Below are 57,671 nucleotides of genomic sequence, written 5' to 3'. Positions count from 1 at the left end.
CTCTTCTCTGAAGGAATCAAGCATATCAGAGGCGCTGCTGTCAGTATCACTGCTTTCAGAACTGTAAGGCGTCTCCATGGCAAAAGCATATTTAGACATGAGCAAGTTGACGAAAGCTCGCAAGTCGTATATACGTTCATCCAGGTGTTTTCTCAGCCTGTCTTCTTTGTCGAACTCTTTTTCATCATCTCCCCCTGTGGTCTTGTCATGTTTGGCTCCATCAGCCTGCTGATTGGCATTGATGACAGCACCTGCCTCAAGGAGTACAGCACCTGCCTCAAGGTATAATAGCGTCTTGCGTGATTGTTCCAGCAGGTCCTCAAATCCTATGCAGAGGGTTACCAGTATGACTTGGTAATCATTTTGATCAGTAAAAGTTTTTTGTAATTGATATGACATGTATTTTTCTATGGCTATAAGCAATTCTTGAAATAATTCAGGATGTTCATTTCCCGGGTTATCTTTTGCGTCGGTTACCACCTTTTTAAATATTTCAAATAATTTCTGTTCTTTGGCTTCTTTACCGGTAAAGTCAGGAATGGTTTGATCCCAATTTGAGCGGCTAAAATAACTCGACATGTTGTCAATGTGTGTATTTGCGAGTTGTATAACAAAAGGATCAAGCATCAGGCTTAAGGTATCAATGAAACTCACGAAAAGACTATTCCAAACAACTAATTCAGGTTTTTTTTCACCGTATTCTTTTATTAGCCTTAACATTCGTTTATCTGATTTTATATTACGCAGACAAACCGGCATTCCGAAATCATTAACGTAGTAGTTGAGTAGAGAGGAAGAGGCTAATAGCATTGCATCGAATGATGCCCCGTATTTTTCAGTTTCAAAGGGGTCCTCCATTTTTCGCAACAAAAACTCAAGGCGCATTTCTTCCAACAGCATCAGGTCAGAGAAGACTGTAGCAGTTTCTTTAATATTTGCTTTTAAAACGTTGAGATCTTGTATGGGTTCTTTTACACCAAAAAGGTCACCTTTTTTGGCATAGAGTCTCTCGATACCAGACAAATGAGTAGCATCAAGCAGGAATGAGAGAAAAAAGAAACTATTTGCTTTAAGGGGGGTTCCCTTGCAATGGATGGCTGTATAGTAACTCACCATCAACTTCGCGAGGCTCCGTTGGTGCTGTGGATTGGCCATATCGATAGGAGATTCGGTACCCTGAATTGAATATAGAACTTCCATCAACTTTTTCTGGTCTTTGTCAATCTTAATATTGAGAATTAGTTTCACTGTATCAATCATACCAAGAATGGTCAGGCTTTCTTCGGGAGGCTTTGCCGGGACATAGCTCAACATAGTGTTTAAGATTTCTTCATCAATGCCTGTATTCAACCCCTGAATAATGGCAGCAACCTGTACACGGGTCATTGGTGGGAGTGGAGTGTCTATTAAAGGCTGAAGCTGCTGTGCTCGTGCTCCCTCCGATTCATCCATTTTTTTGACTTGCTCAGTTTCATGGTTCATGGCAAATATAAGATGGGTCGTATTCGGGTTGAGAGCAAAAGGAGAGATTCTCCCAACATAAGCATTATGGTTAATCAAATCATCCAGAAAACCAGAGGCTTTTGTCGTTTTATCGACAACAAACCCCACCTCCACTGGCGTTGAAAAAGGATTATCTGCCAGCAGTTTTGAACACTGGCAAGCCATCATGCTCAGGCCAAGGAAAGTAGCAACTAACTGATTAGTCTTGTCACGATGGAAAAAAATCGATTGCTTTGCTGTTTTGGGTAATCGAGCAATGAAGTTATTCATCAACATCTGCCTTCGTCTGTTTGTGAGTGCCCAGATAAACTAATTCATGGCTCGCAGCAGTGCCCAATTTTCAGCACCAGCCAGACTCAGTCTGACCACCCGGCACCAGGTTGAGGCAGCAGTTTGCCGGGAAGTCTGCGGCTGACGATTAAAAATAAGCACCGTCAAAGCTACCCTATGCCAGCGCCCTTAATGTCATAGCGACTACTGTTAGGGTTATCACTGTCAGAGCCATAAGGCGTTTTCATAGCAAAATCATAGTGACTCCTGAACCAATCGACGAAATCACTCAAGTATTTTATTCGTTCTTTCAGGTATTTACTCTTCTTCTCTTGTCCTTTGTTAATTTCTTTTTCTTCTTGTCCCTTTGCTGCCTTGTCATGTTGGCCTCCATCAGACTGTTGATTATCATCGGTGACAATACCTGGCTCAAGCATTGCCAAAACAGTCCGTGATTGTTCCAGCAGGCCGGCAAATCCTGTACCGAGGGTGACCATTATGACTTGGTATTCATTTGCATCAGGAAAAGTTTTTTGTAATTGTTGCTCTATGTAATTTGAAAGGGTTATAAGCAATTCTTTAAATAATTCAGGGTTTTCATTTCCCGGGTTGTCTTTTGCATCATTTAACACCTCTTCGAATATTGCAAATAATTTCTGTTCTTTGCCTTCTCTGTTTGTAGAGTTAGTAACGGTATCATCCCAGTTTGATTTGCTAAAGTAACTCGAGATGTTGTTAACGTGTCCTTTTGCGGATTTTATAAAGAAAGCATCAAGAATCATGGATATGGCATTAATGAGATTCACGAACTGATTGTTTGAGGCAACTAATTCTGGATTTTTTTCACCATATTCTTTTATTAGCACTAACATTCGCTCATCTGTTTTTATATACCGCTGATAAAACGGTATTCTGTCCATATGAACGTTATAATTTAGCAGGGTGGTAGCGGCTTTTATCATTGGATCGATTGGGGTCTCGTATTTTTCAGCTTTTGAGGGGTTATCCAATTGTTGCATTTGCCTAAGGTGTATTTCTCTCATAAATTTCATGCCAGAGATCACTGAAGCAGACTCTTTAACATTTGCTTTTAAAACTTCGTGATCTTTTATGGGTTCCTTTTTACCAAGAAGTTCACCTTTGTTGCAATGAAGTCTCCCGCTACAAGACGAGCTAATGGCTTCAAGCAGGAATGAGTTAAAAAAGAAATGAGCCGCTTCAGGGTTGGTTCCATTTGAATGGATGGCTGCATAGTAACTTGCCATAAACGTCACGAGGTTCAGTTTTTCGTATGGATCGTTGATATCGACAGGTGACTCGGCACCGTGGAAAGAATATAGAATTGCCATCAAATCATTCTGGTTTTCATCAACCGTAAGGTGGAGTGTTTTTATCAATTGCTGAATCATGTCTGCAATGGTCAGGCTCTCTTTGGGAGGGATTTCCGGAAAGTAACTCAATATAGTTCTTATGGAGTCTTCATCAAGGCCTGTATTCATCCCTTGGAGAATGTTACTAATACTGGTATGGCTCACTGATGGGAGCGGAATTTGCACTACAGGCTGCAGTTGCTGTGCAGCAGCTCCCTCCGATTCTTCTGAATCCTCATCCATTTTTTCGCCTTGCTCATTTTCGTAGTTCATGGCAAAGATAAGATGGGTCGTATTCGGGTTGAGAGCAAAAGGAGAGATTCTCCCAACATAAGCATTATGGTTAATCAAATCATCCAGAAAACCAGACGCTTTTGTCGTTTTATCGACAACAAACCCCACCTCCACTGGCGTTGAAAAAGGATTATCTGCCAGCAGTTCTGAACAGTGGCAAGCCATCATGCTCAGGCCAAGGAAAGTAGCAACTAACTGATTAGTCTTGTCACGATGGAAAAAAATCGATTGCTTTGCTGTTTTGGGTAATCGGGTAATAGAGTTAATCATCAACATCTGCTTTGTCCCGCTCATGAATGCCCTGATAAACTAGACCATGGATTGCAGCAGTGCTCAATTTTCAGCATCAGGCAGACTCAGTCTGATCGCCTGATACTGCGTCGAGTCGACAGGCTGCTGGGAGGCCTGCCGGAGGTAGTTGGTTTGAGAACAGGAAGAGGATTAAAATGAAACTCCGTCAAGACCACCTCTCTAAAAATCACTAGCAGCCTGTCGGAATTAAGCGTCCGTAGCGAGGATTGCAAGAAATTGAGGATAAAAATTTCTGCTTCTGAGGAGAATAGCGAGCTATTTGACGAAGAAGCAGGAATTTTTAGACCAATTTATTGCAACCGCAGTAGGACAGCCTTAAGTCCGACAGGCTGCTAGTGTCAGAGTCAGGCATGTTGGTATCAGTAGTGTCAGAGTCAGGCATGTCGGTATCACTAGTATCAGAGTCAGGCATGTTGGTATCAGTAGTGTCAGAGTCAGGCATGTCGGTATCACTAGTATCAGAGTCAGGCATGTCGGTATCACTAGTATCAGAGTCAGGCATGTCGGTATCACTAGTATCAGAGTCAGGCATGTCGGTATCACGAATATCAGAGCCACTAATGTCAGAGCCACTACTGTCATAGCCACTGCTGCCAGTATTAATGGTGTCAGAATCAATACTCTCAGAGTCACTGCTGTCAGAGTTATAAGGAGTCCTCATAGCAAAATTATAGTTATCTATGAACCAATCGACGAAATCATCCAGGTATTCTATCCGTTCTTCCAAGTGTTTTCTCTTCTTCTCTTCTTTGCTGAGTTGTTTTCCTTCTTGTTTCTTTGCTGCTTCGTCAGGTTTAACTCCATAAGGCTGCTGATTGGCATTGATGTCAAAAGTTGCCATATGAAATGCCAGCATCCTGCCTGATTGTTGTATCAGGTCGGCAAATCCTGTACCGAGGGTGACCATTATGACTTGGTAATCATTTTCATCAGGAAAAGTTTTTTGTAATTGTTGCTCTATGTATTGTCTTAAGGCCAGAAGCAATTCTTGAAATAATTCAGGGTTTTCACTTCCCGGGTAGTCTTCTGCATCTTTTAATACCTTTTCGAATATTTTGAATAATGTTTGTTCTTTGTCTTTTATCTCTGAAGAGCTGGTGATGGTGTCATCCCAATTTGATGCGCTAAAATAACTGGAAATGTTGTCAACATGTACCTTTGCCTGTTGTATAACGAAAGGATCAAGAATCAGACTTATGGCATCAATTAAACTCACGAACTGACTATTCGAGGCAACTAATTCTGGTTTTTCTTTACCATACTTTTTTACCAGATAGGACATTCGTTCAGCTGATTTTATATTACGTTGATAAAGGGGCATTTCGTTCTCATTAATCTCATTGTTGAGCAGGGAGGAGGCGGCTATTAGCAATGGTTCGTCCAATGTCTCAGGTTCTTCAGATTTTATGGGATCATTTACTTGTAGCAAAAAACTAAGGCGCATTTCTTCCAGCACTTTCAGGCCATTGAAGACTTTACCAGATTCTTTGACATTTGCTTTCAAAACTTCGTGACTTTCTATTGGTTTTTTTGTACCTAGAAGATCACCTTTTTTGGCAACCAGTCTTCCAATACCAGACAATTTAGTGGCACGAAGCAGAAATGAGCTAAAAAATAAATGAGCCGCTTCAGGGTGTGCTCTCTTTGAATGGATGGCTGTATAGTAACTCACCATCAACATCGCAAGGTTCTCCCGGTCTTCTGGTTTGGTCATATCGACAGGAGATTCGGTACCCCGGATGTTAAACAGAACGTCTATCATCGCATCCTCGACATCGTCAACCACAACATTGAGAGCTTTTAACACTTGCTGAATCATGCTCAGAATTGTCAGGCTCTCATTGGGTGGAGCTACCGGGACGTAGCTCAACATATTGTTTAGGGTTATGGTGTCTTCATCGAAGCCTGTATTGACCCCTTGGATAATGGCAGTAATTTGTGCATGGTTCATTGGTGGGAGCGGAATTTGAATTAAAGGCTGCGGTTGCAGTGCAGCAGCTCCCGCGGATTCTTGCGAATCTGAATCTGTTTTTTCGCTCCGCTCATTTTCATGGTTCATGACAAAGGTAAGATGGGTCGTATTCGGATTGAGAGCAAAAGAAAGGGGGTGGCCTAAATAAGCATTGTGATTAATCAAATCGTCCAGAAAACCAGACTTTTTTATCGCTCTATCTACAACAAATTTCTCTGGCACTGGCGTTGATAAAAGGTTTTCTGCGAGCAAATTTGAACAAGGGGAAGTCATCATGACGAGGCCAAGGGAAGCAGCAACAAACCGGTTGGCCTTGTAACGATGGAAAAATATCGATTGCTTTGCTTTTTCAGGTAATCGAGAAATGGAATAACTCATCAACATCTGCTTTCTTAAGTTTATGGATGCCCAGATAAACTAGTCCATGAATCGCAACAGTGCTCAGGTTTTAGTACCAGCCAGACTCAACCAGATCCCCAGGCCCTGGTTCGAGCTGGCAGTTTGTCGGGAAGCCTGCTGATGGCAATCCGCCTGAAAGAACAGGAGTAAGATTAAAGATAAGCTCCGTCAAGGCTACCTCATGCGAGCATCGTTACTGTCAGCGACTACTGTTAGGGTTATCACTGTCAGAGTCATAAGGAGCTTTCATAGCAAACTCATAGTGACTCCTGAACCAATCGACGAAATCACTCAAGTATTTTATGCGTTCTTTCAGATGTTTTCTCTCCATCTCTTGTTCTTCGTTCAGCTCTTTTCCTTCTTTTCCCTTTGTTGCCTTGTCATGTTGGGATCCATCAGCGTTCTGATTGGTATCGGTGCCAGTAGTTGGTTCAAGCATTGCCAAAATAGTCTGTGATTGTTCCAGCAGGTCGGCAAATTCTGTACCGAGGGTGACCATTATGACTTGGTAATCATTTGCATCAGGAAAAGTTTTTTGTAATTGTTGCTCTATGTAATTTGACAGGGTTATAAGTAATTCTTGAAATATTTGAGGGTTTTCATTTCCCGGATTGTCTTTTGCGTCATTTAATACCTCTTCGAATATTGCAAATAATTTCTGTTCTTTGTCTTTTCTGTTTGTAGAGCTAGTAACGGTATCATCCCAGTTTGATTTGCTAAAGTAACTCGAGAGGTTGTTAACTTTTGCTTTTGCCAATTTTATAAGGAAAGGATCAAGAATCATTCGTATGACAGTAGTGAGTTTCACGAACTGAAAGTTTGAGGCAACTAATTCAGGTTTTTTTTCACCGTATTCTTTTATTAGCGCTAACATTCGCTCACCTGATTTCATACCCCGATGAAAAATCGGTATTGCGTCCCTATCAACGCTATAGTTGAGCAAAGTGGTAGCAGCTTTTATCATTGGATCGATAGGTGTCTCGGATTTTTCAGTTTTTAAGGGATTACTCAATTGTTGTATATGCCTAACATAGATTTTTCTAAAAAAATTCAGTCTGGAGATGGCTGACGCATATTCTTTAACATTTGCTTTTAAAACTTCATGATCTTTGATGGGTTCTATTGTACCTAAAAGTTCAAATTTTTTTTGACGGAGTTTCCAGATATCAGATAACTCTATGGCGCTAAGCAGGAATGAGTCAAAGAAGAAATGAGCTGCTTCAGGAGAGGCTCCATTTGAATGGATGGCTGCATAATAACTTGCCACCAAGCTCGCGAGGCCCAGTTCAGGGTGAGGATCGTCGATATCGAAAGGTGATTCGGTACCCTGCAGAGAATATAGGATTGCCATCAAATCATTCTGGTTTTCATTAAGTGTAAGGTGGAGTGTTTTTATCAGTTGCTGAATCATGTTTGCAATGGTCAGACTCTCTTTGGGAAGGTATTCCGGGATGTAGCTCAATATAGTCCCTATGGTGTCTACATCCAGGCCTGTATTCAAGCTATAGAGAACGGAAGTAATACAGGCATGGTGCATTGGCGGGAGCGGAATTTCTATTAAAGGGCACAGCTGCTGTGCTGCAGCTCCTGCTGATTCTTCTGAATGCTCATCCACTTTTTTACCCCGCTCATTTTCGTGATTCATGGCAAAGATAAGATGGGTCGCATTCGGGTTGAGAGCAAAAGGCGGGATTTTCCCTACATAAGCATTATGGTTAATCAAATCGTCCAGAAAACCAGACGTTTTTGTCGTTTTATCGACAAAAAATCCCTCTGCCACTGGTGTTGAAAAAGGATTGGCTGCCAACAATTTTGAACCGGGGCAAGCCATCATGCTGAGGCCAAGGAAAGTAGCAAACAACTGATTCGTCTTGTCACGATGGAAACCTATTGGTTGCTCTGCTGTTTTGGGCAATTGAGCCATGGAGTTACTCCTCAACATAAGCTTTCTACAGTTTACAAATGCCCTGATAAACTAGACCATGGATTGCAGCAGTGCTTAATTTTCAGCGCCAGCCAGACACCAGTCTGATCCCCTGGCCCAGGGCAGGCTGTTGGGGAGCCTACCGGTGGCAGTTGGTCTGAGAGAACAGTGCCACTAAACAGGAGGAAGATTAAAAAGAAACTCCGTCAAGGCTAGCTCATGCCAGCATCGTTACTGTCCATAGTGACTACTGTTAGGGTTATCACTGTCAGAGTCATAAGGAGCTTTCATAGCAAACTCATAGTGACTCCTGAACCAATCGACGAAATCACTCAAGTATTTTATGCGTTCTTTCAGGTGTTTTCTCTCCATCTCTTGTTCTTCGTTCAGCTCTTTTCCTTCTTTTCCCTTTGTTGCCTTGTCTTGTTGGGATCCATCAGCGTTCTGATTGGTATCGGCGCCAGTAGTTGGTTCAAGCATTGCTAAAATAGTCTGTGATTGTTCCAGCAGGTCAGAAACTCCTGTACCGAGGGTGACCATTATGACCTGGTAATCATTTGTATCAGGAAAAGTTTTTTGTAATTGTTGCTCTATGTAATTTGACAGGGTTATAAGTGATTCTTGAAATAATTGAGGGTTTTCATTTCCAGGGTTGTATTCTGCATCATTTAATACCTCTTCGAATATTGCAAATAATTTCTGCCCTTTGCCTTTTCTGTTTGTAGCGTTAGTAACGGTATCATCCCAATTTGACTTGCTAAAGTAACTCGAGATATTGTCAATTTTTTCTTTTGACAATTTTATAAAGAAAGGATCAAGAATCATATATATGATAGTAGTGAGTCGCGCGAACTGAAAGTTTGAGGCAACTAATTCAGGTTTTTTTTCACCGTATTCTTTTATTAGCGCTAACATTCGCTCACCTGATTTCATACCCCGCTGATAAATCGGTATTGCGTCCCTATCAACGCTATAGTTGAGCAAAGTGGTAGCGGCTTTTATCATTGGATCGATGGGTGTCTCGGATTTTTCAGTTTTTAAGGGATTATTCAATTGTTGTATATGCCTTATGCTCATTTTCATAAAAAAATTCAGGCTAGAGATGACTGAAGAGGATTCTTTAACATTTGCTTTTAAAACTTCATGATCTTTGATGGGTTCTATTGTACCTAAAAGTTCAAATTTTTTTTGACGGAGTTCCCAGATATCAGACAACTCTATGACGTTAAGCAGAAATGAGTTAAAGAAGAAATGTGCTGCTTCAGGAGAGGCTTCATTTGAATGGATGGCTGCATAGTAACTTGCCATCAAGGCAGCGAGGCCTAGTTCAGGGATATGAAAAGGTGATTCGGTACCCCGCAGAGAATATAGAATTGCCATCAAATCATTCTGGTCTTCATTAAGCGTAAGGTGGAGTGTTTTTATCAGTTGCTGAATCATGTCTGCAATGGTCAGGTTCTCTTTGGGAGAGTATTCCGGAATGTAGCCCAATATAGTCCCTATGGTGTCTGCACCAAGGCCATCATACAACTCATAGAGAACGCTAGACATACAGTCATGGTCCACTAGCTCTAGCGGGAGCGGAATTTCAATTAAAGGCCGCGTCTGCTGTGCTGTGGCTCCTTCCGATTCTTCTGAATGCTCATCCACTTTTTTGCCTAACTCATTTTCGTGATTCATGGCAAAGATAAGATGGGTCGTATTCGGGCTGAGAGCAAAGGGAGGGATGTTCCCCATATAAGCATTATGGTTAATCAAATCGTCCAGAAAACCAGACGCTTTTGTCGTTTTATCGACAAAAAATTCCTCTGCCACTGGTGTTGAAAAAGGATTGGCTGCCAGCAATTTTGAACTGGGGCAAGCCATCATGCTGAGGCCAAGGAAAGTAGCAAACAACTGATTCGTTTTGTCATGATGGAAACCTATTGGTTGCTCTGCTGTTTTGGGCAATTGAGCCATGAAGTTACTCATCAACATAAGCTTTCTACAGTTTATAAATACCCTGATAAACTAGACCATGGATTGCAGCAGTGCTTAATTTTCAGCGCCAGTCAGACACCAGTCTGATCCTTGGCCTTGGGCAGGCTGTTGGGGAGCCTACCGGTGGCACTTGGTCTGAGAGAACAGTGCCACTAAACAGGAGGAAGATTAAAAAGAAACTCCGTCAAGGCTAGCTCATGCCAGCATCGTTACTGTCATAGTCACTACTGTTAGGGTTATCACTGTCAGAGTCATAAGGAGCTTTCATAGCAAACTCATAGTGATTCCTGAACCAATCGACGAAATCACTCAAGTATTTTATTCGTTCTTTCAGGTGTTTTCTCTTTATCTCTTGTTCTTCGTTAAGCTCTTTTCCTTCTTGTTCCTTCGCTGCTTTGTCATGTTGGGCTCCATCAGCCTGCTGATAGACATCGGCACCAATAGTTGGTTCAGGCATTGCCAAAATAGTTTGTGATTGTTCCAGCAGGTCGGCAAATCCTGTGCCGAGGGTTACCATTATGGCTCGGTAATCATTTGCATCAGGGAAAGTTTTTTGTAATTGTTGTTCTATGTAATTTGACAGGGTTGTAAGCAATTCTTGAAATAATTGAGGGTTTCCATTTCCAGGATTGTATTCTGCATCATTTAATACCTTTTCGAACATTTCAAATAATTTCTGTTCTTTGTCTTTTCTGTTTGTAGAGCTGGTTACAGTATCATCCCAGTTTGATTTGCTAAAGTAACTCGAGAGATTCTTAACAGATCTTTCTGCAAATATTATCGAGAAAGGATCAAGAATTCTGTTTATTGTATTAATTAGATTCACGAACTGATTGTTTGAGGCAACTAATTCAGGTTTTTTTTCACCATATTCTTTTATTAACACTAACATTCGCTCGTCTGATTTGATATGTCGCTGATAACAAGGTATTACGTTCGTATAAATGCCATGGGTGAGCAGAGTGGTAGCGGCTTTTATCATTGGATCGGTTGGTGTCTCGGGCTTTTCAGTTTTTAAAGAAATATCCAATTGTTGCATTTGCCTAACATAGATTTTTCTAAAAAAATTCAGTCTGGAGATGGCTGACGCATATTCTTTAACATTTGTTTTTAAAACTTCATGATCTTTGATGGGTTCTATTGTACCTAAAAGTTCAAATTTTTTTTGACCGAGTTCCCAGATATCAGATAACTCTATGGCGTTAAGCAGGAATGAGTTAAAGAAGAAATGTGCTGCTTCAGGAGAGGCTCCATTTGAATGGATGGCTGCATAGTAACTTGCCATCAAGGCCGCGAGGCCCAGTTCAGGGATATGAAAAGGTGATTCGGTACCCCGCAGAGAATATAGAATTGCCATCAAATCATTCTGGTTTTCATTAAGCGTAATGTGGAGTGTTTTTATCAGTTGCTGAATCATGTCTGCAATGGTCAGCTTATCTTTGGGAGAGTATTCCGGAATGTAGCTCAATATAGTCCCTATGGTGTCTTCATCAAGGCCATCATACAACGCATAGAGAACGCTAGACATACAGGCATGGTCCACTAGCTCTAGCGGGAGCGGAATTTCAATTAAAGGCTGCGTCTGCTGTGCTGAAGCTCCTGCCGATTCTCCTGAATGCTCATCCACTTTTTTGTCTCGCTCATTTTCGTGATTCATGGCAAAGATAAGGTGGGTCGTATTCGGGTTGAGAGCAAAGGGAGGGATGTTCCCCATATAAGCATTATGGTTAATCAAATCGTCCAGAAAACCAGACGCTTTTGTCGTTTTATCGATAACAAATATCTCCTCCATGGGCGTTGAAAAAGGATTGGCTGCCAGCAGCTTTGAACAGGGGCAAGCCATCATGCTGAGGCCAAGGAAAGTTGCAAACAACTGATTCGTCTTGTCACGATGGAAACATATCGGTTGCTTTGCTGTTTTGTGCAATTGAGCCACGGAGTTACTCATCCACATAGGCTTTCTCCAGTTTATAAATGCCCTGATAAACTAGACCATGGATTGCAGCAGTGCTCACTTTTTTGCACCAGCCAGACTCAGTCTGATCACCCAGCATTGCATTGGGGCAGCATGTTTGTTGGGAAACCTGCTGCTGGCCATCGGTCTGAAAGAACGGGAATAAGTTAAAGATAAGCTCCGTCAAGGCTACTCCATGGCAGCATCGTTACTGTCGCGACTACTATTAGGGTCATCACTGTCTGAGTCATAAGGCGCTTTAATAGCAAAATCATAGTGACTCCTGAACCAATCGACGAAATCACTCAAGTATTTTATGCGTTCTTTCATAAGTTTTCTCTTCCTTTGTACTTTGCTAAGTTCTTTTCCTTCTTGTCCCTTTGCTGCCTCGTCATGTTGGGCTCTGTTAGACGGCTGATTGATATCGCTACCAATAGTTTGTTCATACCTTGCCAAGGTAGTCTGTGATTGTTCCAGCAGGCCGACAAATCCTGTACCGAGGGTTACCATTATGACTTGGTATTCATTTGCATCAGGAAATGTTTTTTGTAATTGTTGTTCTATGTAATTTGACAGGGCTATAAGTAATTCTTGAAATATGTGAGGGTCTTCATTTCCCACGTTGTGTATTGCGTCATTTATTACCTCTTCGAATATTGCAAATAATTTCTGTTCTTTGCCTTTTTTGTTTGTAGAGTTAGTAACGGTATCATCCCAGTTTGATTTTCTAAAATAACTCGAGAAATTGCGAAGGTGTCCACCTGCTGATTCTATAAGGAAAGGATCAAGAAACATGTATATAGAATTAATGAGATTCTCGAACTGATTGATTGAAGCAACTAATTCAGGGTTTTTTTCACCATATTCTTTTATTAGCACTAACATTCGCTCATCTGATTTAATATTCCGCTGATGATACGGTATTGAGTTCACATCAAAGGCACAGTTGAGAAGAGCGGAAGCGGCTTTTATAATTGGATCGATTAATGTCTCGGACTTTTCAGCCTTTAAGGTATTATCCAATTGTTGTATATGCCTGATGTTAATTTCTTTCAAATATTTTATAGTAGAGATGACGGAAACAGATTCTTTAACATTTGCTTTTAAAACTTCGTGATCTTTTATGGGCTCTTTATTGCCTAGAAGCTCACCTTTGTTGTTATGAAGTATCCCGATACAAGACAAGAAGATAGCTTTAAGCAGGAATGAGTTAAAAAAGAAATGAGCTGCTTCAGGGGTGGCTCCATTTGAATGAATGGCTGCATAGTAACTTGCCATGAATATCACGAGGTTTATTTTTTGGTCTGGAAAGTAGGTATCGATAGGTGATTCTATACCCTGGACAGAATATAGAATTGCCATCAAATCATTCTCGTCTTCATTAACTGTGAGGTGGAGCGTCTTTATCAATTGCTGAATCATGTTTGCAATGGTCAGGCTCTCTTTGGGAAGGATTTCCGGAACATGGCTCAATATAGTCCTTAAAGTGTCTGCATCAAGGCCTGTATCCACCACTTGGAGAATGTCATAAATACAGTCATGGTCCAATAGCGGGAGCGGAATTTCAATTAAAGGCCGCGGCTGCTGTGCTGCTGCTCCTGCCGATTCTTCTGAATGCTCATCCACTTTTTTGCCTAACTCATTTTCGTGATTCATGGCAAAGATAAGATGGGTCGCATTCGGGTTGAGAGCAAAGGGAGGGATGTTCCCCATATAAGCATTATGGTTAATCAAATCGTCCAGAAAACCAGACGCTTTTGTCGTTTTATCGACAAAAAATTCCTCTGCAATTGGTGTTAAAAAAGGATTGGCTGCCAGCAGTTTTGAAGCAGGGAAAGCCATCATGCCGAGGCCAAGGAAAGTAGCAAACAACTGATTCGTCTTGTCACGATGGAAACATATCGGTTGCTTTGCTGTTTTGTGCAATTGAGCCACGGAGTTACTCATCCACATAGGCTTTCTCCAGTTTATAAATGCCCTGATAAACTAGACCATGGATTGCAGCAGTGCTCACTTTTCTGCACCAGCCAGACTCAGTCTGACCTCCCGGCAATGCGTCTGGCCAGCAGTTTGCGGAGAAGTGTGCTGATGGCGCTTACTTTGAGAGAACAGGAAGGAGACTAAAAATAAACTCCGTCAAGACTACTCTCTGTCATTATCGGGTCTGTCAGTATCACTACTTTCAGTGTCACCCATGACAGCATCACTACTTTCAGAGTCGCCACTGCCATAGTCGATACTGCCATAATCGATACTGTTACGGTGGCTACCACCGGAGTCACTGCTGTCAGAGTCACCGCTGCCATAGTCAATACTGTTACGGTGACTACTGCCAGAGTCAGTGCTGTTGGAGTCTCCACTGCCATAATCAATATTGTTATGGTGACTATAGCGATAGTCACTACTGTCAGAGTCACAAGGATTATTCATAGCAAAATCATAGTTAAGCCCGAACCAACCGACGAAATCTTCCAAGTAGTCTATCCGTTCTTTCAGGTATTTTTTCTTCTTCTTTTCTTCGCTGAACTCTTTTCCTTCTTGTTCCACTGTCTCGTCGTAATTGGCTCCATCGGCCTGCTGATTAGCAACAGTGTCATTCGTTGCCAGATATGCCAGCGTTTTGACGGATTGTTCCAGCAGATCCGAAAATTCTGTGCCCAGAACTACCATTATGACGTAGTAATCTTCTTCAATAAAAGCTTTTGGTAATTGTTTCTCTATGTACTGTTCCAGGGTTAGAAGCAACTCTTGAAATAATTCAGGCTTTTCATTTCCAGGATTGTCTCTTGCGTCTTTTAATACCTTTTCGAATATTCCAAATAATGCCTGTTCTTTGCCTTTTATGCCTGAAGAGTCAGTATTGGTGTCTAACCAATTTGATAGACTAAAATAACTCGATAGGTTGTCAAGATGTGTATTTGCGAGTTGTATAGAGAAAGGATCAAGCATCAGGCTTATGGCATTAATGAGACTCACAAACTGACTACACGAGGCAACTAATTCAGGTTTTGTGTTACGATATTCTTTTATCAGACTGGACATTCGTTTAGCAGATTTTATATTACGCTGATAAATCGGTATTTTTTTTTGATTAATGTCATAGTTGAGCAGGGAGAAAGCGGCAATTAGCAGTGGGTCGGCTGATGGCGTGTATTTTTCAGCTTGCGAGGGTTTTTCCGATTCGCTCAAAAATATAAGGCGCATTTTTTCCAGCACTTTCAGGCCAATGAAGCATTTATTAGATTCTTCGATATTTGCTTTTAAAATTTTGTGATCTTCTATAGGTGTTTTTGCACCTAAAAGCTCAACTTTTTTTGCATCGAGTCTGTCGATACCAGACAAGCTAGCGGCGTGAAGCAGGAATGAGTGAAAAAACCAATAAGCGGCTTGTGGGTGGGCTCCCTTGCAGTGGATGGCTGTATAGTAACTCACCATCAACATCGCGAGGCTCTGTTGATCTTCTGGCCTGGTGATATCGACAGGAGATTCAGTACCCTGGATGTTAATGAGAACGCCTAGTAACACATTCTGGTTTTCGTCAGACTCAACATGGAGTGCTTTTTTCACTTGTTGAATCATACTCAGAATTGTCAGGCTCTCATTGGGGAGAGTAACCGGGACGTAACTCAACATAGTATTCAGGATCAGAGCGTCTCCATTCAGGCCTGTATTCAACTGTTGGATATTGGCAGTAATTTGTGCATGGGTTATCAATGGGAGCGGGATTTGCATTAAAGGCTGAGGCTGCAGTGCTTCAGCGCCCTGTGGTTCTTCTGTATGCACATCCATTTTTTCGTCTCGTTCATTTTCATGATTTAAAGCAAAGATGAGATGTGTCGTATTCGGGTTGAGGGTAAAAGGAGGGGGGGTTCCTAAATAAACATTGTGGTTAATCAAATCGTCCAGAAAGCTAGACGTTTTTGTCGTTTTATCTTCAGTAAATATCTCCTCCACAGGCATTGAGAAAGGGTTTTTGGCCAGCAGTTTAGAGCAGGGACAAACCATCATGATGAGGCCAAGGGAAGCAGCAACCGACTGATGAGCCTTGTTACGTTGGAAAAATATCGATTGCTTTGTTGCTGTAGGTAATTGAGCAATGGAGTGTGTCATCAGCATCTACCTTATCCAGTTTATGAATGCTCAGATAAACTAGCCCATGGATTGCAGGAGTGCCGAATTTTAAGTATCAGTGAGACTCAGCCTTATCACCTGATTATGATTCGTTGAGCCAACGATATCTGCATTGAAGCCGGTGCTGACTTCATAAAAACCTCAACCGGGGAAGTGCGTTTAGCGCTACTCCTGAGTCTGCAGGCAACATGCAGATAGTCAGTTGCGACAGTGACAAGCAGAATATTGGCTTTAAACCCGCTAGTGCTAATCTGGCAGCATAAGACACTGCGCACATCGGGCAATTGCCGCTTTGAAGCCAGCAGTTTGTCGGGAAGCCTGCTAGCAGCCTGTCGGACTTAAGGCTGTCCTACTGCGGTTGCAATAAATTGGTCTAAAAATTCCTGCTTCTTCGTCAAATAGCTCGCTATTCTCCTCAGAAGCAGAAATTTTTATCCTCAATTTCTTGCAATCCTCGCTACGGACGCTTAAGTCCGACAGGCTGCTAGTGGTACCCGATCCTGAAGAACAGGAAGAAAATTAGTAGTAATATTTGTCCTCAAGTGCTTCGTCAAGGCTGGGAGGAAGAACATAACAGGCGGCAGGATAAAGACTATCAGGGTCCATGTTGTCAATATTCTCTATAGAAAAATCATAGAGAAAATCGAGGAACTCAACCAAGTGTTCTATCCGTTCTTCAAGGTGTTTTTTCTTCTTCTCTTTTTCGCTGAAATCTTTTCCTTCCTGATCCTTTATTGCCTCGCCAAGGTTGGGTCCATCAGCATGTTCGTTGACATCTGGCTCAAGAGTTGACTCGGGCATTGCCAACATAATGCGTGATTGCCTCAGCAGATCTTCAAATCCTGTGAAGAGGCTTTCGAATATGACTTGGCAATCCTTAAAATCATTGAAAGTTTTTTGTAACTGTTGCTCTATGTATTTTTGTAGGGCTAGAAGTAATTCACGAAATAATTCAGGATTTTCATTTCCCGGGTTGTCGTTTGCGTCGGTTAATACCTTTTTGAATGTTCCAAATAATGTCTGTTCTTTGTCTTTTATCTCTGAAGAGTGAGTAATAGTGTCATCCCAGTTGGATGCGCTAAAGTAAGTCGCCAGATTGTCAATGTGTGTATTTGCGAGTTGTATAGAGTAAGGATCAAGAATCAGACATATAGCATCAATTAAACTCAAAAACTGATTATTCGAGGCAACTAATTCAGGTTTTATTTCACCATATTTTTTTATCAGCCTGGACATTGTTTGAGCTGAGTGAGATTTATTATGATAAAGAATTTTTTTGCTCTTGCTAACGTCTTTGTTGAGAAGAGAGAATGCGGCTGTTATCAGTGGATTAATTGATTCCCTGGTCTTTTTAAATTTTGAGTATTGCTCCGATATGTATAAAAAAGTAAGGCGCATTTCTCCCAGCAATCTCAGGCCATCGAACAATCTGGCAGATTTTTTAATATTTTCTTTTAAAACTGTGCGATCATTTATAGGTTCTTTTACACCTAAAAGCTCATCTTTTTTGGTGTCAAGTCTGTCGATACCAGAGAAGCCGGCGGCGTGAAGCAGGAATGAGTTAAAAAAGAAATGGGCCTCTTGAGGGGTGGCTTCATTTGAATGGATGGCGATATAGTAACTCACCATCAACATCGCGAGGTTGTGTTGATCTTCTGTTTTGGTAATATCGACAGGTGATTCGGTGCCTCGGATGTCAGTTAGAACTGCTATCATCAAACTTTGGCTATTGTCGAGTGTATAGCCGAGGGCTTGTATCACTTGCTGAATCATGTTTGCAATTGTCAGGTTCTCATCGGGGGGGGTTACCGGGATGTAGCTCAGCATAGTGTTTAGGGTGACTTCATCAAAGCCTGCATTCAACCCCTGGATAATGGCGGTCATTTGTGCATGGTTCATTGGCGGGAGCGGAATTTCCATTAATGGTTGTAACTGCCGTGCTTCAGCTCCCTCCGATTCTTCTGAATGCTTATCCTTCTTCACGTCTTGCTCATTTTCATGGTTCATGGCAAAGATAAGACTGCTCGTATTCGGGTTGAGATCATAAGTAGGGATTTTTCCTATATAAGCATTATGATTAATCAAATCATTCAGGAAGCTGAACTCTTTTGTCGTTTTTTCTCTAACAAATCCCTCTTCCACTGGTGTTGAAAAAAGATTGTCTGCCAGAAGTGTTGAACAGGGGCAAGCCATTATGATGATGCAGAGGGAAGCAGCAACCGACTGATTGGCGCTATCACGATGGAAAAATATCGATTGCTTTGCTGTTTTAGGTAATCGAGCAATGGAATGACTCATCTACACCTGCCTTCAAGGGTTTATGGATGCTGTGTTAAAAAGTAGTCTATGGGTTGCAGCAGCACCGAATTTGCAGGGGCTAAATGACCTACCGAAATCACTACCGTTTCAGAGCCTGCCGTTTGCTGTGAAGCCGCTGCTGGTGGCCAGGTCAGAAAGAACAGGAAGAAGATTAAAAATAAACTCCGTCAAGACTTTCAGGAATATATCTGTCAGGATCAATAGTGTCAGAGTCATAAGGATACTTCGTGGCAAAATCATAGAACCAATCGAAGAAATCAACCAAGTATTCTACTCGTTCTTCCAGGTGTTTGATCTTCTGCTTTTTCTCTCTGAACTCTTTTCTCTCTTGTCCATCTGCTGGCTCGCTGGATTTAGCGTCATCAGCCTGATCGTTGGCATTGGTCTCAACAGTTGTCTCAAGCATTGCCAACATAATGCGTGATTGTTTCAGCAGATCCTGAAATCCTGTGGTGAGGGTTAGCATTATGGTTGTGTAATCATTTGAATTATCATGAATTTTTAGTAATTGCTGTTCTATGTGTTTTTGTAAGGTTATAAGTAATTCTTGAAATAATTCAGGATTTTCATTTCCCGGGTTGGTTTTTGCGTCGGTTAGTGCCTTTTTGAATATTTCAAATAATGACTGTTGTTTGTCTCTTGTCTCTGAAGAGTCGGTAGTGGGATCATCTGAATTTAATGCGCTAAAATAACTCGACAGGTTGTCAATATGTTTACTTTCGAATTGTATAACGGCAGGATCAAGAATCAGGCTTATGGCATCAATAAAAGTTAAGATCTGAATATTTAAGGCTGCTAACTCAGGATTTTTTTTACCATTATGTTCTAGTAGGCAGAGCATTCGTTGAGCTGATTCTATATTACGATGAGAATGCGGTATTCCGTTCTTATAAATGCCATAGTTGAGCAGAGATAAAGTGGCTTTCAGTTTTGGATCGACAGGTGTGTCGGACTTTTCAGCTGCTAAGTCATTCTCCAATTGTTGCAAAAAATAAAGTCGCATTTCTTGCAGCGATTTCAGGCCATAGATGACGGCAGCAGATTTTTTAATAGTTGCTTTTAGCACTTTGTGATCTTCTGTGGGTTTATCTATTGATTTTTCCAGACCTAAAAGTTCATCATTTTCGATACGGAGTCTCTCGATACCAGACAAGACCGTGGCGTGAAGCAGGAATGAGTTGAAAAGGTCATTAGCCTCTTGAGTGGATAATTTACTTAAATTGATGGCTGTGTAGTAAGCCACTATCAACATCGCAAGGTTCTGTTTTTGTTGTGGTCTGGTCAAATTGACAGGAGATTCGATCCCCCGGATATGAGATAAAACTTCTATCATTGCTTTCTGGTTGTTGTTGGCCACAACACCGAAAATTTGTTGTACTTGCTCAATCATGCTTTCGATGGTCAGGCTCTCGTTGGGGAGTGTTTCAGGGACGTAGCTCAACATAGTGTTTAAAGTGCTTGCCTCAATGCTTGTATTTAACTTCAGGATAATGTCACTCACTTCTGCATGGCTCATTGGCGGAAGCGGAATCGTCATTAAAGACTGCGGTTGTCCTCCTTCGGCTCCTTCCGATTCTTTTGAATTCTCATCCTTTTTTGCGCCTTGCTCATTTTCATGGTTCATGGCGAAGATAACGCTGGTCGAATTCGGGTCGAGACTAAAAGGGGGGATTATCCCAATATAAGCATTATGGTTAATGAGATCGCCCAGTAAGCTGGACTCTTTTGTCTCTTCATCTCTGACAAATATCTCCTCATCTGGTGTTGGTAAGAGATTTTCTGCCATCGGTTTTGAACAGGGGCAAGCCGTAGTGATAAAGCCAAGAGTAGCAGCAAACAACTGACTAGCCTTGTCACGATGGAAAAATATCGACCGCTTTGCTGTTTTAGGTAATCGAAAAATGGAATGACTCATCGACACCTGCCTTCTCTATTTTATGAATGTGCACATAAACTAGTACATGGACTGCAGCAGTGCCGAATTTTAAGCACCAGTCAATGCTATTACTGAATTTGCACGTTACGTTTTAAGCCATCGTTTTGCCTCGATTTGTGGACACCGTAAGTGCGGTGGGGAAAATAGACTTGCCCGTTAGGACAAGCTGTACCCGTAACCATCCGTAGACTGAATTTTCTTACAGTGTTTGTAGGATATGTCGGTTATTGTTCCCGTTCCATTTGCTATGTTGAAACTTCCTCGACTGCGTACCGCAACCCGTCCTGTATACGTTCCTTGCCGTTTACCTGCCGGAACGATAGCTTTGACGATATCGCCAGTCTGAAACCCTTTTACTTGTTTTGAGCCTTTAGCCTTTGTACGGGGAAATCCGTACTTGTCCACTCTGCACATTTGCCTCGATCCACGACCCATAGCCTTAATGATTAAGGGTTTTGTGCTTTCTGGTATGTATATGCTGGCTCCTGACTCTCCTAAACAGGCGGCATCTATCCATTGCTCTTTCTTGTATCCTTGCTGAGTGCGGTTGAACTTGGTTCTACCGCCAGTAGCAAAGGTGGTAGGAAGACCGATAGCCTGAACACGTCTGGCGGTTTCGTTTCTTGTGGCATTGACTAGCGGGAGCGGAAATTCGATTAAAGGCTGAGGCAGGAGTGCTTCAGCTCCTTCCGATTCTTCTGAATCCTCAATCATTTTTTCGCCTTGCTCATTTTCGTGGTTCATGGAGAAGATAAAGTGGGTTGTATTTGGGTTGAGAATAAAGAGGGGGATTTTCCTTATAAGCCTTTCGCGACCGCGGCGATCAGAACGTGGGTTTTGAAGCTGTTGGTGGCGATTATTCTGAAAGAACAGGAAGAAGATTAAAAATAAACACCGTCAATAGTCAAAACTAGCGTCAAAACTAGCTCTGACGGCCTCAACATTCTCAGAGCCATAAAGCGTGTCTACAGAATAATCAAAGTTAGTCTTGAACCAATCTTCGAAATCATCCAAGCATTTTTTCCGTGCTTTCAGATGCTTTATCTTCTTCTTTTTCTCTTCGTTGCTAAACTCTTTTCCTTCTTGACCCTTTGCTGTTTTGTTTTGTTTGGCTCCATCAGCCTGCTCATTGGCGTTGTTGTCAGTAGTTAGCCGATACATTGCTTTCGTAGTGTAGCTCTCCAGTAAGTCAAATGTTGAGCAGATAGATAACATTTCGAGTGTGTAGTCATTTTTATCAATAAACGTTTTTTGTAATTGTGTCGATATGTGATTTTCTAAGGCTAGAAGCCATTTTCGAAATAATTCAGGGTTTTCATTTCCAGTGTTTTTTTTTGAGTCGGTTCGTACTTCTTCGGATATTGCACTTAATGTTAGTTTTTTAAACACCGTGTCGATAGCGTCAATAACGGGATCAGCCTCAGCTAAAACATCTGAATTGCTAAAATTAATCGACATGTTGTCACCTTGTGTAAGTACCATTTTTTTAATGAAAGAACCAAGAATCAGGCTTGAAGAATATAGAAAACTCATGAACTTAATATTAGAGGCAACTGATTCAGGATTTTTCTCAACATACTCTTGTATGAGCATTAAAATTTGTTCGGCTGATTTTATATCATGCTGATAAAGCGGTGTTAGGTTCTTATCAATCCCATAGTTGAGCAAAGAGGAAGCGGTTAATAACATGGGGTCTACTAATGCCTCAGAAATTTCAGCTTCTGGTAGATTGTCCAATTGTTGCAAAATCTTAAGGCGCATTTCTCCCAACAACTTCAGGCCAGAGAAGACTGAAGCAGATTCTTTAATATTTGCTTTTAAAATTTCGTGATCTTTTATTGATGCTATTGTACCTAAAAGGCCAGCTTTTCTGGCATGAAGTCTCTTGATACCAGAAAAATCAGTGGCGTGAAACAGGAATGAGTCAAAAAAAGCATGAGCCACTTGAGGGGTGGCTCCATTTGAATGGATGGCTGTGTAGTAACTCATCATCAAAATCACCAGGCTCAGTTGATCCTCTGGTTTAGTCATATCGACAGGAGATTCGGTACCCACGATATTCGTTAGAACTTCTATCATTGCGTTCTGGTTATTGTCAGCCTCAACATGGAGAGCTTGTTGCACTTTCTTGATCATGCTTGCAATGGTCAGGCTCTCATCGGGCAGGGTTACCGGAATGTAGCTCAACATAGTGTTCAGGGTGTCTTCATCAAAGCCAGTATTCAGCCCTTGGATAATGGCAGTAATTTGTGCATGGTTCATTGGCGGGAGCGGAATTTCCATTAAGGGCTTAAGCTGCTGTGCTTCAGCCCCCTCCGGTTCTTCTGAATACTCATCCTTTTTTTCGCCTCGTTCATTTTCATGATTCATGGCAAAGATAAAATGGGTCGTATTTGGGTTGAAAACAAAAGGAGGGATTTGTCTTATGTAAGCATTATGGTTAATCAAATCGTCCAGGCAGCCAGGCTCTTTTGTCGTTTTTATTCCAGCAAATTCTGCCGCCACTGGCGTTGAAAAAGGATTTCCTGCCAACAGTTTTGAACAGGGGCAAGCCAGCACGATGAAGCCAAGGGAAGCAGTAACCAAATGATTAGCCTTGTAACGATGGAAAAATATTGATGGCTTTGATGCTATTAGTAATCGACCTATGGGATGACTCATCGTCGCCTGCCTTGTTGAATTTGAATGCCCTGAATAAGGTAGTTTCGCCTGCCACGCCTCTGTGACCGTAATACTCAAGAACCCGGCAACCCTGATTTATCGAGCAGGCGATATCTGCATTGAAGCCGTTGCTGACCTCATCAAAACTTCGACCGCAATGCTACAACTGAATCTGCACAAATTTCCTGATAGCCCCGGTCTGAAAAAACTGGAAAAGTATCCAAACTAAACACCGTCAGGATTACCCCTGTCAGCTTCATCTCTGTCAGCAGGGATCGTGTTAACTTCAACTCCATTAACTTCAACTCCATTAACTTCAACTCCATTAACTTCAACTCCATTAACTTCAACCCTGTCAGCTTCAACCCTGTCATCTTCAACTCCGTCAGCATCAACTCCGTCAGCATCACCTCTGTTGGAATCACTACCTCTGTCAGCATCAGTACTGCCCACATCATTGCTTTCAGACTCACTACTGCCACTTTCATGAGGGCTGTTCATAGCAAATTCATAGTTAGACCCGAACCATTCGACGAATTCTCGCAAGTGGCTTATCCGTTCTCTCAGGTGTCGTGCCTTCTTCTCATATTTACTAAGCTCTTCTCCTTCTTGGCCTTCTGCTGCTTTTTCATCTTTGGCTGCGTCAATCTGCCTATCAAATATTTCCAACATATCATTTGATTGTTCATGCAGGCTCGCTAATCCTGTGCCGAGGGTTACCATTATCACTTGGTAATCATCTGCCTCAGTAAAAGCTATTTGTAATTGTTTCTCTATGAAGTCTTTCAGAGCTTGAAGTAATTCTCCAAATAATTCAGGACCTTCATTTCCATCATTGTATTTTGCATCTTCTGATACTTTCTTGAATGCTTCAAATAACCTCTGTTCTTTGCTTGTTGTGTCTGAAGAGTCAGTGTCGGTTTCTAACCACTTTGATTTTCTAAAATAACTTAACAGGTTTTCAATATGTGAATCTGTGAACTGTATAACGGAAGGATCAAGCAGCATGCTTATGGCATGAATCAAAGTCATAAATTGATTGTTAGAGGCAACTAACTTAGGATTGTTTTCACCATATGATTCTATTAGCTTTAACATTCGTTTATGTGATTTTATGTTGCGCTTATATAGCGGTATCCCGTTCTTCTCAACACCATAGTTGAGAAGGCTGGTAGCAGCTGCCAACAGTGGATCGGGTGATGCGCTGGATCTTTCGTCTTCTGAGTAAAAATTCAGTTGTTGCAAAAAATCAAGGCGCGCTTCTTCGAGTATTTTCAGGGCAGAAAAGACATTTTTGGATTCTTTAACATTACCTTTTAAAAGTTCGGGATCTTCGATGGGTTCTTTTATACCCAAAAGGTTACCCCTTGTGGCATGGAGCCTCCCTATACCAGACAAGCCGACAGCATGAAGCAGGAATGAGTTAAAAAAAACATTAGCCATTTGAGGGGATGACCCATTTGACTTGAGGGCTGTATAGTAACTCATCAACAACATCGCGAGGCTCTCTCGTTGTTGTGGTTTGCTTATATCGACAGGAGATTCGGCGCCCTGAATATCATACAGAACACTAATCAACGCATTTTGGTTTTCGTTGAGCGTTATGCCAAGAGTTTTTATCAAATGATCAATCATGCTTGCAATTGATCGGGCATGTTCGGGAGGGGTTTCCGGAATTTCCTCCAACATCATATTAATGTGGTTTGTATTAATATCTGTAGTTATGGCACGGATAATTTCGGAAATTACCCCATGGAGCATCACGGGGAGAGGAATTTCGATTAAAGATTGCAGCGGCTGTGCTGTAGCTCCCTCCGGTTCTGTTGAATTTTCATCCTTTTTTTCGCCTTGCTCATTTTCATAGTTCATGGCAAAGACAAGGTTGGTCGCATTCGGGTTGAGAACTAAAGTAGGGATATTCCCTACGTAAGCATTGTGATTAATCAAATCGTCCAGAAAGCTGGACTCTTTTGTTGGTTTTTCTAAAACAAGCCTCTCCACCGATGGTGTTGATAAACCATTTTTTGCCAGTAGTTCTGAGCAGGGGCAAGCCATCATGATGAGGCCAAGGGAAGCGGCAACCGACTGATTAGCCATGTTACGATGGAAAAAGATCGATTGCTTTGCGGTTGCTGATAATCGGGAAGCGGAGTTATTCATCAACATCTGCCTTTTTTAATTTATGGATGCCCTGATAAAGTAGTCCACAGATTGCAGAAGTGCCCAATTTTAAGCATCTTCAAACTCAGCCTGATCGCTCAGGCAACCCCGTTTTCTAAGCGCAGGAATTGCCGAGAGCTTGGAGTTCCAAGGTTCAAGGCCTGTGCACAAGGCAAGGCAGTTACAATCTGGACTTAAACCCGGGAGTGGCATTCGAACAGCGCAGAACCGGCTACTGCCAATGACGTTATGGGGCACAAATGGAACGGCCTTAAACAGTAACGTCTTCGAGCCAGCAGTTCGCCGGTAGCAGTTGGTTTGAAAGGACAGGAGGATTCATTTCTTCAGGACTACCTCTGTCAATATCATTGCTCTGAGAGTCACTGCTATCAGAGTCGCTGCTGTCAGAGTCACTGCTGTCAGAGTCGCTGCTGTCAGAGTCACTGCTGTCAGTGTCATAATGAGAGTTCACGGCAAAACCATAGTGAGATCCAAACCAATCCACGAAATCTTGCAAGTAATTTATCCGTTGTCCCAGGTGTTTTCTCTTCTTCTCTTCTTCGCTGAGCTCTCCCCGTGCTGCCTCGCCATGTTTAGCTCCATCAGCCTGCTCATTGGCACTGGCGTCAATACTTCGGTCAAGCATTAACAGAACTTTCCTTGATTGTTCTAAGAGGGCCTGAAATCCTGTGCCGAGGGTTACCATTATGAACTCGTAATCATTTTTTTCAGTAAACGTTTTTTGTAATTGTTGCTCTATGTATTTTTCCAGAGCCAGAAGTAATTGTTGAAATAATTCAGGATTTTCATTCCCCGGGTTTTCTTTTGCGTCGGTTATTAACTTTTGGAATACTTGAAATAATTTTTGTTCTTTGCCTTCAGAATCAGTAATGGTTTGATCCCAATTAGATGCAGTAAAATAACTCGACATATTGTCAATGAGTGTTTTTGCAAACTGTATAACGTAAGGATCAAGAGTCATGCTTATGGCATCAATTAAATTAATGAACAGGTTATTAGAGGCAACCAATTGTGATTTTTTTTTACCAAATCCTGTTAATTCTAACACCTTTAGCATTCGTTTAGCTGATTTTATATTACGCTCATAAAGTGGTAGTCCGATCTTATTAACACCACGGTTGAGTAGATTGGATACTTTTTCTAACACTGGATTCTGGACTTTTGTCTCGGATTCTTCAGCTTCTGAAGTATTTTTGATTTGTTTCAAAAAAAAATAAACGCGCATTTCTTCCTGCTTTCTTAGTCCAGCGAAGATTATTGCTGATTTTCTAACATTTTCTTTTAAAACGTCTTGATCTTCTGTGGGTTTGTCTGTGCCTAAAAGGTCACCTTTTATAGTATGGAGTTTTTCGATACCAGACAAGTCACAGGCGTGCAGTAGGAATGATAGAAAAAATTCATAAGCCATTTTATGGGGTAGCTTCTCTGAATTGATGGCCGTATAGTAAGCCAACATCAAGAGTGCAAGGCTCTGTTTTTGGTTTGGTTGGCCCATATCGACTGGCGTTGTGGTACCCTCAATGGACGATAGGACTAAATGCATTGTTATCATGTGACAATCAACCGGAATGCGAAGAGTTTGCATCAATTTCACAAGCATGCCATCAATTGTCAGGCTCTCATCGGGGGGGGTGACCGGAACGAAGTTCAACAGAGTGTCTAAGGTTTCTTGATCAATGCCTGTATTCAATTCCCGGATAATGTCACTCACTTCTGCGTGGGTCATGGGCGGGAGCGGAATTGTCGATAAAGGCCGTGGTATTTGTGCTCCAGCGCCTTCCGATTCTTCTGAATGCTCATCCGTTCTTTGTCCTTGTTCGTTTTCATGGTTCATAGCAAAGACAAGGTTGGTCGCATTCGTGTTGAGAGCTATAGTAGGGATATTCCCTACGTAGGTATTGTGATTAATCAAATCGTCCAGAAAGCTGGACTCTTTTGTTGTTTTTTCTAAAACAAGCCTCTCCTCCACTGGCGTTAATAAACCATTTTTTGCCAGTAATTCTGAACAGGGGCAAACCATCATGATGAGGCCGAGGGAAGCAGCAAGCGACTGATTAGGCTTGCCAAGATGGCAAAACATTGATCGTTTTGGTGTTTCAGGCAAGCGAGATAAGAAGTTATTCATCCACATCTGCTCTCATCAGTTTACAAATGTCCTGACAAAGTAGTCCATGTATTGCAGCAGTGCTCAATTTTAAGCGAAAGCCGGTCCCAGCCTGATCGCGCAGCCGGCTCCGTTTTCTAAGGCATTACCAAGAGCTCAGAGCTTCGTTCCCTTCAATCGTGGTTCAAAGCTTTTGGACAGGACGAGGCAGACAGAATGCAGGCTTTAATCGAACAATGCAGGACGCTGCAGAGCATCCGGCTATTGCCACTGAAGTTAGGGGTCACGAATGGATCGGCCGAAGCTACCGCCACGGAGTCAGTAGCCTGCCGGGAAGCATACTATTGGTATTCGGCCTGACAGAACAGGAAAAAAATTAATATTGAACTCCGTCAAGATTACCTCTGTCAGATTCACTACCGCAGGACTCACTGCTGTCAGAGTTATAAGGAGATCTTATGGCAAAATCATAGTAATACCTGCACCAATAGATGAAATCCTCCAAGGATTCTGTTTGTTCTTTCAGGTATTTGTTCTTCTCTTCACTGCTAAGCTTTCTTTCTTCTGATCCCTCGGCAGCCTCGTCGTGTTTGGCTTCATCAGCCTGCCCGTCGGCATCGTTGTCAGTCGTTGGGAGCATTGCAAATATAGCTTCTGATTGCTCCAGCAGATCCGTAAGTCCTGAGCTTAAGGTTAACATTATGACTTGGTAATCATTTGAGGCAATGAAAATTTTATGTAATCTTTGCGCTATGTATTTTCTTATGGCTGTAAGTAATTCTTGAAATAATTCAGGACTTCTATTTCCCGGCTTGTCTTTTGCGGCAGTTAATATCTTTTTAAATATTTCAAATAATTTCTGTTCTTTGCCCTCAGAGTCAATAAAGGTTTGATTCCAATATGATGCGCTAAAATAGCTCGACATATTGTTAATATTTTCATTTGCGGATTGTATATCGAAAGGATCAAGCATCATGCTTATGACATGAATGAAAGTCATGAACTGACTATTCGAAGCAATTAATTCCGGGTTTCCTTCACCATGTTCTTCTATCAGCGTTAGCATACGTTCATAGGATCTTATATTACGCTGATAAAACGGTATTCCGTTCTTATTAAGGCCATTGTTGAGTAGACCGGAAGCTTTTTTTAGCACTGAATCGTCGAATGATGTCTCGGAATCTGAAGCTTTTAAGCGAACGTCCATTTGTTCCAAAAACCTAATGCGCATTTCATCCAGCAACCTGAGGCCAACGAAAACTGAAGCAGATTTTTTAACATTCGCTTTTAAAATTTCGTAATCTTCTATTGGTTTATCTGTACCTAAAAGGTCACCTTTTTGAGCATGGAGTCTCTCGATACCAGACAAGCCAGAGGCGTGCAGCAGGAATGAGTTAAAAAAGTCATAAGCTGTTTCAGGGGATACTCCATTTGAATTGATGGCTGTATAGTAAGCCAACAACAACATCGCAAGGCTTTGCCGTTGTTCTGGTTTGGTCAAATCGACAGGAGATTGGGTACCCTGGATAGAAGGTAGTACGACTTCCATCATTTTCTGGCTATCATCGTCCAAAATGCGGTGAGTTTGTATCAATTTCCGAAGCATGCTTTCAATTGTCAGGCTCTCATTGGGCGGGGTTACAGGGATGAAGTTCAACATAATGTTTAAGGTTTCTTGATCAATGCCTGTATTTAACTCCCGGATAGTTGCAATGACTTCTGCGTGGGTCATGGGCGGGAGTGGAATTGTCATTAAAGACTGCGGTAGTTGTGCTCCAGCACCTTCCGATGCCTCTGAATGCTCCTTTTTTTCGCCTTGCTCATTTTCATGGTTCATGGCAAATATAAGATGGCTTGCAACCGAATTGAGAAAATATCGAGAGTCTTCCCCTATATAATCATAATGGTTAATATACTCGTCCAGTAAGTTAGACTGCTTAGTTCTTTTATCTTCAACAAATATCTCCTCCTCTGGCGTTGGCAGAAGATTTTCTGCCCGCAGTTTTGAACAGGGGTAAGCCATTATGATGAGGCCGAGGGAAGCAGCAACCCACTGAATAGCTTTGTCACGATGGATGAATATCGATTGTCTCACCGTTTCGGGTAATCGAGAAATGGAGTAACTCATCAACATCAGCCCTCTTTGGTTTATGAATGCCCTGATAAGGTAGTCCCCGGATTGCACAAGTGCGCAATTTTAAGCGCCTTCCTCAATTGAGCATAGGGTGAGCGTGTGAAAGTGCATTCAGCTCAGTTACTTTCCTGACTCTCTCTGGATTAGGTATTAATCACTGTGCTGCTCTGTATCTTTCTGAGTAATAATTAAGGGACTCGCAAGGAGTTGGTAGGGTATCTCACATGAAACGAGCAATTGTCCTGGTGATGGACTCGTTCGGGGTTGGCGCCAGCGCTGATGCCGATCAGTTTGGTGATGCAGGCTCAAACACGATTGGCCACATCGCCAAGGCCTGTTCACAAGGCGAGGCAGACATTGGTCGACGGGGTGTACTTGAATTGCCAATATTTGCCAGTCTTGGTTTGTTGCACGCGGCTAAAGATTCCTCAGGGGCCTTTCCTGCCGGCATGAACACCGATGTAAAGCTGATCGGTGCCCACGGTTACGCCAGAGAAATTTCCAGTGGTAAGGACACCCCCAGCGGTCACTGGGAAATGATGGGCGCTCCTGTATTGTTCGACTGGGGCTACTTCAAGGATAAGGAGAACAGTTTTCCACAGGAACTGCTGGATCAACTGGTCGAAAAATCCGGAATACCCGGTGTTATAGGTAATTGCCATGCTTCAGGGACAACCATTCTGGAACACCTGGGCGAAGAGCACATGCGCACTGGCAAGCCCATTGTTTACACATCGACCGACAGCGTTTTTCAGATTGCCTGCCATGAAGAGACTTTTGGTCTGGAAAGACTTTATGAATTTTGTGAAATCGCTCGTGAGCTACTTGACCCCTATAATATTGGCCGTGTCATAGCCCGTCCTTTCGTGGGTGATGACGCCGGAGACTTCCAGCGAACAGGGAATCGACGGGATTACTCTGTTTTACCACCTGCTCCCACCCTGCTGGATAAGCTGGTGGCCAGTGGTGGCGAAGTGCTCAGTGTCGGAAAAATCGCTGATATTTTTGCTCATCAGGGTATTACCAAAAAGTTCAAGGCGACCGGCATTCCGGCTTTGTTTGAAACCACCATGCAAGCTCTGGAGTCGGCCGGAGATCGTTCCCTGATCTTTACCAACTTTGTTGATTTTGATTCATCCTTTGGCCATCGTCGTGATGTGGCTGGTTATGCCCGTGCTCTGGAAGAACTGGACGCCATGATGCCGAGACTGCTCAACGCCATGCAGGAAGACGATGTGCTGATCATCAGTGCTGATCATGGCTGCGATCCTACCTGGCACGGTACAGACCATACCCGTGAACATATACCCGTGCTGGTCTTTGGCAAAAAGGTGCCGCCGGTTTCACTGGGTGGGCGGGAAACCTTCGCAGATATCGGCCAGAGTCTGGCCAGTTTCTTTGATCTGGAGCCCATGGACTATGGGACCAGTTTTTTGTCATAAGCTGGGCTGACTATTTACACGCGTGCTCTGCACGGCCCGCTTTTTGATAAGCTTTAGAGAGGAAAAAATGACCCCTCATATTCATGCCAAACCCGGTGCTTTTGCCGATGTCTGCCTGATGCCAGGTGATCCACTCCGTGCCAGGTACATTGCCGAGAACTTTCTGGAAGGCGCTGAACGGGTAAACGATGTTCGTAATATGTTTGGTTACACCGGAACATATAAGAATCGTCGTGTATCAGTAATGGGTTCAGGGATGGGCATTCCTTCAGCCTCCATTTACTACAAGGAACTGATCACTGAATACGGTGTGAACAAGCTGATTCGCATTGGTTCCTGTGGTGCAATCTCTTCCGATGTGAAGCTGCGCGATATAGTGATTGGTATGGGGGCGAGCACTGACTCGAAAGTGAACCGTATCCGATTTAATAACCACGACTTCGCAGCTATTGCAGATTTTGGTCTGCTGGAGAATGCCGTCAAGAGTGCCCGTGACAAAAGGATGCCGGTAAAAGTTGGTAATATCTACACTTCGGATCTTTTTTACAGTCCGGATATTCAGATGTTCGACACCATGGAAAAGCATGGCATCCTGGGCGTTGAAATGGAAGCAGCAGGCCTTTATGGCGTATGTGCGGAGTTTGGTGCCAAAGGTCTGGCAATCTGCACTGTCAGTGATCATATTCGTAAGGGCGAGGCCTTGTCTCCTGAAGACAGGCAGACCTCCCTGGACGAAATGATCGTGTTGGCTCTGGACTCTGTGCTGGTCGGAGACTGATCCCCCCATCGCTCCTGTCAGATCTCTGACTGGAGCTTGAGCGCCTGACTCAGTATAGAACCCGGCAACGAATGGTACCGTCGATTTCTTTCAGCTTCTCCAGTGCAATCTCACTGTGATCGGCATCTACGTCAATGACCACATAACCGACGGATTCATTGGTTTGCAGGAACTGACCGCTGATGTTGATGTTGTTCTGGGAGAAGACCTTGTTGATGGCTACCAGCACTCCGGGAATGTTCTCGTGAATGTGCAGGATGCGATGCTTGTCGGGATGTCCAGGCAATGACACTTCGGGGAAGTTCACAGACGACAAGGTTGTACCATTGTCGCTGTACATAATAAACTTCTCGGAAACTTCACGACCGATATTTTCCTGCGCTTCCTGAGTACTGCCACCCACGTGAGGCGTCAAAATCACATTATCCAGTCCACGCAGAGGGCTGACAAACTCGTCATTGTTAGAGCGTGGCTCTTCCGGGAAAACATCAATCGCAGCACCCAGCAACTTGCCTGTTTCAATCGCTGAGGCCAGAGACTGAATGTCGACAACGGTTCCACGAGAAGCATTGATCAGAACGCTACCTTCTTTCATGGCCGCAAACTGCACTTCACCAAACATCCATTGAGTGGCGGGTGTTTCAGGAACGTGCAGGCTGACAACATCAGACATGGCCAGCAGATCATTCAGACTGCCGACCTGACTGGCATTACCGATGGACAGTTTGGTTACCACATCGTAATAATAAACGTCCATGCCCATGGATTCAGCCAAAACACTCAGCTGGCTTCCGATACTGCCATAACCAATAATACCCAGCTTTTTGCCGCGAATCTCATAGGAATTGACGGCACTCTTCTGCCAGCCACCCCGGTGAGCAACGGCATTCTTTTCAGGTACACCTCGCAAAAGAAGAATGGCTTCAGCCAGAACCAGCTCAGCGACAGAGCGCGTATTGGAATAAGGGGCATTAAAGACCGGAATTCCCCGGGAGGTAGCAGCATCCAGCTCCACCTGATTGGTACCGATACAGAAACAACCCACAGCAATCAGCTTCCGGGCTGCAGCAAAGACGTCTTCTGTCAGCTGGGTTCGGGATCGAATGCCTACAAAGTGTACTTCGGAAATCCGGCGCTTCAGCTCTTCTTCCGGCAGGGACTTGGATACATAATCAATATTGGTATAGCCGGAAGCTTCAAGCACTTCCACAGCAGACTGATGAACCCCTTCCAGAAGAAGGAATCGAATCTTACTCTTGTCCAGGGAAATAGAGGGCATAACAATAGCTCGGATATCTTTTTATCTACCATGAAAAGTACTCCAGCCAAAAGAGTGTGAAGCACGGTCTATGGCTGAATACAACCGGAGTCATCTGGTTTTATAACCGACCGGGGTGGGGATAATAGCATAAAAAAGAGAAAAACCCTTACCTTGGGTGTATAAATGCTACGCTCGTTGCCCAATCACAACTTCAGGGTTTAAACCTCAGGTGCAGAGCAGTTATGATGAATTTTTTGTTTCAGACACCTATGCTTGATAGCGTAGTCAGAATCTGCCTGATAGCCTGAGACAATGCAGGATGTTCTTCGGAAAACTTGATCGCTTCCTGTTCAAGCTGTTCATTGTAATCCTGCAGGGGAATGTCACCTTCCGCCTGAGCCAGAGCCAGCTGTAGCTCATCGGTAATTTGCTTGAGCGCCCCTGCAGTACAATCATCCACTGGCTGTCCTTCAAGCAGGTCATGCAGATTCTGGATATTTAGGTGGAGTTCTTCAGACATGACGCGCTCCTGTGATCAGGTTAATCTGGAAAACAGAATCTTTGTACTGTGAATGATAGCTTCAGCAGTCGAACCCGGCTGATAAATACTAGCGATGTGCCAGATCATGAGCAAAAGAAAAATACAAGAACAAACAAGCAACAAGGAAGCCTTATGAAGTACAGGCACCATTGGCTAAGTGGCGACCGCATTGACTTGCCGACCGGCAAAGTGGTCTGTGTTGGTCGAAATTATGCCGAGCACATTCGGGAGTTGAATAATCCACTGCCCGATGACCCGGTGTTGTTTATCAAACCTTCAACATCACTGACATCTCTGGAAATGCCCTTTGCTATTCCCATTGATCGCGGAGAAGTTCATTACGAAACAGAAATAGCGATTCTGATGGATACCCGACTCCACAATGCCAGCGAGAGTGAGAGCATAAATGCCATCAAGGCGATGGGACTGGCACTGGATCTGACACTCCGGGATGTCCAGTTCCGGCTGAAAGAAAAAGGGCTGCCCTGGGAAGTGGCCAAAGCGTTTGATGGCAGTTGCCCTGTTTCGGGGTTTGTTGCCAGAGAGCACCTGCCCAATTTTGATGACATTCGCTTCAGCCTTAAAGTCAATGGTCAGACACGTCAGGAAGACACTTCAGCCCATATGCTGACCTCCATTCCGGGACTGATCAGCTACATAAGCCGCCATTTCACACTGGAACCCGGTGATATTGTCCTCACAGGCACTCCGGCCGGTGTCGGTCCTCTGAAACAGGGAGATCAGCTGGAATTGGCTATTTCTGAGCGGTTTAGTCTGGCAACATCCTGTATCTAAAGAACTCAGTATTTTTTCAGATATTGATGGTATAGAAATCAGGCCACAGGCAAAGGAAGGCCGGTGTCAGCGATGGAAACCCACAGCCTCCACATTCTGGTGGTGGAAGATAGTCAAGTGAACCAGATGGTGGCCAAAAAGCTGCTGGAAAAGTTAGGCTGTACCTGCAAAATGGCCCGCAATGGTCAGGAAGCGCTAGACATGCTTGAGACTTCAGAGGCCTTCGACCTGATTCTTATGGATTGCATGATGCCCATCATGGATGGTCTGGAAGCCAGTGAAAAAATCAGAGCCTCCGGCCAAAGTTACGCCGGTATACCCATTATTGCCTTCACAGCGAGTACCTCGGAATCGGATAAGATCGCTTGCAAGTCTGCCGGTATGGATGATTTTCTGGACAAACCGATCACACTTGCCGGCTTATCAGAAAAGCTGGCTCTGTGGACCAGATGCTGAAACTGCCTTGATTCCTAAGGGCTTCCGTCACTGTGGATCCGACTCGTTCTACCTTCTGAATCTATGGCTACAAAAACCATACTGGCTTCAGTCAACTTGGTACGACCGTTTTTGTCTTCAACCCAGGCTTCTACCACTATCCGAATCGACGTTTTGCCGACCTCTGTCACCCTTGTGAACAGTGCAAGAATATCGCCCATTTTCACTGAGCGCATAAAACTCATACTTCCGATGCTCACAGTGACAACACGTCCTGTAGCAATCTTTCTGGCCATAATCGAACCGGCCTGATCGATCTGCATGGCGACCCAGCCACCAAAGACATCGCCTGTCGTATTGACGGACTGGTAGTCCGCCAGCACTTTCAGTGTTAGTTCTCCCTGAGGTCCGGGAGCAAGATCATTATCCAGTTCCATATTACTCTCTTGTATTTAATGTTTTTATTTTTTGGCGCAACTGACTCTGAAAATCCTTATAGCTTAAAAAGAGTGTCAGGTTGTTTCTTGCGCTCAGGATCTTCTTAACCGTAAAACTTTTCCGGAAGCCATGTAGCTATTTCCGGCCAGACTGCCAGTGCACACAGCAATATCAGCTGGATCATCACAAAAGGCACGACACCTTTATAAATATCAGACGTTGTCACTTCTGTGGGAGCCACCCCCCTGAGATAAAACAGCGCAAAGCCAAATGGCGGTGTCAGAAATGAGGTCTGCAAGTTGATAGCCATCATGATGCCCAGCCAGACAGGATCGAGTCCCATGGCCAGCAGAACCGGTCCGACCAGAGGCACGATAACAAACGTTATTTCAATAAAGTCCAGGATAAATCCGAGCAGGAACATCACCAGCATGACCACCAGAACCGCTGTCAATTTCCCTCCTGGCATATGGGTGAATAACTCATGAATCAGCTCTTCGCCGCCAAAGCCCCTAAACACCAGAGAAAAGACAGAAGCACCGATCAGGATTAAAAACACCATGCAGGTCACTTTTGTCGTATTAGACAGTGTTTTGGATAACGTCTGAAACGTTAACTGTCGTTTCATTACAGCTAGCAAAAAAGCACCGATTGCACCCACACCCGCTGCTTCTGTTGGTGTCGCGGCTCCTGCCAGAATCGATCCCAGCACTAAGCCAATCAAGAGCAGTGGGGGCAACAGATTCATGAGCAGATAAGTATTATCCCCCTCATCATAAGCCCCGATATCTTCATCAGACAGACCAGGCGCCGCTGCCGGATTGCTCCAGGCTACGATCAGCAGATAGAGAGCATAGGCAGCCACCAGAATCAGGCCGGGGATAATAGCCCCGACAAACAGATCACCCACCGAAACGGTTTCGGGAGAGAAGATTCCCATCTTCAGCTGGGCCTGCTGGTAGGCTGTGGATAAAACATCGCCCAATAAAACCAGAGCAATGGACGGAGGGATAATCTGACCGAGACTGCCGGTGGCACAGATGGTTCCTGTGGCCAGAGACGCGGAGTAACCCCGCTTCAGCATGGTGGGCAAAGACAGTAAGCCCATGGTCACAACCGTTGCTCCGACAATACCGGTACTGGCAGCCAGCAGCATCCCGACCAGGGTGACGGATAGCCCCAGACCACCTCTCATTCGTCCAAAAAGGCGAGCCATACTTTCCAACAGCCCTTCAGCCACTCTGGACTTTTCCAGCATGCAGCCCATGAATACAAACAGAGGCACAGCCATCAGAGTCTGATTGGTCATTATGCCAAACAGGCGACTGGGCAGGGCATTGAGAAAAGACGGGTCAAACAATCCGGTCAGAACGCCAACCCCGGCAAAAGCCAGGGCAGTACCCGCCAGTGAAAAGGCTACCGGATAGCCCACCAGTAACACCATGCAGACGGCTGCAAACATCAGTATTGGAATGTACTCAGCCATCTTCCGGGGACTCCTTCCCTGCGAGAATAAGCACGGACCGCAATAACTCTGCCATGCCCTGCAACAGCAGGGTGACAACAAACACCAGAATCAGGCTTTTCAAAAGATACACCAGCGGTAAGCCGCCCGGGTCCGATGATGTTTCCATGATCCTCCAGGAACGGGAAACATAGTCAAAACTCATCAAACCAATAAACAGGCAGACCGGGAACAACAGAAACAGGGTTCCCAGGCCGTTCACCCATCCCCGTTGTCTGGCGCTCATACGGTTGTAGAAAACGTCTACCCGAACATGACCGCCCTGCTTCAGCGTATAGCTGCTGGCACCGAGAAAAATAAGTGCGTGGAAATACATCGCCAGTTCCTGAAGGGCAATGGAACCGGAGTTGAACCAGTAGCGAAGAACAACGACGAGACAGACACTGACGACCAGTAACAGGTTAAACCCGCTCAGAAGACGTCCAAATCTCTCTGTTAATCCATCAATACCGGCGACTGCTGTTCTTATCATTTTCCAGCCGGTGGTCATTTTTATCCTGCCTGTTACATCAATTTATTATTATTCTTGTTGAGAAAATTTCTGCCATTCTGTTGGTAGAAGATCCGTTCTTCAGGAACATGTCCCATGATTGTTGTCCGGAATTATAACGACAGCTTGAAAGCAGTTGTACCCTGTCCGGGCATTTCTTCAGCAATCTTCAATCAGCAAAAGATTGAAGACAGTGGTACCAAGTTATGAATATTGCGGATAAACAGCTGTCACTTTCAGTCATATAACTGTCACATTTTCATCTTATAGTTTTTGCCAGTAGACAAATGCCTGTAGCTGTAAGAGAGGCTAAAAAAATCCCTTTAGGAGAAATACGAATGAAGCTTAAAGCTCTGATAACAACAATTGCCCTTGTGACTGGGATGCAGGCTGCCTCTGCCAGTCAGATCGACGCTGAGATCCCAACTTATAAGAAAGCCAGCGGCGTATCAGGCAATCTATCCAGTGTCGGTTCTGATACTCTGGCCAACCTGATGACCCTGTGGGCAGAGGATTTCAAGCGTGAATACCCAAATGTGAATGTACAGATTCAGGCTGCAGGCTCTTCTACTGCGCCACCCGCTCTGACTGAAGGGACTTCCAACATTGGCCCCATGAGTCGCAAGATGAAAGACAAGGAACTGGAAGCTTTTGAGAAAAAGCACGGCTACAAGCCCACTGCAGTTCCAGTTGCAATTGACGCTCTGGCGGTTTTTGTCAACAAGGACAACCCTATCAAGGGTCTGACCATGGCTCAGGTGGACGCTATTTTTTCCTCTACCCGCAAGTGCGGTGGCGACAAAGACATCAGTACCTGGGGTGGTGTAGGTCTGGAAGGAGCCTGGAAAAACCGCTCAATCCAGCTTTACGGCCGTAATTCAGTATCCGGCACCTATGGTTACTTCAAGAAAAAAGCCTTGTGTAAAGGTGACTTCCGTAACAACGTAAACGAACAGCCTGGTTCTGCTTCTGTCGTTCAGTCTGTCAGTGCTTCTGTAAACGGCATTGGCTACTCCGGTATTGGCTACCAGACTTCCAGCGTCCGTACCGTACCCCTGGCCAAGAAAGCCGGTCAGCCATTTGTTGAAGCAACGCCAGCTAACGCTGTAAACAACTCTTACCCACTGTCTCGTTTCCTGTATGTATACGTCAACAAGCAGCCCAACAAGAAGCTGCCTCCTTTGGAAGGCGAATTTTTGAAGATGGTGCTGTCTCAGCAAGGTCAGGAAGTGGTTGTTAAAGACGGTTACATCCCACTCCCTGCCAAGGTTGTTGAAAAGTATCTATCTGAACTTGATCTTTAATTCACAGATTCATAAGTGATTCGCACGGGGCCATCTGGCCCTGTTTGTGTTTTCGGAATCAGAGAATCATGGCGGCAATCCAGCCAAAAATGATCATCGGGATGTTAAAGTGCAGAAAGGTAGGAATCACCGAATCCCGAATGTGGTCGTGCTGACCATCCACATTCAAACCGGCGGTGGGACCAATGGTGGATTCCGAAACCGGAGAGCCTGCATCACCTAACGCTCCGGCGGCTCCCACAAGACAGGCTACGGCCAGTGGCGTAAAACCAAGTTCCATACCCAGTGGCACATAAAGGGTGGCAATGATCGGAACCGTTGAGAACGAAGAGCCAATCCCCATCGTGATTAGCAAACCGACCAGAAGCATAAGAATGGCCGCAAGGGCCTGACTGCCTCCCACAAAAATCTGCACCTGACTCACCAGTGCCGGAATATCTTTTGTTGAACGCAGCACTTCCGCAAAGCCCGCGGCCGAGATCATGATGAAGCCAAAAACGGCCATCATTCGCAGGCCCTCATTGAATACCTCATCCGCTTCCCGCCAGTAGACTACCCGCCCGATGACCATTGTAATAAAACCCATTGCGGCCCCCAGAACCATGGAACCTGTCATCAACTGACTTACCAGCACCAGCACGATGGCAATGGCAGAGGTAATGATGGCAGCCTTGCTTAACTGAACATCTTGTCCGTGGATCAAAAGGGTTTCTTCTACACGATAGGCTCTCGGCTTTCGATAACTGAAAAAAACCGCTATCAGTAATCCCAGAAACATGCCAAAAACGGGAATCGCCATCGCCAGTGGCATCTGGCTCAATTCAATATCCAGCCCATTTTCATGGAGGTTGCCACCAAGAATCTGGTTCAGATACACACTGCCAAACCCTATAGGGAAGAGCATGTAGGTCGCGGTAAGTCCAAAGGTAATAAGGCAGGCTACCTGACGACGATCAATTGCCATAGCACTGAATACCGATAACAAAGGAGGAATCAGTATGGGAATAAAAGCTATATGGATAGGTATCAAGTTCTGGGAAGAAAAAGCCATCAACACAAGCGTCAGGAACAAACTGTATTTTAGCTTTACATTATTCTGCGAATTGTTGCTGCCTTTCACTTTGCGAATGATCTTCCCGGCCATCCACTCGGGTATGCCGGAGCGACCAATGGCCATGGCAAAAGCCCCCAGCATAGCGTAACTGATGGCAATGCCCACACCACCGCCCAGGCCTCTTGAAAATGCCTCAAGCGTCTGGACAATATCCAGACCTCCAATCAGTCCCCCGGCCATAGCCCCAATAAAGAGCGCCAGAACCACATTCACGCGCAACAAACTCAATGCGAGCATGACGGCGACAGCCAGAATCACTGCGTTCATATTATTTCCACATTGTACTTTATCGTTATTACGGCCAGCGGCTATCTACTGTGAAGCATGAACAATAGCGGCATAAGTAGATTGTAGTTAATTGCTTTGTTTTTCCCGCAAATAGAGAGTGAACAGGCCAAGCAAGCATTGGAGCAAAGAGGTATCCATGAAAAAGCAGTCTGGAATCAATTACCTGACGACTTGCTCTTATATTGATCAACTAATGGCCTGAGTGCCCGTGCCCGCCGGGCAACGGTCCTATCATTACTACCTTCTGCATTGCTCAACCTCACATAGACATTATTATCATCTTCAGGCCAGCAGGTCCTTCTTCCTATCTGCATTTGTGACACCAGATCCTGCACGGAGCACAAATTAACGGCTGGCTCAAGCGCCCGTGCTTGCTCGGCTATGACCGGATCATCGCACCCTTGTGCACTTCTCAACCTTGTATAGATGTAACTGTCCTTATCAGGCCAGAACTTTTTCCCCGCCTGCACTAGTGACACAAAATGCCGCACAGAGTAAAAATTAATTAATGGCTCAAGTGCCTCGGCCTGCTGAGCTATGGCCGGATCATTGCTACCTTTTGCAATACCCAACCTTTTATGGATATACCTGTCATCATCAGGCCATCTCTCTCTCCTTGCCTGTATCTGTGCCACCTGATACTGCGCAGCGTACAAATTAGCTAATGGATAAATGGCCTGTGCCTGCTCAGCAATAGCCGGATCAGCGCTATCTACCAAGCTTCTCAACGATCCCAGATGGACATAACTTTCATCTCCGGGCCAGCTCCTTCTCCCTGCCTGCACTTCTGAAACCAGATGCTTGGCAGAGTACAATTTCGCCAATGGATAAAGTGCCCTTGCCCGCCCAGCAGTAGGTATACTATCGGGATTTAATACCCTCCATGCCTCAATAGTGGTTGCATCAGTACCAAGTATCGCAATATTCAGCATTACGAAAACACTATGGTCATCTTCAGGCCAGACCCCTGTTCCAGCCTGCATTTGTGACACCAGATGCTGCACGAAGTGCAAACAGATTGTCGGCTTAAGTGCCCGTGACTGCTCAACAATGGCCGGATCATTGCTACCTTGTGCCGTTCTCAATCTTAGAGCGATAACACGGTCATCGTCAGGCCAGGGCTTTCTCCCTGCCTCAATGTGTGACATCAGATGATGCAAGGAGTACAAACTAACTGACGGCAAAAGTGCCCGCGCCTGCTCAGCAATGTCCGGATCATTGACACCTTCTGCCATTCTCAATTCTAAAAAGATATGCCCATCATTTTCAGGCCAGGTTGCTCTCCCTGCCTGCACTTGCGACACCAGATGCCGCACAGAGTAAAAATTAACTAATGGCCAAAGTGCCTGTATCTGCTCAGCAATGTCCGGATCATTGCTGCCTCCTGCACGAATCAACCTTTCATAGACATGCCTGTCATTTTCAGGCCAGGTCCCTCTACCTAACAGCATGTCCTTCAGAAGGTGAGTCACCTCTTGCATTTCTTTCAGGGCCTCTTTCAGGATCTCTTTCCGGATCAGAAAGCGACTCAGAGCACTCAGATCATGCCGACAGATTGGGCAGTAAGGATTTATTTGCCCATTAGCTTCTGTTGTTAGCCGCGGTCTCATGCAGTCCATATGGAACAGATGCATACATGATGTTTTCACCACGTCGTCAGATTGTTCAAAATTAAGCAGGCATACGCTGCAAGTTTTTCCAGCATATTCAACCTCCTGCGCTTCTTCAAAGTCATTCGAATCAGATTGAGGCAGCATAAATACGGGATACAACATAACTGTTTCTGACTGATGCACCTGCCCAAAACCCGGCAAACCTTTCCCTGATAGTTGAGCAAGTAGTTCCGAGGCATCCAGCGGTACCTGGCTGAATAAAGACTTATTGAATGCCTTCTTCTGGGAAATCCCTGTTAAAGCCGCAGATAAATCTGTGTCGCTGACGAATTGTCGGGATGCATTGGAAGTGGTGAGATATCCATTATGAAACCACTGTTTTGCCCGCTGGCTGATCCCGGCCAGAGCCAACAGGTAGTCAAACTGCCAGTCGGGCATATTAAGCAATCCCTTGCCAGGAATGCCGGGTATAAATGGAGGAGGTGTTGGTGGGTCGGGTGGAAATCCACTTCCTGATAATCGCAAGGCGCGTTCAGGTGCTGATGAGGGCGATTCTGGCAGTGCGGAGCTCGTGCTATTTTTCTCTCTTTTCTCATAAAAATTATCTGAAGACATCAGCCACTGCCACAAAGATGACAGGAGGGAGCCAAGCTGCTGGACAAATGAACCCGTGCCATCATCAATTGACCAGACCGGTGAGGATATATAGAACCATTGCGTTCCTGCCTGCGCTGCTTCATAGCTATCTGTAACCCCATCACCCTCGCCATTGGCGGTTCCATCTGCCTGCAATTCGGGGTCGATACACAAGAAGTTTCCTTCTTCCATTGAGGGAATGTCGAGATCGCCATTCAGGAAATAACAGCTACATGAACCTTCAGCCATTGGCACCCTGCCAATATAATAAGCGTTGGTGACGAACAGGGTTTCTTCAAGCGAGGGCAGAGAGCCTTCAGGAAAAAAGCAGACAAATTCGGGTACCAGACATCCCTCTTGATCATATGTCCCACTTGCAACGATGAGCGTACGTCCCCGAGAGTTGGCAGCAGCAAGTCCACTGATGGCCGTAGAGAGCAAGAGTGTACATACGAAGGAAAACAGTTTTAAGTTGCACACAAATTTTCGCTTTTCTTCAGTCGGAGCCTCAGTGTAGCTCATAGTACGTGGGCGCTTGCTCAAAAGTTAGCAATCCCATCAGCACTCACTGCGCAGCTCGCCTTCTTTCAGGAAAAACCAAAAAGCAAAGACCAGTAAAAGTGGATGTACTATAAGTATCGAAATAGAGTGTAAGTTGGCTGCAGCGCTTTTCAGACAGTTCATTCGGTCACGACTGTTTATCGACACTGACGGGGATACCGTTTTGAGATACTGAGAGCTGCAGTTTGGCTCTCATTTTTTTCAATTTTGTCATATTTCTGTAACACAGACCTTTTAAGGTACGCTCAATAATCTCTGCGACCAGTGCCATGTATCAACCAACAATAGAAGACAGCCCTGGTGTCGATTACAACACCCCGGCTCATAAACGTCATCAGTCACTTCGCTTTTTCAAAGATTACCTGACCCGCTGGGGTGTAGCGGTAGGTGGTCTTGGTGTTATTGCCGCCATCCTTCTGATCTTTATCTACCTCCTTTATGAAGTAGCGCCCTTGTTCAAAAGTGCAGAAATTGAACCCACCAGTACCTGGACACAGACGATTGCCGGGGAGCAGCGCCCGCTCTATCAGAGCATGGAAGAACAGGCTGAACTGGCGTTCTCCATCACTGCCGACGGGGCCCTGACTTTTGCATCCACCCAAACCGGAGAGCAGAAATATCGCTATTCCCTGCCCCTTCCTGCCGGAACCTCAGTTACCACAATTACAAGTGCACCATCCGACAACAACCTGCTGGCAGCCGGTCTCAGCAACGGTCAGGTCATTATTTTCAAGCATGCTTACCAAATTACCTGGCCTGATGACAAGCGTTTGATCACACCCAAGGTCACCTACCCATACGGTGAAGAAGCGATTGATCTGGTAGCGGCTAACCAGGCTGTTTCACACCTGAGTATCAGTGACAGTGAAACTCAACTGTTGCTCACCGGTTATGGTGACAAGCGCCTCTATATGACCGCTTTTACCAAGGAAGAAGACTTCCTGACGGAAGAAGTCACGCTGGAAGAAGAAACGATCATCCTGCCTGCAGTGAATGGGTCTATTCACGATGTCCTCATTGCTCCGGATCAGCATTGGCTTTTCGTTCAGTCTGGTGCCGACGGCCTGACATTGATCGATATCAGCAACATTAATGAGCCTCACGTCGTTTCAGAAACTGATCTGACTACCGACTCCGCCAGAGTAACGACCATGACGTTCCTGCTGGGTGGAGTTTCTCTGCTGATAGGCGATGAAACTGGCATGGTCAGCCAGTGGTTCATGGTCAGAGACGAACAAAACCAGTGGCACTTGCAAAGAGTTCGTGAGTTCGAGCTGGCCGGTGAACCTATTACACAGATAGTGCCTGAGCATCGCCGAAAGGGGTTTCTGGCAGCGGATGATAAGGGCAATGTTGGCATTTTTTACACCACAGCCAACAGAACCCTGTTGACTGAGAAGTTGACCAACGGCCCTGTTGAGCAACTGGTTATTGCCCCCCGAAGCAACTATATGCTGGTGAGTAGCAATGGCTCTACCGAATTCTGGCATGTTGACAATGAGCATCCGGAAGTATCCATGTCGGCTCTCTGGGGTAAAGTCTGGTATGAAGGCTATGAGAAGCCAGAATACATCTGGCAGTCATCCGCATCGAATAATGACTTTGAGCCAAAGCTGAGCCTGACCCCTTTGGCCTTCGGCACTCTCAAGGCCGCCTTTTACGCCATGTTACTGGCCACACCTCTGGCAATAGCCGGAGCCGTCTATACGGCTTATTTCATGGCACCTGCCATGCGCCGTAAAGTAAAGCCTGTGATTGAATTGATGGAAGCGCTGCCCACGGTCATTCTGGGTTTTCTGGCCGGTCTCTGGCTGGCGCCCCTGATCGAAAACAGTCTGGCGGGAATATTTGCGCTCTTGCTGATTGTTCCGATAGGCATTTTGCTCTTTGCTTTTGCCTGGGACTCGATGCCCGGTCGAATTCGTCACGCTATTCCGGAAGGTTGGCAAGCGGCCTTGCTGATCCCTGTTGTGCTGATCAGTGGTGCCATTGCCATGAATCTTAATGGAACCATTGAAGCCGCCCTCTTTAATGGCGACCTGAGAACCTGGCTGACGTCTGAGCTGGATATTCCTTACGATCAACGTAATGCTCTGGTCGTAGGACTGGCTATGGGGTTTGCAGTGATTCCCACCATCTTCTCTATCGCAGAGGATGCCATTTTCAGCGTTCCCAAACATCTGAGCTATGGATCTCTGGCACTGGGTGCGACGCCCTGGCAGACATTGGTGCGTGTTGTATTGTTGACCGCCAGCCCGGGCATATTCTCTGCCGTGATGATTGGTATGGGCCGTGCCGTGGGCGAAACGATGATTGTACTGATGGCTACCGGCAATACGCCAATCATGGACGCCAATATCTTTGAGGGCATGAGAACCCTGGCTGCCAATATTGCTGTAGAAATGCCGGAATCTGAAGTGGGCAGCAGCCACTATCGAATTTTGTTCCTTGCTGCACTGGTGCTCTTCCTCTTCACCTTTGTGGTTAATACTGCTGCTGAGATGGTTCGTCATCGACTGCGCAAGAAGTACAGTTCGCTTTAAGGAAGGAGCCGGAACATGAGCAATAAAATAAGCAAGTGGTATCAAACGGGTTCCCCCTGGGTCTGGCTGAATGCCGGAGCGGTCGCCATCAGTGTCATTCTTGTTGTCGGTCTTCTGGGTCTGATTGCAATCCGCGGTCTCGGTCACTTCTGGCCTGGACAAATTCTGGTGGCAGACTACGCCCCTCCCGGTCAGGAATCCCGGTTGATCGCTGGAGAAATAGCAGACACGGAAACCGTTTCTGCAACCCGTATTGAAGCGGCGGGTCTCCCGGTTCCGGAGGGCGTGGAAACACTGACTCGTGATTTGCTGAAAGTCGGTAACAGAGATGTCTCAGGCTCAGACTTTGCCTGGGTGATTGATCGTTGGCTAGAGAATCGCCGTTATCCTGAAAATATCGTTGCCCTGGAACGCCGTGAGTGGGGTAATTTCTACGGTTATCTAAACAGCATAAAACAGGACGGCAACGTCGTTGTAGAAGGCGATGCGGCTTGGCCAGAGTTCCAGAAGAGGCTGAATAGAGCTCTATCTATCTACAATGAAATCTACGCCATTGAAAAGCACGAAATAGGCTCCGTTAACGCTAAACTGGAACGCCTCCGTCTTGAACAGCGAGCCCTCGAACTCGATGGTACAGCCACCCCTCAAGCGCTTGCGGATATCGAAGCGCAACGGAAGGTCTATCAAGCTGAGTATAAGGTGATGGAAGCCAGACTGGGTGATTTGTATGTCGCTTTCAACCGTGACAGTCTGGTGGCTACAACCGTTGATGGTATAGAGATTGAGCAATCTTTTGGCAAAATCGTTCGGGCCTATAAACCTAATGCCATGACCCTGAGCCAGAAAATGCTTTTTTATCTCGACAAGGTCGGCGAATTTATCACTGACGACCCCAGAGAGGCGAACACAGAAGGAGGCGTTTTCCCAGCCATTTTCGGTACTGTCATGATGGTGATTCTAATGTCGATCATCGTGACTCCCTTTGGTGTAATAGCGGCTGTCTACCTCCGGGAATATGCTAATCAGGGCTGGCTGACACGAACCATTCGCGTAGCCGTAAATAATCTGGCCGGTGTCCCTTCCATTGTCTACGGTGTATTTGGCCTCGGTTTCTTCATCTACTTTGCCGGTAGCCAAATTGATCAGGTGTTCTTTCAGGAAGCTTTGCCAGCACCGACCTTTGGTACTCCCGGGTTACTCTGGGCATCAATTACTCTGGCCTTATTAACATTACCCGTTGTCATTGTTGCCACAGAAGAGGGGCTTTCACGCATTCCAAGCTCGGTCCGTGAGGGCAGTCTGGCACTGGGGGCGACCAAAGCAGAAACACTTTGGCGTGTCGTTCTGCCTATGGCCAGTCCTGCCATGATGACAGGGTTGATTCTTGCTGTTGCCCGTGCGGCTGGTGAGGTTGCGCCCCTGATGCTGGTGGGTGTGGTTAAGCTGGCTCCCAGTTTACCTCTGGATAGTAATTATCCATTCCTGCATCTGGATCAGAAATTCATGCACCTGGGCTTCCACATATACGATGTCGGCTTCCAGAGTCCTAATGTAGAAGCGGCCAGACCACTGGTTTACGCCACAGCTCTTCTTCTGGTTATTGTCATTGCGGTTCTTAACCTTTCAGCAGTGGCTATTCGCAACCATTTGCGTGAAAAATACAAGAGCCTGGAAGCATGAGACTGATTCGCTACAAAAAAACAGCCTTGAGCTATAAAAAAGTTTCCCTGAGTGTGCCAGGAAGGTTTAATTACGTATTAAAGGTAACATCATGCTGGATGAGGCACTGGATTTGAATACACCCACCCGGACAGAGAACAAACAGAGCAGAGTCACTCCTGAGACCAGCTCAACACCGGCGTTTAACCTCGAGAGTCTGGGACGCAGCCGTCGTAAGCTCAGTCTGGAACAGGAAGAAAAATGTCTGGATATCAGGAATTTGAACCTGTTTTATGGTGAGAAGCAGGCTCTGCACGATATCTCCCTGACCATCCCGAAACGCAGGGTCACTGCTTTCATTGGTCCATCAGGCTGTGGTAAATCGACTCTGTTGCGAAGTATGAACAGAATGAACGATCTGGTTGAAGGCTGCCGCATCGAAGGTGCCATTCAGCTGGATGACCAGAATATTTATCAGCAGGGTGTCAATGTCGCGGATTTACGCCGCCGCGTTGGCATGGTATTCCAGAAGCCAAACCCCTTCCCGAAGAGTGTCTATGAAAATGTCGCCTACGGTCTGCGCATTCAGGGCATCAACAAAAAGCGTATTCTGGATGAAGTCGTTGAATGGGCTTTACGCAGTGCGGCACTTTGGGACGAGGTTAAGGATCGCCTGCATGAAAGCGCCCTGGGCATGTCGGGTGGGCAGCAACAGCGTCTGGTTATTGCCCGCACAATTGCGGTAGAGCCAGAAGTTCTTCTGCTGGACGAACCGGCTTCAGCCCTGGATCCTATTTCAACGTTAAAAATCGAAGAACTGATTAACAAGCTCAAGTCCAGGTTCACCATCGCTATCGTTACCCACAATATGCAACAGGCAGCTCGTGTCTCAGACTACACAGCATTTATGTATATGGGTAAGCTCATTGAATTCGATGATACGGATACGCTGTTCACAAACCCGCAACAGAAACAAACTGAAGACTATATAACCGGCCGTTACGGCTAAATGCCATAGCTTAAGAATGCCATTGCCAAGAAAGCACCTGGAAAACTCATGGATACCAAAAGCGAACTTCTTAGCCATCATATTTCCCAGCAATTCAATCATGAACTGGAGGAGCTGCGAAATAATCTCCTGTCCATGGGTGGGCAGGTTGAAAAGCAGGTATCCGATGCGATCAATGCCCTGATCAATGCTGACAGTGAAGGGGCGATAGTGGTCTGCGAGAAAGACACAGACATTAACTATATGGAACTGGCTATCGATGAAGAGTGTTCCCGCATTCTGGCCAGACGCCAGCCAGCGGCCAGCGACCTCCGTCTGGTTATTTCCTGCTCCAAGGCCGCAACCGACCTGGAAAGGATTGGTGACGAGGCAGCAAAAATTGCTCGCTTTGCTATCAGCCTCAGTGAACAGGGAGAAGCGCCCAAAGGTTATATCGAGACCCGTCACATTGGTAACCATGTACGACAGATGGTTCAGGATGCACTCAATGCTTTTGCCCGTTTTGATGCTGATCTTGCTCTGGCAGTTGCCAAAGAAGATAAAACGGTCGATCGGGAATACAAGAGTGCAACGCGGGAACTGGTCACCTACATGATGGAAGATCCAAGATCCATCACCCGGGTTCTGAACATCATGTGGGTATTGAGATCACTGGAGCGGATTGGCGATCATGCCCGTAACCTGGCGGAATACGTTATCTATTTGGTCAAAGGGACGGATGTACGTCACATTGGTATTAAAAGAATCCAGGAAGAAGTCTTCGATAAGACCTGATCACTAAACTTCATTAGATCGCATTCAATAAAAACCCGAGGCGTACAGGACTCGGGTCTTTTGTACATCAGTTTTCCAGGCGAAGTCTGTTGAAAATGGCCTGCCCCAGAGGAATAAGATCTTTGTCTTTATCAGACACTTGATTAATTTTGTCTTGTAATGAATCTTTGTCATCGGGAAGCAGTCTGTCCGTCATATCGTAGTAGAGCATCAAAGTATTATGCAAAAAGTTAATACCGTTTATGCCCAAACAATTGATCGCAAAAGTTTTGAATTCAGCACCATCTTCTGCTTTATCAGAAACTTCAATGACATTCAGTTGTTCAGAGGCACGCACAAACTTATATAAAAAACCTGCCTCATTTAAGAGCCCCTTTAATTTGTCATGATTTTCTTCTAAAACACCAACCTCATCAAAAAGATCACGTAATGCCTGACACACAGCTTCCGGGTTGGGCAGACGGTCTTTAGCAATGGACAAAGCCTTAAAAACACTAGACTCCAGTTGAAAGAGGATATCTATTAACTCGCTGGCCAATGCTTTAGCCTCGTCAGAAGAAAAATCTTCGATACCAGCGCCTTTATCAACCAGTTTTTCCAGAAAGTCTTTCATCGACGATCTTGCTCTTTGCTCATAATGTTCAAGACGCCAGTTATGAAGTCTGGTGGCCACTTTCCATGGAGCCGCTTTCCGTTTATGAATTGACTTGTTAAATGACAATTCGGTTTTGGATGGGCTACTGGCTTTATCTAAAACCGTCGTTAAAACTTCAAGAGCTTGAACCAGTTTGCCACAAAACTTCCCATATAATCTTTTACAATCATTTTTAAAACCGGAAGGGCTTAAATGATTCGCAGTAAAAGACTTGATTCCTTCAAGACTCAAAAAACACCTCCTTGTCAAAAGAACATCAGACTGAATTTCTTATGTCATTTAAAACAATCAAACGTCAGATATAAGACACTCTTCAATTGCTTTCTTATTAATTATTTAAGACTAATAAACTGCGCTAGTATTAATTTCAGATACCTTTTTACAGAATAAGCAGTACCTCTGTTCTTTTATTTTTATTTCAGTGGTAGGAACCATGAATTACAGTGCAGCTGCAGAAGATGCGAACGAAGAGTGGGGTATACCTGAGAGCGACCAAAAGGAGTTTGATCCTTTACTGGAATGCCTCAGTATTCTGACCAAGCATTATGGAAAGCCCTTTTCTCACGATTCTCTTCGAGCCGGATTACCCTTGGAAAACGGCAAATTGACTGCAGAGTTGTTTTCCCGTGCAGCAGAAAGAGCGGGCCTTGCGTCGAAAACTCACAAAAGAAAATTGAAAGACATTTCTCCTCTGGTGACGCCTACTGTCCTTTTTCTAAAAGGACGTAAAGCTTGCATTTTGATTGATATCGATCATGAAGAAGGAAAAGCCCGTGTAATTATTCCGGAAGCGGGAGAGGGTGTTAAAAGCATCGACCTCTCAGATCTGGAAGAGCACTATACCGGCTACACCATCTATGTCCGGGAAAAACACCGATATGATAAGCGAACTCCCACGACGCTGAATATTCGCTCCCGACATTGGTTCTGGGGCACAATTCTCGGCTCCTGGAGAATTTATCGAGATGTCCTGCTGGCCTCCCTGCTGATCAATATTTTTGTGGTGGCCAGCCCGCTGTTTGTCATGAATGTCTACGACAGAGTGGTGCCTAACCAGGCTTTTGATACCCTCTGGGTGCTGGCTGTGGGTGCCGTTATTATCTTCAGTTTTGACTTCGTTCTTAAAATGATTCGAAGTTATTTTATTGATCTTGCCGGGAAAAAGTCGGACATACTGCTTTCATCACGGGTTATGGAGCGGGTGTTGGGATTAAGCATGTCAGCCAAGCCTGCTTCGGTCGGTTCCTTTGCCAAAAGCCTTCAGGAATTCGAGAGCATCCGGGAGTTTATCACCTCATCGACGGTGATTGCCCTAGTGGATCTGCCTTTCACTCTGATCATACTGATGGTGATTTTCATTCTGGGTGGTCCATTGGCCTACGTTCCCGTGTTCTGCATGGCTCTAATAGCTGTGTACAGTTTTGCTATTCAGGAGCCTCTCAAGCGTTCCGTTGAGAAAACCCTGCGCTCTAACTCACAGAAAAACGCCACTTTGATTGAGAGTCTTTCAGGCATGGAGGCCCTGAAGATTGCCCAGGCAGAAAGCGAAATTCAATACAAGTGGGAAAAAGCAGTCGGCCACATAGCTACCTGGAGTATCAAAACCAAGTTATTGAGTTCCTCCGCATCGACGGTCAGTGCTTACGTTCAACAGATGTGTAACATTGCGCTGGTGTCGTACGGTGTTTTCCTGATTTCTGCGGGTGATATCAGTATGGGTGGTCTGATTGCAACCGTTATGTTGTCAGGTCGATGCCTGGCTCCCATGGCTCAGGTAGCCGGCCTTGCCACTCGCTACAATCAGGCTAAATCTGCTCTTGATGGACTTAACCAGATCATGGAGATGCCGGTAGAACGTCCGGCAGACCGTGACTATGTCAATCGTCCTGAACTCAATGGAAGTATTGAATTTGATGGTGTTAATTTCACATACCCGGGTCAGGAGATCCAGGCTCTGAGAAACATCAATTTGCACATCAATCCCGGTGAAAAAGTAGCCATCATCGGCCGCATCGGTTCTGGAAAAACCACGATAGAGAAACTGATTCTTGGCCTTTATGAGCCTGATGAAGGTGCCATCAGAGTCGATGGTATTGACCTGAGACAGATCAACCCTTCAGACCTTCGAAGCAGTATTGGTTGTGTCTCCCAGGACATCACCCTTTTTTATGGCAGCATCAAAGAAAACATCACCCTCGGCGCCAGTTTCGTTGACGACGCTGCCCTGCTGAAAGCGGCTGAAATATCTGGTGTTACCGAATTCGCCAACAAACATCCAAACGGTATGGATATGATTGTGGGCGAAAGGGGGCAAAACCTCTCAGGTGGGCAGCGACAGAGTATCGCCTTAGCAAGGGCACTTCTGATGAACCCACCCATTCTGGTTCTGGATGAACCCTCCAGCTCTATGGATAACACCACTGAGTTGCGCGTCAAAGAACAACTGAAAAAGCAATGCAAGGATAAAACCATTGTTCTGGTCACCCATAAGGCTTCCATGCTGGAGTTGGTTGACCGCCTGATTTTGGTGGATAACGGAAAGATTGTTGCGGACGGACCCAAGGATCAGGTTCACGCTGCCCTAAAGCAGGGCAAACTCAAAATCGAATAACCCTCATTCAGCAAAGAGCTGCCAATGACCTTGAACGGATTAAACAGGATCGTGCAATGAGCGAGTACAAGGACGATAAAAACGCTTCTGAAATACCAGAGAATCAGCCCCATGAGGCTTCAAATGCTCAATCAACGACTCCGCTTGAGGAGGCAGGGAATAAAGCCGGTTCTGATGATCAGGAAGCTCTGACCCAAGAAGCCATACTGGACGAGCCGGCAGAGCTGGACAGGCAGATTGATGAAGATGAAAGCCTGAAGAATACTTCTCCATTAGAAGACAATGTCAGCACCGAAGACCTGGAGTACATGTCGGATACCAGTGCAGCTATGTTAATGAAAGCCCCGAGAGGCGGCAGGTTGTTAATTTACACTATGCTGCTGGCTATTGGCTCAGCCATCACCTGGGCAAGTTTGGCACCATTGGATGAAATTACCCGTGGTATGGGTCAAGTTGTTCCCTCTTCTCATCTACAGGTCATTCAAAACTTTGAAGGCGGCATACTGGAAGAGCTTTTTGTCCATGAGGGCGAGCTGGTCAAGGAAGGACAGCCATTGCTGCAACTGGATGATACCCGCTTCAAATCCACTTTCAGGGAAGGCGCTGTTGAGTATTACAGTGAACTGGCCAAGGCCGCCAGACTCAAGGCTGAACTCTCCGGCAGCCCACTGAAGTTTCCTCCCGAATTGAGTAGCTACCAGGATTATGTTGACCGTGAGATCCAGATTTACCAGAGACGCGATGCCGGCCTCAAAGCCGAGCTTGATATTGTCAACAAGCAAGCCTCTCAAGCCAAGCACGAACTGGCCGCTTCCGAGTCACAGCTGGAATTTTTAACCACCAGTCTGGAGCTGGGAGAAGAGGAGCTGGAACTGACCAAACCTCTGGCTGATCAAGGCGTTGTTTCTCACGTAGAGATGATCCAGCTCAAGCAGAGAGTGAATGATCTGGCATCCGAGAAGAATATGACAGAACTGTCCATTCCCAAGCTGAACGACGCTTATCAGGAAGCTCTGGCACGTAAGCGAGAACTGACGATCAAATTCCGGGAAGAGGTGGTTCAGGAGCTGAAAGACGTTGAAGTCAAGCTGGATCAACTGTCTGAAACACAAACCAGTCTGGAAGATCAGGTCGTCAGGACACTGCTTCGCTCTCCGGTGGAAGGCATTGTCAAAAAAATCAATGTCAAAACCGTTGGCGGTGTTATACAGCCTGGCATGGATGTCATGGAAATTGTTCCTGTAGAGGAATCCCTGCTGGTTGAAGCTCAGATTGCCCCTAAAGATATAGGCTTTCTCAGGGAAGGTATGAAATCTGTCGTCAAACTGACGGCCTATGACTTTGCCGTCTACGGTGGGCTTGAAGGTGTGGTAGACCACATAAGTGCAGATACCATCAAGGATGAAAAAGGCGAAAGTTTTTACATCGTTCGCGTCAGAACCCATGAAAACCAGCTTGGCAACCCTGAAAAACCGCTGGAAATCATCCCGGGCATGAAGGCCAACATCGATATTATTACCGGGGAGAAAACCTTGATGGAATATCTCATGAAGCCGATTCTCAGGGCCAGACAAAATGCTCTGACTGAGCGATAACACTTCTCAGGAAGGGAATATGAATTCCAATTCTGATGGTTCCAGACCTGTCATCGGGCACGTTCAGGAAACGGATGGAGAGGTATTCGCCATCGCCCCTGATGGCAGCAAACGCATTCTTAAAGAAGGCGATCCACTCTATCTCAATGAGAAGGTAGTCTCTGAATCCAATAGCCCTGTCTCTATTCTTCTGGTTAACAGCGAAGTCATTCAACTAGAGGGGCAGTCTCAGCTTGTCATGCTGGAGAATATGCTTCAATCTGCACCACACTCTGATCTTCAGGAGTCATCAGAAGTTGTAGAGATACTGGACGCTATTTCAGAACGGGCAGACCCTGTTGACGTTTCTGAACCCTCTTCAGCAGGAGAAAGTCATCGTTTCTCTCAAGATCCCCCGGCCAGTGAAGATGACAGTTCCTCTCAAGATCCCATCCCCTCCAGTGGCCTTTCCGGTGAAGTCGTTGTACTGGAAAGAGATGCCACAAAATTAGAAGAGCAAAAAGAGACCGGGCCGTTGTCGGTGTCAGTAGAAGACATTGAAAGTTTACCTGAATACACTGAACCACTACTGACGCCTGAAACATACACCGAAGTATTAATCGTACCCCCTGTCGTCAATTACGCTCCCACTGCACAAAACATGGTGATGGGAAGCAGTGAGAGCGCTTCAGAGCTCGAAGGCAAATTGAATGCCTACGACAGCAATAGCGGACAAGCCCTGACCTTCAATCTGGTCACAACACCTGATTCAGGACAATTGATACTCAATGACGATGGCAGCTTTCGGTTCCTGCCCGGCAGTGACTTCGATTACCTTGCAGCAGGCGAACAATCTGTTGTCACGTTTATCTTTGAAGTCCTGGACAGCAGTGGCGCCCGTTCAAGGGCTTCTGTGGATATCATCGTCACAGGTGAAGACAACGATGAAGATGTCAACGATGCCCCGGACATTGCCGAACCGTTATCCGCGGAGATTGTCCAGAGTGATGGCGAAACAACCATCGACTTGCTCTCAAAGGCATTTGACAATGATCATTCCGACACCCTCTATGTGACTCAGTTACGATTGACTGAAGGCAATGAGGCAGGCGTCAGCATCGGTCTGGATGGCAGCAGCCTCAGTATTGACCCTGAAGTCTATAAATATTTGGCTGCTGGCGAAACAGAAACCCTGACCTACGAATACCTGGTAACGAATGCCAGGGGAGAGTCCGTTTTAGAATCTGTCACCATTACCCTCTCTGGCGACAATGATCAACCTGAGGTCAGTGAAGCTGTCATCCAGACGATTGATAAGGACAGCGGTGACGTTAATGTTGACCTGTTGGCAGGTGCATTTGACCTTGATTCAACAGACACTCTGAATGCAGTCTCTCTAAGGATAACCGCTGGCGATCCTTCAGGTATTACTATCGCTGATGATGGCAACAGTCTTGCTGTGGATGCTTCTGCTTATGAACATCTGGCTGCAGGTGAGTCTGAAGTCGTCGAGTACAGCTACGACATAGAGGATGGTCATGGTGGCGTTGTCAGCCAGAGTGCGTCTATTACCATTGAGGGCAGCAATGATAACCCGGAAGATATTGAAATCTCCGGAACCCATATTGATGAAAATCAGGATGGCGCGGTGGTAGGTACATTGTCCACCACCGACAAAGACCTTTCTGATACTCACACTTACACCGTCGATGACCATCGCTTTGAAGTGGTAGATGGCGATCTCAAACTGAAAGAGGGCATAGCCCTTGATCACGAAACCGATGAATCCGTTGATGTTGAGGTGACAACCAGCGATGTTGATGGTGCAACCTATTTAGAGAGCTTTACCATTGAAGTCAACGACATCAACGAAGCCCCCGTCTCCTTGGACAGCTCTACCACCATTACTGAAGACTCCCTCTATCGCTTCACCCTGAGCGACTTCCCCTTCAGTGACCGGGACAATGCTGACGCGCTGGAAGTAGTCGTTATTGAGACCATTCCAGTCATCGGATCACTGGAACTCAACGGCACTAAGGTATCTGAAGGCGACGCCATCAGTCGGGCTGACATTTCTGCGGGCTTGCTGACGTTCCTGTCTGAAGCCAATGAAAGTGGAAATAACTACACCCAATTTAACTTTCGGGTAAACGACGGTGAGCTTTCTTCTGATATCCAGACTTTCACGGTCAGCGTCACTCCAATAGACGATGCTCCTTTTGCAGGGAATGTTGACCTGGGATCAACCCTGGAAGACACCTCCTATGTCATCACTGCTGCTGATCTTTTGGCTTCAGCCAGTGACATTGATGGTGATAGCTTGAGCATTCAGTCGGTCACTCTGGCAGACCCTGCGACAGGTCATCTGGCAGACAATAATGACGGCACCTGGAGCTATACTCCCACGGCTCATTATTTCGGTGACGATGTCACTTTTAACTTCACAGTGTCAGATGGATCCTCAGGGGATGAAGCCAGTGCATCAGCCACTCTTGACGTCATTTCTGTCAATGATGCGGCTGTAGTCACAGCAGGAGGGACTCTCACTTACACAGAAAACGACGGCGATCAAGTAATAGAGGGTCATATCACGCTGACAGACATTGACTCTGTCACAATAGAGAGCGCCACGATCACGATCAGTAGCAATTTCGTGCCAGATGAAGACAGACTGGCGTTCAACGATCACAACGGGATTTCCGGAAGCTGGGATTTATCAACCGGCACCCTGACGCTCTCTGGTACCGCAACGGTCGCGGAGTACCAGGCAGCACTGAGAACAGTCACCTACTCAAACAGCTCCGAGTCACCCTCTACCGCTGATCGGATCGTCAGTTTCAGTGTTGATGACGGTCATGACAACAGTCATATAGCCACCAGTACCATCACGACAACTGCCGTTAATGATGCTCCGATTACGGCAGGCACCCTGGTGACGTCCGACGAAGATACGCCTTATATTTTCAGTACATCCGACTTCACTTTCTCTGACCCGGATGCCGGACAGACACTGCAAAGTATTAAAATCACTCAGTTGCCTCTGGCAGGTGCGTTGCTCTTTAACGGATCAGCTGTCACTGCGGGCATGGAAGTGACAAAAAATGAGCTGTTGGCAGGTCGTTTGAAATTTGAGCCTGCTCAAGATGAACATGGTAATCTGTACGCCTCATTCGAATTTCAGGTCAGTGATGGCCACCTCTTCTCATCTTCAGCGACTTTCGACTTCAGCATCACATCGGTCAACGATGATCCAACGGTTAGCACAGCCATTACGAAAAATTATGTCGAAGACTCGGCTTCAGTCAACATCGATCTGCTTGAGTCTGCTGCAGACGTTGACACGGGTGATAGTCTCTCCGTGACCCAGATCACCCTGTCATCCGGCGATGACTCTGGCATCACCATCAACGGAAACACCCTTACCGTTGACCCCGGTGCCTATGACTATCTTGCGAACGGAGTCACTGAAACCATTGTCTACAGCTATGACATAGAAGACGGCAATGGTGGCTCAGTTTCCCAGACAGCCACTCTGGTCATCACCGGTACAAACGACAACGCACAGATAACAGGTCTTGATACGGCAACCGTCACTGAAGACAGTCATGCCAGCACCCTGACAGTATCAGGCTCCCTCACCATCACTGATGCTGACCAGAGCGAAGCCTTCTTTCAAGCTGAAACCCTGACCGGCACCTATGGTTCTCTGACTATTGATGGCAGCGGTAACTGGAGTTATTCGGCGAGCAATAGCCAGTCAGTCATTCAGGCCTTGGGGGATGGTGACAGTCTGACCGAGACCCTGACGGTGAGGTCTCTGGATGGCACTACCCACAATATCGTTATTACCATTCACGGCACCAACGATGCAGCAGTCATCACTGGTACTGATACCGGCAGTGTTACCGAGGACGCTGGCAATACCCTGACCACCTCTGGCAGCTTGAGTGTCACCGATGTTGATGGCGGCGAAAATAGTTTCACCGCCGAGACGATCACCGGCACCTACGGTTCTCTGACTATTGATGGCAGCGGTAACTGGAGTTATTCGGCGAGCAATAGCCAGTCAGCCATTCAGGCCCTGGGGGATGGTGACAGCCTGACCGAGACCGTTACCGTCAGGTCTCTGGATGGCACTACCCACGATATCGTCATAACCATTAACGGCACCAACGATGCAG

General features: G+C 45.4%; 37 protein-coding genes (1 of these 37 running past the window's edge). 13 read left to right on the top strand and 24 right to left on the bottom strand.

Annotated features, from left to right (window positions below; translation table 11 throughout):
• The 13 genes from KBW69_RS17225 to KBW69_RS17165 form a co-directional block, all read right to left on the bottom strand.
• Nucleotides 1–1,773 carry the 5' portion of a hypothetical protein gene (locus KBW69_RS17225; RefSeq protein ID WP_257281653.1) on the bottom strand. The gene continues 3 nt to the left of window position 1, outside the view, so 1,773 of the gene's 1,776 nt are visible here — the first part of the coding sequence; it begins with the start codon at nucleotides 1,771–1,773; its stop codon lies beyond the left edge, outside the window.
• Between the two features lie 170 nt (nucleotides 1,774–1,943).
• Nucleotides 1,944–3,731 carry a hypothetical protein gene (locus tag KBW69_RS17220; RefSeq protein WP_257281652.1) on the bottom strand — a complete coding sequence of 596 codons (1,788 nt, stop codon included), beginning with the start codon at nucleotides 3,729–3,731 and terminating at the stop codon, nucleotides 1,944–1,946.
• 298 nt (nucleotides 3,732–4,029) lie between these two features.
• Nucleotides 4,030–6,105 carry an MSCRAMM family adhesin SdrC gene (locus tag KBW69_RS17215; protein WP_257281651.1) on the bottom strand — a complete coding sequence of 692 codons (2,076 nt, stop codon included), beginning with the start codon at nucleotides 6,103–6,105 and terminating at the stop codon, nucleotides 4,030–4,032.
• 214 nt (nucleotides 6,106–6,319) lie between these two features.
• Nucleotides 6,320–8,044 (bottom strand): hypothetical protein, encoded by a 1,725-nt coding sequence (locus KBW69_RS17210; protein WP_257281650.1) that lies wholly within the window; start codon nucleotides 8,042–8,044, stop codon nucleotides 6,320–6,322.
• Between the two features lie 231 nt (nucleotides 8,045–8,275).
• A complete protein-coding gene (locus KBW69_RS17205) occupies nucleotides 8,276–10,003 on the bottom strand; it encodes a hypothetical protein (protein WP_257281649.1) in 1,728 nt (575 codons plus the stop codon).
• A gap of 211 nt (nucleotides 10,004–10,214) precedes the next feature.
• Nucleotides 10,215–11,972 (bottom strand): hypothetical protein, encoded by a 1,758-nt coding sequence (locus tag KBW69_RS17200; RefSeq protein WP_257281648.1) that lies wholly within the window; start codon nucleotides 11,970–11,972, stop codon nucleotides 10,215–10,217.
• Nucleotides 11,965–12,165, bottom strand: a complete 201-nt coding sequence (locus tag KBW69_RS17195; protein WP_257281647.1) for a hypothetical protein — start codon at nucleotides 12,163–12,165, stop codon at nucleotides 11,965–11,967. The genes KBW69_RS17200 and KBW69_RS17195 overlap by 8 nt, the downstream gene beginning before the upstream one ends.
• A gap of 2 nt (nucleotides 12,166–12,167) precedes the next feature.
• Nucleotides 12,168–13,925 carry a hypothetical protein gene (locus KBW69_RS17190; RefSeq protein WP_257281646.1) on the bottom strand — a complete coding sequence of 586 codons (1,758 nt, stop codon included), beginning with the start codon at nucleotides 13,923–13,925 and terminating at the stop codon, nucleotides 12,168–12,170.
• A gap of 195 nt (nucleotides 13,926–14,120) precedes the next feature.
• Entirely contained in the window at nucleotides 14,121–16,088 is a 1,968-nt protein-coding gene (locus tag KBW69_RS17185; RefSeq protein WP_257252614.1) for a hypothetical protein, read from the bottom strand.
• A gap of 540 nt (nucleotides 16,089–16,628) precedes the next feature.
• Nucleotides 16,629–18,407 (bottom strand): hypothetical protein, encoded by a 1,779-nt coding sequence (locus KBW69_RS17180; protein WP_257281645.1) that lies wholly within the window; start codon nucleotides 18,405–18,407, stop codon nucleotides 16,629–16,631.
• Nucleotides 18,408–18,579: 172 nt separating this feature from the next.
• Entirely contained in the window at nucleotides 18,580–20,343 is a 1,764-nt protein-coding gene (locus tag KBW69_RS17175) for a hypothetical protein (protein ID WP_257281644.1), read from the bottom strand.
• Between the two features lie 177 nt (nucleotides 20,344–20,520).
• Nucleotides 20,521–21,078 carry a hypothetical protein gene (locus tag KBW69_RS17170; RefSeq protein ID WP_257254398.1) on the bottom strand — a complete coding sequence of 186 codons (558 nt, stop codon included), beginning with the start codon at nucleotides 21,076–21,078 and terminating at the stop codon, nucleotides 20,521–20,523.
• Nucleotides 21,079–21,261: 183 nt separating this feature from the next.
• Entirely contained in the window at nucleotides 21,262–23,025 is a 1,764-nt protein-coding gene (locus tag KBW69_RS17165) for a hypothetical protein (protein WP_257281643.1), read from the bottom strand.
• A 61-nt stretch (nucleotides 23,026–23,086) separates the two neighbouring features.
• Between KBW69_RS17165 and KBW69_RS17160 the strand changes: the two genes are divergently transcribed.
• Nucleotides 23,087–23,254, top strand: coding sequence for a hypothetical protein (locus KBW69_RS17160; protein ID WP_257254396.1), 168 nt, complete (start codon nucleotides 23,087–23,089; stop codon nucleotides 23,252–23,254).
• Here KBW69_RS17160 and KBW69_RS17155 read toward each other — a convergent pair.
• The 3 genes from KBW69_RS17155 to KBW69_RS17145 form a co-directional block, all read right to left on the bottom strand.
• The gene (locus KBW69_RS17155; protein WP_257281642.1) at nucleotides 23,251–25,185 is read right to left on the bottom strand and encodes a hypothetical protein; all 1,935 of its coding nucleotides are present in this window, start codon (nucleotides 25,183–25,185) and stop codon (nucleotides 23,251–23,253) included. The genes KBW69_RS17160 and KBW69_RS17155 overlap by 4 nt on opposite strands.
• Nucleotides 25,186–25,456: 271 nt before the next feature.
• Complete coding sequence (locus KBW69_RS17150; protein WP_257281641.1) at nucleotides 25,457–27,331, bottom strand: hypothetical protein; 1,875 nt, start codon at nucleotides 27,329–27,331, stop codon at nucleotides 25,457–25,459.
• Nucleotides 27,332–27,686: 355 nt separating this feature from the next.
• Nucleotides 27,687–29,438 (bottom strand): hypothetical protein, encoded by a 1,752-nt coding sequence (locus KBW69_RS17145; protein ID WP_257254936.1) that lies wholly within the window; start codon nucleotides 29,436–29,438, stop codon nucleotides 27,687–27,689.
• A 230-nt stretch (nucleotides 29,439–29,668) separates the two neighbouring features.
• Here KBW69_RS17145 and KBW69_RS17140 point away from each other — a divergent pair, with 230 nt between their 5' ends.
• Entirely contained in the window at nucleotides 29,669–30,886 is a 1,218-nt protein-coding gene (locus KBW69_RS17140) for a phosphopentomutase (RefSeq protein WP_257281640.1), read from the top strand.
• A 67-nt stretch (nucleotides 30,887–30,953) separates the two neighbouring features.
• On the top strand, nucleotides 30,954–31,664 hold the full coding sequence (deoD, locus tag KBW69_RS17135; RefSeq protein WP_257254938.1) for a purine-nucleoside phosphorylase: 711 nt from the start codon (nucleotides 30,954–30,956) through the stop codon (nucleotides 31,662–31,664).
• Nucleotides 31,665–31,713: 49 nt separating this feature from the next.
• On the opposite strand, the gene serA is transcribed toward deoD, so the two are convergent.
• Together serA and KBW69_RS17125 are read right to left on the bottom strand one after the other, a co-directional pair.
• On the bottom strand, nucleotides 31,714–32,943 hold the full coding sequence (gene serA, locus KBW69_RS17130) for a phosphoglycerate dehydrogenase (RefSeq protein WP_257254940.1): 1,230 nt from the start codon (nucleotides 32,941–32,943) through the stop codon (nucleotides 31,714–31,716).
• A gap of 241 nt (nucleotides 32,944–33,184) precedes the next feature.
• Entirely contained in the window at nucleotides 33,185–33,445 is a 261-nt protein-coding gene (locus KBW69_RS17125; protein ID WP_257254941.1) for a DUF4404 family protein, read from the bottom strand.
• A 153-nt stretch (nucleotides 33,446–33,598) separates the two neighbouring features.
• Here KBW69_RS17125 and KBW69_RS17120 point away from each other — a divergent pair, with 153 nt between their 5' ends.
• Nucleotides 33,599–34,261, top strand: a complete 663-nt coding sequence (locus tag KBW69_RS17120) for a fumarylacetoacetate hydrolase family protein (RefSeq protein ID WP_257254942.1) — start codon at nucleotides 33,599–33,601, stop codon at nucleotides 34,259–34,261.
• Nucleotides 34,262–34,333: 72 nt separating this feature from the next.
• Nucleotides 34,334–34,717 carry a response regulator gene (locus KBW69_RS17115; protein ID WP_257254943.1) on the top strand — a complete coding sequence of 128 codons (384 nt, stop codon included), beginning with the start codon at nucleotides 34,334–34,336 and terminating at the stop codon, nucleotides 34,715–34,717.
• A gap of 14 nt (nucleotides 34,718–34,731) precedes the next feature.
• Here KBW69_RS17115 and KBW69_RS17110 read toward each other — a convergent pair whose 3' ends face one another.
• The 3 genes from KBW69_RS17110 to KBW69_RS17100 all read right to left on the bottom strand — a co-directional run bounded on the left by KBW69_RS17110 (nucleotide 34,732) and on the right by KBW69_RS17100 (nucleotide 37,149).
• Nucleotides 34,732–35,133: an acyl-CoA thioesterase gene (locus tag KBW69_RS17110; RefSeq protein WP_257254944.1), complete on the bottom strand. Its 402-nt coding sequence runs from the start codon at nucleotides 35,131–35,133 to the stop codon at nucleotides 34,732–34,734.
• A 104-nt stretch (nucleotides 35,134–35,237) separates the two neighbouring features.
• A complete protein-coding gene (locus KBW69_RS17105; RefSeq protein WP_257254945.1) occupies nucleotides 35,238–36,620 on the bottom strand; it encodes a TRAP transporter large permease subunit in 1,383 nt (460 codons plus the stop codon).
• A complete protein-coding gene (locus KBW69_RS17100) occupies nucleotides 36,613–37,149 on the bottom strand; it encodes a TRAP transporter small permease subunit (RefSeq protein ID WP_257281639.1) in 537 nt (178 codons plus the stop codon). Before KBW69_RS17100 ends, KBW69_RS17105 begins: the two co-directional genes overlap by 8 nt.
• 338 nt (nucleotides 37,150–37,487) lie before the next feature.
• Here KBW69_RS17100 and KBW69_RS17095 point away from each other — a divergent pair, with 338 nt between their 5' ends.
• The gene (locus tag KBW69_RS17095; protein WP_257254947.1) at nucleotides 37,488–38,453 is read left to right on the top strand and encodes a PstS family phosphate ABC transporter substrate-binding protein; all 966 of its coding nucleotides are present in this window, start codon (nucleotides 37,488–37,490) and stop codon (nucleotides 38,451–38,453) included.
• 58 nt (nucleotides 38,454–38,511) lie between these two features.
• Here the strand turns inward: KBW69_RS17095 and KBW69_RS17090 are convergent, their stop codons facing one another.
• Both KBW69_RS17090 and KBW69_RS17085 read right to left on the bottom strand, forming a co-directional pair.
• Entirely contained in the window at nucleotides 38,512–39,834 is a 1,323-nt protein-coding gene (locus tag KBW69_RS17090) for a Na+/H+ antiporter family protein (protein ID WP_257281638.1), read from the bottom strand.
• Between the two features lie 176 nt (nucleotides 39,835–40,010).
• Nucleotides 40,011–42,353 (bottom strand): RING finger domain-containing protein, encoded by a 2,343-nt coding sequence (locus KBW69_RS17085; protein WP_257281637.1) that lies wholly within the window; start codon nucleotides 42,351–42,353, stop codon nucleotides 40,011–40,013.
• A gap of 581 nt (nucleotides 42,354–42,934) precedes the next feature.
• Between KBW69_RS17085 and KBW69_RS17080 the strand changes: the two genes are divergently transcribed.
• The 4 genes from KBW69_RS17080 to phoU all read left to right on the top strand — a co-directional run bounded on the left by KBW69_RS17080 (nucleotide 42,935) and on the right by phoU (nucleotide 48,650).
• Nucleotides 42,935–45,208, top strand: coding sequence for an ABC transporter permease subunit (locus KBW69_RS17080; RefSeq protein ID WP_257281636.1), 2,274 nt, complete (start codon nucleotides 42,935–42,937; stop codon nucleotides 45,206–45,208).
• A 15-nt stretch (nucleotides 45,209–45,223) separates the two neighbouring features.
• Nucleotides 45,224–46,888, top strand: coding sequence for a phosphate ABC transporter permease PstA (gene pstA, locus KBW69_RS17075; protein WP_257254951.1), 1,665 nt, complete (start codon nucleotides 45,224–45,226; stop codon nucleotides 46,886–46,888).
• 91 nt (nucleotides 46,889–46,979) lie between these two features.
• Complete coding sequence (pstB, locus tag KBW69_RS17070) at nucleotides 46,980–47,876, top strand: phosphate ABC transporter ATP-binding protein PstB (protein ID WP_257254952.1); 897 nt, start codon at nucleotides 46,980–46,982, stop codon at nucleotides 47,874–47,876.
• Nucleotides 47,877–47,924: 48 nt separating this feature from the next.
• Nucleotides 47,925–48,650: a phosphate signaling complex protein PhoU gene (phoU, locus tag KBW69_RS17065; protein ID WP_257254953.1), complete on the top strand. Its 726-nt coding sequence runs from the start codon at nucleotides 47,925–47,927 to the stop codon at nucleotides 48,648–48,650.
• Nucleotides 48,651–48,717: 67 nt separating this feature from the next.
• Here the strand turns inward: phoU and KBW69_RS17060 are convergent, their stop codons facing one another.
• A complete protein-coding gene (locus KBW69_RS17060) occupies nucleotides 48,718–49,536 on the bottom strand; it encodes a hypothetical protein (protein WP_257281635.1) in 819 nt (272 codons plus the stop codon).
• 202 nt (nucleotides 49,537–49,738) lie between these two features.
• Here KBW69_RS17060 and KBW69_RS17055 point away from each other — a divergent pair, with 202 nt between their 5' ends.
• The 3 genes from KBW69_RS17055 to KBW69_RS17045 form a co-directional block, all read left to right on the top strand.
• Nucleotides 49,739–51,916, top strand: a complete 2,178-nt coding sequence (locus KBW69_RS17055) for a type I secretion system permease/ATPase (protein WP_257281634.1) — start codon at nucleotides 49,739–49,741, stop codon at nucleotides 51,914–51,916.
• 56 nt (nucleotides 51,917–51,972) lie between these two features.
• Nucleotides 51,973–53,511, top strand: coding sequence for an HlyD family type I secretion periplasmic adaptor subunit (locus KBW69_RS17050; RefSeq protein ID WP_257253684.1), 1,539 nt, complete (start codon nucleotides 51,973–51,975; stop codon nucleotides 53,509–53,511).
• Between the two features lie 19 nt (nucleotides 53,512–53,530).
• The coding region (locus KBW69_RS17045; protein ID WP_257281633.1) for a retention module-containing protein at nucleotides 53,531–57,671 on the top strand (4,141 nt) is incomplete at its 3' end.

The sequence above is a fragment of the Endozoicomonas sp. ISHI1 genome (assembly GCF_024606225.1).
GTDB lineage: Bacteria > Pseudomonadota > Gammaproteobacteria > Pseudomonadales > Endozoicomonadaceae > Endozoicomonas_A.
The sequence above is the reverse complement of the archived record's forward strand: the minus strand, read 5'-3'. Positions and strand labels throughout refer to the sequence as shown.

Bases quoted from the DNA above. Each gene is read 5' to 3' on its own strand.
- KBW69_RS17090 (WP_257281638.1), bottom strand. From the start codon at position 39,834: ATGAACGCAGTGATTCTGGCTGTCGCCGTCATGCTCGCATTGAGTTTG.
- KBW69_RS17185 (WP_257252614.1), bottom strand. From the start codon at position 16,088: ATGACACACTCCATTGCTCAATTACCTACAGCAACAAAGCAATCGATA.
- phoU (WP_257254953.1), top strand. From the start codon at position 47,925: ATGGATACCAAAAGCGAACTTCTTAGCCATCATATTTCCCAGCAATTC.
- KBW69_RS17085 (WP_257281637.1), bottom strand. From the start codon at position 42,353: ATGGCTGAAGGTTCATGTAGCTGTTATTTCCTGAATGGCGATCTCGAC.
- KBW69_RS17155 (WP_257281642.1), bottom strand. From the start codon at position 25,185: ATGAATAACTCCGCTTCCCGATTATCAGCAACCGCAAAGCAATCGATC.
- KBW69_RS17120 (WP_257254942.1), top strand. From the start codon at position 33,599: ATGAAGTACAGGCACCATTGGCTAAGTGGCGACCGCATTGACTTGCCG.
- KBW69_RS17095 (WP_257254947.1), top strand. From the start codon at position 37,488: ATGAAGCTTAAAGCTCTGATAACAACAATTGCCCTTGTGACTGGGATG.
- KBW69_RS17175 (WP_257281644.1), bottom strand. From the start codon at position 20,343: ATGAGTCATTCCATTTTTCGATTACCTAAAACAGCAAAGCGGTCGATA.
- pstA (WP_257254951.1), top strand. From the start codon at position 45,224: ATGAGCAATAAAATAAGCAAGTGGTATCAAACGGGTTCCCCCTGGGTC.
- KBW69_RS17170 (WP_257254398.1), bottom strand. From the start codon at position 21,078: ATGATTGAGGATTCAGAAGAATCGGAAGGAGCTGAAGCACTCCTGCCT.
- KBW69_RS17180 (WP_257281645.1), bottom strand. From the start codon at position 18,407: ATGAGTCATTCCATTGCTCGATTACCTAAAACAGCAAAGCAATCGATA.
- KBW69_RS17200 (WP_257281648.1), bottom strand. From the start codon at position 11,972: ATGAGTAACTCCGTGGCTCAATTGCACAAAACAGCAAAGCAACCGATA.
- KBW69_RS17210 (WP_257281650.1), bottom strand. From the start codon at position 8,044: ATGGCTCAATTGCCCAAAACAGCAGAGCAACCAATAGGTTTCCATCGT.
- KBW69_RS17100 (WP_257281639.1), bottom strand. From the start codon at position 37,149: ATGACCACCGGCTGGAAAATGATAAGAACAGCAGTCGCCGGTATTGAT.
- serA (WP_257254940.1), bottom strand. From the start codon at position 32,943: ATGCCCTCTATTTCCCTGGACAAGAGTAAGATTCGATTCCTTCTTCTG.
- pstB (WP_257254952.1), top strand. From the start codon at position 46,980: ATGCTGGATGAGGCACTGGATTTGAATACACCCACCCGGACAGAGAAC.
- KBW69_RS17125 (WP_257254941.1), bottom strand. From the start codon at position 33,445: ATGTCTGAAGAACTCCACCTAAATATCCAGAATCTGCATGACCTGCTT.
- deoD (WP_257254938.1), top strand. From the start codon at position 30,954: ATGACCCCTCATATTCATGCCAAACCCGGTGCTTTTGCCGATGTCTGC.
- KBW69_RS17105 (WP_257254945.1), bottom strand. From the start codon at position 36,620: ATGGCTGAGTACATTCCAATACTGATGTTTGCAGCCGTCTGCATGGTG.
- KBW69_RS17055 (WP_257281634.1), top strand. From the start codon at position 49,739: ATGAATTACAGTGCAGCTGCAGAAGATGCGAACGAAGAGTGGGGTATA.
- KBW69_RS17165 (WP_257281643.1), bottom strand. From the start codon at position 23,025: ATGAGTCATCCCATAGGTCGATTACTAATAGCATCAAAGCCATCAATA.
- KBW69_RS17145 (WP_257254936.1), bottom strand. From the start codon at position 29,438: ATGAGTTACTCCATTTCTCGATTACCCGAAACGGTGAGACAATCGATA.
- KBW69_RS17150 (WP_257281641.1), bottom strand. From the start codon at position 27,331: ATGAATAACTTCTTATCTCGCTTGCCTGAAACACCAAAACGATCAATG.
- KBW69_RS17205 (WP_257281649.1), bottom strand. From the start codon at position 10,003: ATGGCTCAATTGCCCAAAACAGCAGAGCAACCAATAGGTTTCCATCAT.
- KBW69_RS17080 (WP_257281636.1), top strand. From the start codon at position 42,935: ATGTATCAACCAACAATAGAAGACAGCCCTGGTGTCGATTACAACACC.
- KBW69_RS17115 (WP_257254943.1), top strand. From the start codon at position 34,334: ATGGAAACCCACAGCCTCCACATTCTGGTGGTGGAAGATAGTCAAGTG.
- KBW69_RS17140 (WP_257281640.1), top strand. From the start codon at position 29,669: ATGAAACGAGCAATTGTCCTGGTGATGGACTCGTTCGGGGTTGGCGCC.
- KBW69_RS17190 (WP_257281646.1), bottom strand. From the start codon at position 13,925: ATGAGTAACTCCGTGGCTCAATTGCACAAAACAGCAAAGCAACCGATA.
- KBW69_RS17110 (WP_257254944.1), bottom strand. From the start codon at position 35,133: ATGGAACTGGATAATGATCTTGCTCCCGGACCTCAGGGAGAACTAACA.
- KBW69_RS17220 (WP_257281652.1), bottom strand. From the start codon at position 3,731: ATGAGCGGGACAAAGCAGATGTTGATGATTAACTCTATTACCCGATTA.
- KBW69_RS17215 (WP_257281651.1), bottom strand. From the start codon at position 6,105: ATGTTGATGAGTTATTCCATTTCTCGATTACCTGAAAAAGCAAAGCAA.
- KBW69_RS17050 (WP_257253684.1), top strand. From the start codon at position 51,973: ATGAGCGAGTACAAGGACGATAAAAACGCTTCTGAAATACCAGAGAAT.